The organism is Aeromonas sp. QDB68, assembly GCF_027707405.1.
GTDB lineage: Bacteria > Pseudomonadota > Gammaproteobacteria > Enterobacterales > Aeromonadaceae > Aeromonas > Aeromonas caviae.
In genome coordinates this window covers 1-46,213 of record NZ_JAPCIQ010000026.1, presented here as the reverse complement: position 1 = coordinate 46,213, position 46,213 = coordinate 1, and the positions used below count along the sequence as shown (strand labels likewise).

Here is a 46,213-nt window from a genome sequence, read left to right as displayed (position 1 = left end):
AGGGCGTGCATCGAGAAGACAGATTATCCCATCCCGGCAGAACTGATGCCGTCAACCCCGTCCTGGTGAATAGATACAAGAGCTGCATTCTGCGAGCCGAACAGGATCCCGAATGGAATGAGACCATACCACTACATGTTGTGGGTACCGAGGAGCTGATCCACAAGCAGCAGTTGTTTGCCTCCATAAACGGCACGGCGGCAAAGGTCTCTCCGTCCTTGAACGCCATCTACGACCACTCCAACCCACTCGGCGGTTTCATCACCATGAATTGCCCGGCTGAGGTGATGGAGAGCGAGAAGGCAACGGTCTCCAAGACTTCGGACAAGCTGGTGACCCCCGGGATTTTTAAGGAAGCGATGGCGGGCCTGCTGGGCGTCAGCCTTAAACAGCTGGCCAGCCTGTCTCTGGACCGGCTCGAATCGAGCTGGGACAAATGGGCACCCTACACTCGGGAACTCTGGCAGGTCTATCGTGAGCTCAGCAAGGAGGCAGGCGGGCTGCCCATGCTGCGCCTGTTGTCGATACTGCCCCACAACGTCGGCTTTCTCGCCATCTGTCGGGTCTTCCCCCTGCTGCGCAACCCCGCACAGCTGCACGACCTTGTCCGCTTGGAACGCGAGGGGCTGACGGCCCGCGCCAGTGGTCTGTGGGATGGGCGGTGCATGACGTTGGGCAAGATCACAAAAAGCGGGGACGCGGTGGCCCTCACCGCCGCCATGCTGGCCACCCAGCTCGGTGTTGAGCTTGACGATAACCTCAAGCTTTTCCTGTGAGGAAAAGGTACCTGGTAGCAGCGCGATCACTCTGTATCGCGCTGCGCATCCAGATATGATTGGGTCTCCAGGTAACGGGTGAGGTGATGGCAGATGATGAAGCAGTATTTCTCGATCCAGAGTTCAAAGCGGCTCTTCATGACGGATCAAGACGGGATCTTGGAAAGCGATCAGCTGCTAGGACGGGAGTGCATCTCGCATAATGGGCTTACCCCCCTGTTGGTGATGGCCGTCGCCGACGCGAGGTTGAAGCTGCGTCGATGCCGGTATTTTCTGCCTGACCAGCCGCTATCGGCGGCCACTCTCCTCTCCGAGTTTTGGTCCGTGAATGTGCCCAATAACCTGCTCATCGGCGTGCCCGATGAATTGGTCATCGACAAGAGGCTGCAAGGGGTGCTTTCCGAGGCGTTCTTCGAGTGGCTGACCCCACTATGCGCCTGGTCGTGGTCTGATACTAAGGACCGCGCATTTGCGGCCAAGATGCGCCTGTTGCAGGAGCGGCAGTACCCGAGTGCGACCTTCCTTGGCAACAGCGATGAGCACCCCAGGCTGACGCTAGCTGACGTAAACAAAGGGAATTTCGCTCATGAGCACCGCTGGGCCGGTTCTGACTATCTGCCTGTCAAGGATCGTGACTACGTCCAGGCCTTAGTGGGCCGCACACAGACGGTGCTACCCGAGCCTGTTAGCGCACCGCCACTGGATTTCGACCCCCGCTCCCCGCAACTGGAGCTGTATAAGCGCAGCGATTACAACTTGCCCGGCCTCTGGATAAATAGCGAGCCAGGGGATTATCCATGGCTGACAACGGTGGGGAACCAGGAGGATGAGCGGCGTTACTTCCTGGACAAAGGGGAGTTTCGCCATCTCAAAACGGTATTGCAGGCCAGCCCTGTTCCGTTAAAAACCTGGGCCCGGATGTACGAGTGTGATCTCGCTGAATTGCAGCAATTCCTACTGGGTCATTGCCCTCCGCCCGCCGTCTTTAAAACCGCGATGCGCGAAAAAGAGACGGAGGTGCCGCTGGGCTTCTGGGTCTTGCACGCGAAAAAAGTCAATCATGGCCCGTTCGCAGACCTCCTCGACGCCATTTTCTGGGAGTGCGAACCCTATTGCAGTTTGGAGCTCATCTGTGAGACGCAGCCGGTACAGCCGCAACGCCTCATCACCTTAATGAGCGATCAATTCAGTGCCCTGTTTGTGATCGAGCGTGATTCAGAGCATGACCGCACCATGGCCAACTATCGCGAGTCGCTGGAGCAATCTTTCCATATGGTCCGAGTCGACAGCGAGGTGCAATTGTCAGAGACCAACTTCACCTACGTCCTCGATATGCTGACCCAAGCACGAATGCGCCAGCATGAACACACCTTCGCTAAAGATCTTGTCGATACGGCTCGCCAATGTAGCGGGTGGACAACCATGTAGCAGACCATCACTGGTGGCTCACCCACCAGCACACACCTGATAGGAGAATCAATGAAACCACTCGCACTGGCCATCACCGCTGCCACGATGGCCTTGGCCAGCACGGCAAGCGCCGCACCGGCATCCGGGTTTACCACGCTCAGCTGGGGCGATTCCCCTAAGCGCGTCGCAGCCCTCAACACCGGGTACAAGATGCAGTATAAGTTTTCCGATAATCTGACTTACCAGGGCAGCCCCAAGTCAGATCTGTTCATGAAGTTGAGGACCGCTGCGCCCTACCGATATGAGTTCTTCAAGAACGGGTTATATTCGGTCCACATGGACTTGGCACTGTTTGACAGCAGGCAGGCCCATAGCCAACTGAACGCGCTGCTCAAGTACAACACCCTCAAAGACGAAATGGTGAAGCAGTTCGGGAAACCGACGAGCGTCGTAGAGCACTACACCGAGGGGAAGCCGTTCTTTGCCTGTATATACGATGAGAACTGCGGGATGATGGGGTCGTCGTTTACCACGGCCACCAGCAACGTCACCCTCTTTATCGCCGGAAGTGAAAACGGGGCCGAGGGGGCGTTAAGCGTGCATGTGGAAGAACTGCGGGATCAATAATCTCAACCAGGGACATCGGCAGGTAACGTGCAACTGACAGGGTGGGCGTGCCTGCCTGCATCAGATTTTCCTTCGAGGACAATGGCCCGGCAAAGCGAGCATCTGGGTGCTCAACGTCTCCCGCCGGTCTTTTATCCGCCCACCTTGAACCCCGGATCCACCACCCAGGCCTTCCCCTTGCTGATCACTGCGACGGGTCTAACGCGCAGGGCATAGATTGCGTGCCGGAGGGTGAGCTTGCCGCTCAAGAAGTGCCAGGCAACGCTGAGCAGGTAGCGCATATTTATCCTCACTCGACGGTGACAATGCCCGCACTGTGGGGATCGCCGGGGATCGCTTCACCGCAGAACGTCTCTAACATCTTGTGCCGGAACTGGTCATCGCTCATCCCTTTCACCTCCCACCCGCAGCTCCCGTTCGGGTAGTTCACCCACACCGCATTGTACTGACTTTGGGCAAATGCGATTGCCTCTTCCTGTTTTCGACCTTTGATCAATGTGGCCATAGGCCCTCCCTGATTACGTGATATGGCAGATTCATCCTGCTCCATTTCTCTCGCCCAAAAGCTGATCTGCATCAGCCCGGCACCCGAAGTTGTGCATCCGTCAGCCTGCCCCGCCGTTCCATCACGACCTGGGAGACATCATCTCCAGCGCGGGCAACTGCTTGTCCTCAAGGGACTGGCACCGCGGTCATTCAAGGCGATCACTTCCTGGATAACGTGTGCTGGCCAGGTCTCTCGACCGGGGTGAAAGTCAGGCCGCCACGCTCCCTTGAGGACATCGAGCTTAACCCTATCAACCGAGAGATGTGACCCCACCAACTGGTGAGCGTGCCTTGTCATTCGGGCCTCTGCCTACCCTCACTGCTTGGCACTGGCCTGCTTGCGCTGGAGGTAGTTCCTGATCTGGTAGAAGGTCACCACCCCGATGAACACCCGATTGGCAAACATGAGTGGATAGCTGACGCTGTGCCGGAACGTGACGACGTAGATCAGCAGCACCAGGTTAGAGAGGATGAGGGCGACCGGCAGGGTGATGAGCGTGGCCTTGCCGTACAGGATCCACTTTGCCCTATCTATCTTTATCTCAAGCTTCTTCATATCTACCTCTGCGATGCGTCACGTAAGGGATAACCCAAGATGGCTGGTGAGGCGTTGCGCCCCGCAATGCGCTGGCACAGTCCGCCGCCTAGCAACAACCTACCATCATTCTTAGATGCCACAAACATGCAACACGGGATAGTTAAAAGTGCTTCAACAAGGAAAATCAGGCTTGCCGTGAGCGATGGCAGCGGTAACTGCTTAGCCCACGGCCCTGATTGTGGTGAGACGACTGATTTCCTCGTGGAGATTAAGGGGGAAGAGTGGAGTTACGGTGTGTACGCCCCCCAGCGTCACATATTGGGCGGCACCCCCTCCTCGACCAGCAAGGCTTCGAACAACGCAGGGGCGCTTTCTCTGTCGATACTTCGTGGGATCTTTGTCGTGGGGTCATTGGCTGCACGGCGCAGGCAATCCTCCACCGACTTGCGTACCTGCGGCACATGATACAGTTCGCATTTGTGGGCGAGTGCCACGATAAAGTCCTGCTCACTTGCCACCATTTGGGTGTAGTCTGGCCAGATGAGCGCCAGGCGCTTTTTCGCCTGATCAGCCTCTTCCATCCCAGCACGCAAACACATGGCCCACCCCATCAGCAAGAGCAGCAGAAATACCATCAGGTATTTTTTGGACATGCCGTGGGTCATTAGGGTATTGACGCATTTCGCTAGGGATTCACTCAATGGGTAAGTCTCCGAGGCAACATCACAAACACACACTAATCCATTGATTACACGCACTTTGCAGCGACATCCTTGGCCACTAAACGGCGCAATTTCAGCACCGTTTAACGATTAGTGTAAAAATGTTTTTACGGGATTTGTGACGGGGGTAAAGACAAAATCTGGCGTTTGGATATAAAAAAGGCGGTATTATACCGCCTTAGTTCAATATCTAGCCGAAAGCTCGGATTGACTCTTTCCAGATGCGCGATGCCATTGTGTGCATTCCCGCACGATACAAGTGAACAGCTTTCCGCGCCGCTTGCTGGGCGGCGTGCTGGGATGGTAATTTACATACGCTCATAGATGCTTCTCCATCTGTGGTCACGGCCTCATATCTGTTCCACCAGATGATGAGGCCAACTTATTTGGGGAGGTCTAGCTAGCACCCTCCCCGTCCTTCATTGCCAGCGACAACCCGCCGCTGGCCAATGTCCTTTCAAACGCCTTGCCACGCATTAGATCAGCGTCGCCTTGCCGTGCAGGAACACCAGTCGCTTGCCGTCCTCACGGGGCGCGATTTTCGGCAACACAGTGTCGCCAATGACGTAAACACCCTTTGTATAGGTGAAATAGGGATCTGGCGCGTCCGCCTTCGGAATCAACACTGCCCCTCTGTCAGAGGTCATGAAATACACCCCGTAGCTGCCCGGGGTGAGCGGCATCACCTCTCCGAACTCTGTCCCGTTTGCGGGTCGGCTCACACCGACAAAGTGGCTGTACTTTTTGTACGCGGGGTCAAAGCACTCAAAATCGAATTTTTTGTACGTGGTCGGCTCGCACACATAGTCGTTCAGTGAGTCCTTACCGAGGAACTGTTTGAGCGTATCGCCATCCGTCTTTTCCCTGACCTCACGCATCTCGTAGTTGGCTTTCAGTACACGCAGCACGGTGGCCGCAGAGCGGTAATCCTCACCGGGGTTGAGCTTCGCCGTCATCACCTCTGACATCGGCAACGGGTATTCTGCGGCCATGCTGGTGAACAAACCCAAACCCAAGCCAAGGGACGCTCCGCCTAACGAGCCAAGACTGCCAGCCAGATCACTGGCCAACAGCACCGCATTACCGCCCGAGGTAGCCAGGGCATCCAGCCCGTTGGAGTAGCCGTTATCGCGCAAGATGTACGGGTAGCCCGCATAGGCCGCCACGTTCAGTGCAACGCTCTCCTTGGGGTTTTGCACAAAGGGCTTGCCCGCATCCTTCGGGGTGGATGAACAGCCGCCCAAGGTAGCGGCGACGAGTAATGCGAGGGTGGTCGTGGTGGCTTTCATTATTTTTTTCATGGTGTTCCCTTTGGCATGATGAACTGCCTTGATAATCATCTTGCCCTGTCTGTTTGGGATAGTCAAGGGCATTTTATTGTAGTTTACAAATAGCCGGTCTCGGCAAATAGGAGCAGTCCACTGTCTCCAGTTGGATATTGTCCTGGGTGTCCTGGGAGGCCTGTATCAACTTGCCCCCTTCGTAGCGGTTGTTCAGCCGTTCGAGGGTGTTGTCCCGGTCCGCCCCACCGGCCAGCACATGGCCATTGCCGGTCAGCGCCTCCAGGGTGAGATCGTCCTGCCCGTCTGGCAGCGCCCCGCCAAGAGTGGCTTCGGCAATCCATTCGGTGAGATCGATACGCGACCAGTCCAGCTGTTGCAGCTGCGCGACGGTGATCCCGCTACAGTCTGAGAGTCCCAGCTGGACAACGGCCTGCTGCATCACCACCCGAGGCAGCATGGAGCTGTAGCAGCAATAATCCTGGGCCCGCTTCACGCACACCTTCTTGACCCCGACGTTGATCTCCTTGATGCAGTAGGTGCCGCCAATCTTGAAACAGGCCTTTTCGTGAATCTTGGATGCCGTTTCCAGCTCCTCTTGTTTGCAGGAGACCAGCATTTGCGCGAGCATCATGGTCAGCTTGTAGACGGTATAGGCAATCATCACCACGGAGACGCAGGATGCGATCGATTCTGCCACTCCTGTGAGGACATACTCTCCCGCCTTTTCCTGGATCAAATCCCCCACCAGGTTCTCGCCCAAGGTGTTGTAGATGGTGCCCATGACTTTCTGTTTGACCTGGTACATGAGGCCATCAATCAACCCCTCCTTCGCTATTTCCCCACCAGCTGCCTTGGCCGCCTCCGTAGCCACTTCCTGTCCGAGCGAACTCATGATCGTGTTGGAGGCGGTGGTCAACGAGTTCCAGGCGGCCTCAGCTGCACCTGCCACCGTGTTCCCGACCGACGCTACCCCGTCATAGATGGCAGTGAAGCTCGATGAACCGGTGAAGTCAGACGCGCCTGTAGCAATCTCCTGCCAGTTCTGGGAGCGCATGATCGAGAATGCCGCCATGGCCGCCGACATCATGTTGATCCCGCCTTCGGGCTCTTCGCAGCAGTTGGTATCGGTCATGCTGCCCACCAGCCCCACCGCCCAGCCGCAATACTGCTGCTTGCCCGGGAATACTTTGCATTTGGTCGGGTCGTCTACATCGCAGGTGCCATCGGCGGAGATGAAGGACATCGCCTGCAACAGCCCGGCTGTCGTCGCAAAGTCGCCGTTCTTCTCCGGGGCCCCCGCCGCGCAGTCGGTGCCGATGCAGGGCAACTCCCCGCAGGTGTTGGAGGTATTGGCCACGATCTCCGAGATGGTCTGACCCTCGTCGCAGTCGTAGACGATCTCCTCCATGTAGCAGGCACCCGTGCCAAAGTCCTTCCAACCCGGCACGCAATCCCGGCTCTTCTCGATGCACTGCGGATTGGCCTTCTGCTTGGCGCACCCATCTGGCAGGTTCTTAATGTCCTCGTAGGAATATGACTGGTCACCGACCACGAACCGCTGTTTGGCCAGCGGATCGCAGAAGTAACCCTCGGCGTTGGCTTTCCATGTCAAGTGCCCGGTATCGCCCGGATAGAGCGGCTGGCCATAGTTCAGGATCGCGTCAGGCAGGCGCTTGGTGCCCTGGTCGGTGGGTACCCATCGATCCATTTGGCAAATGCCATCGGAGCGCAGCACGGCGTCATAGCAGCCATCGGGAATCTGGATGTGATCGTCACGGAAATTAACGTCGTCGAAATAGATGGTGACCTCGAAGTGGCCCTCACCGCCATCACCCACCGCAACGCGGTTTGACAGGTTGATGAGCCGGTCGGCATCGTTCACCAAGCTGTTGCGCACCAGGTTGGTAACGTCGATATAGCCACCCACCTTTTTGCTGCCCTGGCCATCACCCAAGTACCAGCTGGTGTTGGTTTCGCAGCCTTTACCGGCAACAGGGAACGGATAGGTGGCCGGATCTCGCATCTGCCTATCTACGTGATAGAGCAGGACGCTTGTGCCCAGCTTCACTTCCATGTGGTCATCCCATTCCGCCATCGTGACGAGGGCTTGCCGCACCTTGGCCTCGGCGGAAAACCTGAGATTCAAGGAGTTGGTGAAGATGCCACACGATCTGCCATTCCAGTAGTTATCGCCCGCCTCACCGATACGGATCTTGACGCAATCGGGCCCACAGATAGTCATTTCGCCCGCGCCCCCCTCGATATAGACGGGTACGTGCAGATCCCGCTTGAGCTCGCAGGATTGATAGTTGTCCTTCTTGGGGCTGGAGCAGCGGCTTTCCTTCCAATCGGGGTAATGGGTGCTTTTGGTGGTAGTGGTGGTCAAGCTCTGACAGGAGCCCTCAAACAGGCCCTTCTGGGTGAGGGCATCATTGACCGCCCCCTTGGCACCGAGGAACACCGGATCGTCGCGGCTGATGTTCTGGGGTTTGTTGAGCTGGTAGCTCTCCATGATGGTCCGGTAAGCCACGCTGTCGGAGGTATTCCCGCCTACCTGGGCGGCATTGATCCGCCCCTTGACCACATCAATCAGCCCTTCCTCATCGTGAGGGCTGTAGGTGTTCTTGGCTGCAAAGGATGTCTCGCCGTTGCTCGCCTCCGCCCCCACCACCGAGCTGATGGTGTTGTTTACCACGCCGCCGGTCACGGTACTGATGATATTGCCGTTGGCATCACGCTCCAGCTTCACGCCGCCATTGGGGGCATAGCGCACGCTGGCATTGTTGCCAGACACCCCGGGCATGGTCAGATTGCCGATCCCGTTTCCGCCGGATGCGGCCTGGTTGTAGCTGTCCTGATAGTTCTGGGAGAAGTTGCCCTTGGGGTAGGCAGAGAGGTTCACGTTGTCGGCAACGTGACTCTGCCCCTGGTACTTGCTCAGGCTCTCGATAACACTGGCCGCGCCCCCGCTGCCCTTGCCGTAGGTCTGGCGGATGTTCATCACCTCATCCTGGCGCGACACATCGTTGTCGGGGGTATCGAGCTGGTATTTGCCCTTGAGGTTCTCGTAAATGGCGCTGGACTGGGCCGCCAGTGCCCGCCCCGGCGTGAGGCTGGCGAGGCCGAGCAACATGAAGGCGGGGTGAAACACAAAAACCGTGAAATAGGTGAACAGCACACTCAGAGAAATATGCTTTATCCCACGATCCGCCGAAGTGCTCTCAACCTTCATATCGTTCCTTTTCGTTACATACTTTGCATTGGCACACAGCAGTCCACGTAGCGCCAAATGAGATACACATAGTTCTCCTTGCCCGGTCGTGATCGCCCGCCCTTGAGCGTCGACCACTGATGCACGGACTCACCGAGCCGGTGGCAGCAGTCGTCAGAGGGCACAAAGCTGGTTGGGCTGCTGGAACCACCCGACGATTGTTTCGGGGGGTCGAACAGTGGGCGGGAACGCGCTGACTCAGGCACGGGGTAGAGCATCGACACCCGATACTGCGAGCGTGGGATGAAGTAGCTGTAGGTGGTGCCGCACATCTCCTCCTCCCCCATGGTCTTTTCAGCAAGCCCCCGGCGATGAAGGGCTGCCAGCTGCCGCTGGAGTAGCAGGCTGGAGTTCTGGACCGGATCGGTGATGCCATGAATGTTGCCGGTATGGGGGTAGATCAACCCGTCACACCCGGCGCAAAAGTAGTTGGACTCGGATTCGGACTTGAGGGTGGTGGCGACACAGTCAGCCATGCACCAGGCCAGCGCGAGGGGGTTGGCAAACACGACCGACTCGGGATTGAGGACGAAGGTCAGCAAGTCGTTGCTCCAGAGCGGGTCGATTTCCGTCATGTTCAGGAGATCGATGTCCTGGTGCATGTCACCGGCACAGCTGGGGATCATCAGCAGGTTGAGCAGCTGGAAGATGGGATAGGAGAAGTAGTGCGAATCCATGAACACATTCTGCGGCTTATCGGTGTGGTCTGACGCCTTATCGCGTCCCACCTCAAAGGCGCTGTTCTGCAATTTGATGCCGCCCAAGAAGGGGCTGCACCAAGGGGTTTTAACTACCTCTTCTACCCGAGCAGGCTGAAAGTAGCCCAGCTGCCAGCCAAACTCGGGGACGCCGTTGCTATCCCTGCACATGCAGATTGGCTTGCTGGCCGCGGCCCCAGCCGGTTTGGGGCCCACCCCCATGATCCGCATCGGCAGAACACAGGACCAGCAGATCTTGTCGATGATGCCGGTCAGGATCTTGCCGTCTTCGCAGTCCAAATTGAAATCCTTGCCGGGCTCGGCGGCATAGGCTGTCAGGGCCATCAGCGTAAACAGCGAGCCGATCAGCCAGCGCCTCATCGCATCAACCCCACCATGAACTTATTGGTTTCCACCCAATGGGCGATCTCTGCCGATTTCGTGGGGTAGTTGTTGGCAAACACCACCCCCGCCAAAAAACCGATGGCGATCAATAGCATTTTCATTGCTGAGGTTCCTTTGGCGTGTCGATGGCGTACTGCTGCACCGCAAACAAGGTGCCCACCGTCTCAATGACAGTGGGAGTGGCTTTGAGGTGGAATCGGTCCACCAGCTCTTTGGGTACCAAGCGGGTGCGGGTCTGCAAGTAGTCGTTGGCCCGGCTCATGACATCCCACCCCTGCTCGCGGCTGTAATCCGTGGCGAGCACCATGGTCTGGCCCTGAAACACATGCGCTTCGCGGTAGGACTTGGCCCACTCAAGCTCCTGCTGAGACTGCGGGTTGATTACGATCATGCGCAGCGGCGCATACGCCTGGGCCAGCGGGTTGATGACAGTTCCGGCCTTGGCGAGCACGTTGCCCTTGGGGTCCACCATGTCCTTCACCACCCGCACGGTCGGATCAATCTTCCACTGCTCGTTCTTGCTTGCCGGGGGTAATGAGTACATCCGCTGGTTGCCCCAGAAGCGTTGGACTGCCGCTGTCTTCTTGGCCTCCCAGTCAATGGCCTCCATGCGCTTCTTCATCTCGTCCACGAGGCTGATCTCTTCGATCTGCCAGATGGGCCCCACCCGCTGGTTCAGGCGATCCGCCCCTTCCTGCTGAGCCACGGCGTCGAGGAAATAGTTGACGTTGATGGAGCCTTCGAGGCGATGAAACGTGCCATCGCCCATGTCGCGGATGATGGTCGGCACCACGGTGATCGCGTACTTCTCAAAGGCGATCGGGTTGAGGAGCACCTGCGGCTCGCGGTCCTCAGACATGCCCGCCTGCTGAGCCAGTCCGCGCAGCTTCTTGGCGGTGTTGGTGATGGTGCCCGAGCCCTTGAGCAGGCCGATGAACGAGACCGGCATCGAGAACTTGGCCGCTACCTCCAGGGACGCCATGAGGTCTTTGTCCGGCATGGACTTCGAGAGGAACATCATCCCCTGGCCAAGCGCCATTGCTTCGGGCTTGTCGTTCTTGGCGGCCTTGTCACCTCCCAGCACCGCCACCAGATCGCTTTGCTTCATGTCCCCAAACACCTTGCCGATCTGGGCCGCCGTCTGGGAGCTGGCAGCCTTCTTCATGGCGTCGTTGGTGAGAGCTTGAGCGGCGGCCTGCTGCTCATCGGTGATCTGCTCAGCTTGCTGGGCTACCGCCGTCAAAGCGGGATCTTGTCTAGCCTGCTGCTGTATGGCCTTTGCCTTGATGGCCATTTCACGCGCAATGGCGTCGACATCGACTGGGGGGGTAACAGATGACGCTGACTGTGTTGCCAGTGCATCACCACAGAGTAACAGCGCGACCAAGAACGTTTTTTTCATCTATCGTGCCCCAAAAGCGAGAGTCATAGGATTTGTCGGTATTGCCCACGAGAAACAGCTCGTTGGCCGGAACCGTGATGGTCTTTTTGAGGCTGGCTAAGTCGATCTGGAGACGGCCTGCAATCCCTTGCAGCGGGACCGGCAGGAATATCTTCTCGTTCACCCACACGCCGTTGTCTTCCACCCGCACCGTGTCTCCGCCCTTGGCCGCGACAATCTTGATGAGCTTCGAGCCGCTTTTGGCAATGCGCAGATCCCGGTCGAGGTTCACCGCATACATTCCTCCACGGACAACCTGACGCTCCGATTTACTGACCAGGAAAATCTTCTGCGACAGGCACCCGCTGAACTGGGAGGTCGGCATCCCAATGATGAAAAAGCTCTTGAACAACAAGACACTGACCACCCCGATGATGGCCAGCACGCTGAGATCGCGTATCCGGTAGTAGCTTGGTGCCCGCATTCGTTATACGCCTGTAAGTGTCCTGATGGGATAGCTTCAATCATATTAGGTACGGCATGATTTAGCAACGAAGGAAGGCGGTAGAGGGGCGGCGAGAGGAGTGGCCTAGCGGGGCTGGGGATGGAAATCAACGCACATCGAGCAGAATGACGGATGCCGGTCTGTGACTGGAGCGATATTCCTCTGGATCACTGGCTGCATTTGCAGGCGTTTGCGCTTCCCGATTTGTATGGTCATGGCACCAAGACGGAGGATTTGTATGGAAATTGAAATGGATATTGATATGGAGTCGCTTGGCGACCTCTCCAATGCGTTTTTGTGGGAAGTAGCCGAGGTGCTGAACGAAGGGCTAGATGTCACCAATGGCCGCTCGTTGATCAGTATCGCCGGTGCTTCGCACGCTAACGAGCACTGGTTCGCCGTGCGTAGCGTGTTGGAAAATGACCTTTTTTCCGCCGCTGTGTTCTGTCACCGGGCGCAACGCAACGCGCTGATCCGGGCGATATGGCACTGTTTCAAGGCTGACGAGGCTGAGCTAAGGCAATTCGACCCAGCATTTTCGCTGGAAGACGACCGGATGGTGGAGTTGATGCCGCCTCTGGATACGATGACGACCTGGGTGATCAACCACGGGCTCAAGGATGGCGAGGATGACCTTAGCCATATGAGACATGAAGTGTCAGCGTGGTTCCGTGAGTCGCTTAAACCACGCTGGCAGCCACTCCCAAAACACGATCAAGACTACCCGGATGAGGCCATGGTGGGACTGCAAAGAGACTCTAATTCGCTGCCAAGCGAAATAAAAAGCATCAATATAATATTCATCCGTTTTCCCTCTGACTAAGAGGTTAAATTCCCGGGGGACAATCAGGTGTGGTTTAAGTGGATCACGTTGAAGTTTTTAAGCCAAAAAAACACCATGCTCCATAAGTAACAATTGGAGAGCAGCAGACAGGATCCATATATCATTTGAATAATGACAACCTTATGCACACAGTCATATCGACATTGCGTCTCTTCTGGTAGCGCGACCCAGATAGCTAACGCAGTAAAACAACCCACCAGGACAACTAGCAGTAGCGGATATAAATGACGCTTCACGCCAGCGCAAAGCCATTTGTTAACCATTTTATCTGCGTATGGTTTGTGGCATGAAAAAAGGAAAACATAATAGGGAAACAAAATGGCTAACAGTGAGAACCATAAGCCGGTGATAGGAGGAAATGCCGAGCGCGACATCCAGTCGGCCAGTGCGGGCCAGTAAGCTGACAACAAAATAGCCCACCGATCGACAATTGGCGTGAAAGCAGTATTGTTTTCCATGCGGAGAAGCACCAAGAAGATCGCTAATGCGATTGGCAACCAGAACCTTGTTTTTTTCAGCAGGTTATCATCTTGAAACTGAGTAGTATCAAGATTGGCCGGAATATACATAGCAGCTCCATATTCTCTTGCTTATTGGTAAGTGGTGCGGGGGTGGAAACCCCCGGCTACCCGATTAGGAATAATTTACTTGGCTCTGACATATAAAACCTTTGACTCTGAACCAGGGCTGGATCTTTCAGTTGTTTGGAAAATATCTGTCCTGTTTTTAACTAAGGACAGTGCGAACAAGTATCCCAAGAACAAAAAATGAAATTTTAGTCATTTAATATCAATGGGTTACCAGTAAATGCTCTCGTGCCATATGACTTATTCGCACCTTCCTTAGAACTAAGTCCAGCCATAGCCTTGATCACCCCGAGCGTCATCTTCACATCAGCAAGGGCGCGGTGCGCCTTGCCGTCGATAACCACTCCTTGCTGGGCAGCGGCGTTGGTCAGCTTCTGCCAGCGGTACGTACCTTTGTACTCGTTCCATTCGCCATAGTGCTCGGCATAGGTCAGCATGGCGCAGCCTGCCTCTGTCCCTATCGGAGTGAGCCCGTATTGCACGGCGGTTTGAGCCATCAAACGCAGATCGTAATCGGCGTTATAAATCACCAGCGGTTTGCTGGCGACAATCTTGGCCACCTGCTCATGGATGGCGGCCCATGTCGGGGCCGTGGCCACCATTTCATTGGTGATGCCGTGGATGGCGGTTGCCTCTGCCGGAATCGGCTTGAGGGGCTTGACGAGGGTATCCAGCAGGACACCACCATTTTCGTCGATGATGCTGATCTCGACGATCTCGGCGTCGTCATATAGCCCAGTAGTTTCCGTATCCAAAATCGCGCAATTGAGAAGCCATGCGCTGGCTTGTTGTTGTGGAGTCATCGTCGTTTTTCCTCTTACTTCCCGACAGGGACTGGTATCAGATCCGGCAGCCCCTCACAGTTCCACATCTTGGCCGCCAGGTGCCGGTTTGAGTAACCGGCAGTCAGTGGCGCAACTGGGCACTGATGAAAGGTGCAGGCGACATACCAAGACCCGTCCTGATCTTGATGCAAACTGGGCTGTCGGCGGCACCATGGGCACTCTCTCAATGACCAGCCAATAGGCATCGCGTTTTTCCTCTTACTTGGGCCGAACACAGCCCGCCTTCTTCACAAAGATGAAATCGACAGTCCCGTGGTACTCGGCAACCCCATAGCACTCAATAGTGGCCGGTGATCTGGAGATTGAAGTTCCTGGTTGAAACAAAAAGGCTCCCGCGGTTACGGTATAAGTTGCAGGTTTTTATGCTCTCAGCCATATCTGGATTGGCATCCGATTTAACCGCCTCTATCGGCACTACCGTTTCCTCTAGCCATTCCTTGGCTACCTTGTAGCTTTCATCATCAGGCTTACTGTTAGCTCCAATCTCAAGCACAGAGGCGCGGATTCGAGTCAATGCCAAGTCGTCTATCTCATTCCCCTCGGCAATGCAGTAATCAAAAATCAATATGGGCTTGTTTTTTTCAGCACCGCTTGCGGCAGCCTGTGCTTTTGCATCCATCTGTGCGGGGGCATTAACCTGTAACGCCTCCAACGTCTGTGTAGACTGGTGCTGGTAATAGGCGGTCGCGCCTGCTAGGCCGACCACCGCCATTGCCAGGACGGCGATGGTGAGTGTTTTGTTGTCCATTTTTCTCCAACGTGCTGCCATCGTACTTTTTTTCCTCTATCAACGTTGCCCAGCCTGCTGGCCAGCCTTTCTGGCTGCCCGCCCAGCCCATAACCCTTCGTCAAACTCGTCAACTTCGGTGTTGATGGGGTCATAGGGATTATCGAAATTCAGACCATTAGAGCCGACGATATAACCCAGCTCGTAGGCCGTCTTGTATCTGATCTCCTTGCCATCCCCGAGCTTGATGGTATAGATGACCTCTTCCTCAAACAGGCCGGTACCGGCATCTTTGGATAATCCTGGAGAAACCCGGATCAGCACCCGCTTTTCCATAGTCCGTTTTTCCTCTATCAACTTGCTAGGAAAGCAATCTGAAGAACTGCGGTCACAACTGAGACAACCAGTGCGATAATTGAAATCCAAAACGTTCTTCTGTTTTTTAATTCGTCTCGCTTGAGATTCATTAGGGTGATCACGTGGTCATAGCATTTGAACCACATTATTGACTCGTCCATACCTGGTTTATAAGGACGTCTATTGCCTTTATCATCAACTGTATGAGGAAAGCTGTTGAGCAGACTGTTTAGCAGCCCCTTCAGCTCATGTATTGAAAAGTCAGCTGTTGCAGGTTCAAAAACCTTACATTGAAGCTCATACAAATCACCAAATGTCATATCATTTCTCATCGAGCCTTTTTTCCGCAACGATTGCTGTACCGGTTGCAGTGACCATCATCATCGATTTGCCGCCACCAGAAATCTCGTTAACATCAATTGATACACCAATTAGAGCATTGCAGCCTAATTCGTCAGCTTGCTTTCTTAGCTGTACCAATGCTTGAGTTTTGAGGTCATCGAGCTTTGACATGTAGGTGCCTGAATTACCACCAGTGAAGTCTCGGATCGAGGCCATGAAGTCTCTCAGAAAATTCATTCCGGCCACAATTGTCGCAGTAGTAACCCCTTTTACCTCGATGACTCTGGTATCTTGTGCTAGTACGTTGGTTGTAGAAGTGATTATGTGTTCATAGCCATAGGTGCCATCCCTTTGCTGTTTCCACGTTTTCAATGCATGTTCAATACTTTCAGCTCGGCAAGAGTCATAAGCGATAATGAATCCTTGTTCCTGTAGAGATGCTATTTCGCTGGATGCAGACTCAGACAAGAGGTCAACAGCTACGGGTATCCCTTTGCCAACCAGAATGATGTAATTGTACATTCTTTCCTCTATTTCTTGCGCAACTTGCGATATGGGGTGACTACCAGCAGGGCTACCAGGAACAGAACCCAGTTCCAAGGATACCACCACACGTACCCGTGCGGGGTGATCTCCCGCCCGCCAATGAAGACGGGAAGCCCATCACGCCAGCATAACAAGCCCCATTTTTCGATGTGGTAGGTCTTGGCCATCGCCCGTTTTTTTCCTTAATTAACTCAGTCTGACTTCATGCGCTCTTGCACGATAGCCAGTTCATAACCGCTAATTTTCCCTGCCCCTCTCCGGTTGTCTGGGCGGGGGGGAGTTATCTCCTGACCGCGCAATACACCGCTCAGAAGCCATTCATTCAGCTCGCCTACGTGGATGCCCAACATCTGGGCGGCCAGCTCTCGACTGTAACTCTGCTTGAGCAGGGCGCTATCCCTCAACTCGTCGTATGTACCAGCCTGCATAGCCAGCAGGACGCGGCGGGCAAGTAACTCGGCAGCATCACCGAAGCGCTGTTCTGTGAAGGTTACGCGCTGGCCCATGTGGGTTGCTACCCAATGCCCTTTTGCATTTCGGGCTAACCCATTATTTCCCTCTAATGTACTGAACAATCCCCAACCATCCGGAAATTCCGGATGGTTGGACTTTTTTCCTCTACAAACTCAGTGAACCCAGTCTTCATAGAGCAGCCCCGCCACTCGGGAAAACTCGCGGGTATTGTTGGTCACCAGTACACAGCCAACCGTCAGGGCGTGGGCGGCAATGGCTGCATCGTTATTGCCGATCGGAGTGCCCAATGCTGCCAACTGCTGGCGCACTTCGAGCGTCTTATCGACCGTGGCAGCGTCCCATGGCAAGATCCCATCGAGGCGACGAACAAACTCATCAATGGCTGGCCCCAGCTTCGGAGAAGCCTTCTTGCCGATCTGGCCATAACGCATTTCGGCGTAGGTGATGGCCGAGATCACAATCCGATTGCCGCTGGCCACCTCTGCGGCCAGCCGCTCAAGAACTGACTTTGGCATTTCGCGCATGATGAAGGAGCAAATGCAGGTATCGAGCATAAACGTCTTCACAGGGCGAACCGTCCTTCATCGCTGATCACATCGGTACGTTCTTGCAAGAAATCAGCATCCACCTTCTGACATTCTGCCAGGGACAACCAATCTGGGCGGGCTGGGCGCAACGTGATCGTGTCGCCATTTTTGATAATTTCAAGGTCATTAACCCCCTGAAACTCCATATCTTTTGGCAGTCTGACCGCCTGATTTTTACCATTCTTGAAAATTGATACAGTACGCATAAATCCTCCTGCATATGTCTGACATATGTAATCTATGTCCGCCCGTAGCATATGTCAAGCATATGCCGCTATATGGCAACTTCAAATGCGATTCTGATCACCTCTTTTCTCACATCCAAGTAAGGCCAAACATGGTCTGGATCGGCATGGCCCAGCAGCAGCTGCACCAGTTCGACCCGTCCGGTATTGGCCAGCACCTTGGCCGCCAGTGTTCGGCGGCCTGAGTGGCTGCTGCCACCCTTGATACCCGCCTGCCGGTATAGCCTGCTCATCAGCTGCTGGAGCGCATCACAGCACCGGTACTCAATGGGGCCGGTGTTGAGCTGGCGAACCTTGCGGGCCAACTCAAAGGCGCGGCCCTTGTGGGTCAGCACAAGGCGCTCATCAGGGCGAAATCCTCGGTACTCTGGATCGGATGACAGACCCCAGCCACGTTCGCGGCGGTAGGCGAGCCACGCCTCAACGGCGGCGATTGTCTTGGGGTGGGTCAGGTAGATGGTTCTGGGCCTGCTGTGCTTCGTGATAGCGGCCCGCAGATAGACCTCCTCGCGCATCTGTCCTGATTGGTGCAGCAGATCGCGGATCTCGATGCTGGCCAGCTCGGTGACGCGCACACCGGTTGAATGGGTCACCCAGAGCAGCATCACATCACGGATGGGCTGGCGGCCTGTTATCGAGGCAACACGGATCACATGGCGAAGCTGTCCAGGGCGAAGGGCGGCGGCATGACTGGCGGCAGGTTTTGGGTGGTAGTACATGGGGGCTCTCTCTGTTTAGTGCCGGTTCTCGGCGGTGGACTGGGAGAGAAAGAAAAGGGCCTCCTGGTGATCATACCAGCAGGCCCTAAGCAGTGTTCACGGAAAGTTAGGGTGAGACTTTATTTTCAAGGATGAAACTCTATTTTCGGGGATGACACTTTATTTTCATCCCACATGAACAAGCCGCTCGTTGGGATGAGTACGACGACTAGGCTCATCGTCCTTTGAGGACAACAGCAAGGGGGTTGGCTTTGGGGGTTGCGTTCTGGTCCGGCAACCCGCGCGTCCCTGGAGGAAACCATCAAGGCGCTAGCGGCATTAGGGCTGTCGACTAGCGCGTTCTCTGCCCGCGATGACCAGTGTGGCCAGACATTTATTCAAACTCTTCAAACTCTTCAAGCTCTTCGGGGTCGGTGCAGTCGGCGTCTAGTTGCCACCCACTCAGATCGAACTCGACACCGTCCTGGATGTCGCGCACCGTCAGTTTGGTCACCGTGAAGCTCATTATCGCTGCGGCAATCCCTTCCACCAGTTTGCTGATCGGGCTGTCAGGAACCTTCAATCCCGCAAAATCAAAGTCAAAACCGTAGATGGTGCGAAGGCGACCACAGGGCAAGTCTTTTTGACTGCGCTTGAGGATGAAGCCCACTATGTCCTGCATCGGGCTTAACGAATTGTTGTATTCGACAATAAGCGGTTGCACCAGGCGCAACAAACGATTGTAGGGCTCGCAATGAGGGTGACGCGGGTCAACCAGGTTATCTGAGAGGGCAACAGGGAAATACCCCAAAAATTCTTTTTTAGCGTCGACAGAGTTGGTCATGTGTCACCTGTGGTCGGTTTGTTGCGCGTTGCGAGCGAGGGAATGAAGGTGAGTAGGAAAGCACCTGAAAAGAGCCCTCGGGGTGACCGAGGGCAAAGCAGGTGGTTAAGTCGTCAAAGATAACCAGCTGTACTCGATCAGATATGCTGACCGAGGCCATGTACGGCAGCGTTGTTATACCACCAGTTGGCAATTTCCGTTGCTTGAGTTGTTGCCCCTTCCGCCAACAGTAGCCAGTAGCACTGCCTCACCGCCCCCAGAGCGAGCAGTTCCCCCACTGGTGTTCGCCCACGACAGCGGCGGCGAAACGCTCCCTCAAACTCTTGCACCCCCGCATCGAACTGGCAAAGCAGAGGATGTCGGCGGGGCTGTTCGTGCAGATAGGCGGGGCCTACCTCCATGCAATCATCAAGCACTGCGTCCATCTATTCCTCCTACGGGCCAGGTCACCCCGGCCCGCAATTCACTCATATCACTGCCCGGTAAGCGTGGTCGAATCTTTGGTTTCGTCACCGGAGTCGTCGATAGCCACCGCCTCAATCTCGTGCGAGCCAGGGTTCAACGCCTTGGTCAGCGAGATTGCATAGCTGGTGTTGCCGATGGTCTCGCCGTCGATCTTCCAGCGATAGGCCACGATACGGCCATCGGTGTCCACGCAGGACATCTTCACGCGCCATGAAGTGGTCGTGTCGCTCTGCTGCAAGTCACACTCGGCTGGCTTGTTCTTGAGCACGGTGAAGTCGTGGCTCACCAGCGCACGCTGGCCGAAGTCACTGAGCGCCTTGAACTCGATGGTGTGGTCACCTTCGGGCAGGTTGGCGAACAGCTGACGGCGCATTGTGTCCTTGACCAGCACGCCATCGAGCACCCAGCTGAACTCCTTGAGGTTGTCAGAGGGGTGATCCAGCTCGATGCTACTGCTCATGTTCACCGACAGCGGGGCCCGCATGAACTTGTTGCTGTAGCTCGGGGTGATCTTCGCCTGCATGGGTTCGGACTCATCGACGGCAAACAGATGCTCTTGGGTCTCTGAGTTGCCCCGGTTATCGCTCAGGGTAATGAAGACGCTGTGAATGCCTGGCTCGTTGATGGTACCGACATAGCGGCCCTTCTCCTTGTCAAAGCTCACATCGGTCACACCCTCCCCGTGCGTAACCTTGATGTCGTACACCACGCCCGGGAACGACGGGAGTTTAGTGGTGTTGCGCACCTCGATAGTGGTCGGGGCCAGTTTGAAATACTGGCGCTGGCCGCTGTAGAAGGTCGGGAAGTAGTAGGCCCAGGTATCGACCTCCTTCACGACTTCCTTGACGGTGGTCTCCTTGTAGCCGTCGAGCCAGACACGGTAGGTGAACGGCAGGGTCTTGCCATCTTCGGTCGGCGTGTAGACAACATCGTGCCCGCTGCGAACGGTACCATCCGGCAGCACCCACTCTTCCTGATACTTGACGCCTTCGACCAGCTGGTAATCGTTCTTGTACGAGCCTGTCAGGGTGAACGGCTTGTTGATCTCGACCTTATCGGGACCGGTCACGCTGGCCCGCACTTGCGCCGGTGTCAGCACCTTCGGCATGATCTTGGTGGTCACCCAACTGCTGGCTTCCGCCTCCGATTGACTGTTGGCGAACTCAGCACGGGCATAGAGATAGTTGCTGTCGGGTGCGACCATCATTTCCGTTTCCCGATCACCATCTTCCCAGTGCTTGCCATCGGTGGACCATTGCACGTTGAGCGCATCATCGATCTCAGCGCCATGGCTGCCGGTCACTTCCAGCGGGATTGGTTGTCCCTTGAGGACGATCTTCTTCTGCACCAGCTGGATGTCAGGTTTGGCATAGGCAACCAGGGTGGTGATGTCGGTCGGGTTGGTGACGTTGGTCAAGCGGTTGTGCAGGATGGCCCGCACCTGCCATTTGCCCGGCTCCTCGGTGGTGAACACGTAGCTCAAGCGGCCCGTTGCTTCGGGTGCAGGCACCCATGCACCGGAATCGCCGCTGCGGATCTGCCACTCCACCTCGCCTAGCGCATCCTTATCTTGCTCGGAATCCGGCTTGACCTTGATGGTCGCCTTCATCGGCACCTGGTCAACGATTTCGGTCACGTTGGGCGTACCATCCACCCCTACCCCCTTGATGAGGTTCAGGTGGCGTTTGGCAGAGACAATCTTGAGCTTGAACTGGGCAAAGGGCGAAATAACCTCACCCTCGGTCACGTAGGTGATGGACCGGCCTTCTGCCTTGCTCGGGTCGAACACCAGATCCACCTTGCCTTCGGCATCGGTCTTCTTAATGTCGGTGAGCGGGACAAAGGTCTTGGACTGATTGCCGTCCTTGTAGCTGGTGACGACCTGCATCAAGCGCATGTTCCACTCGCCGTGCTCGTTCTGGCGGTAGTTGATCTGCTTGGTCTTGCTGTCGAACTCCCCGATGGACGAGGAGATCGTGGAGGTTTCGTTATCCACCGACTCCCGATCCATCCCGCTCATGTTTATCTTCAAGTTCTTGGACGGCACGATATAAACCTTGCCTTCCTTGGTAGCGGACAGCTCATTGGTACGAGAATACTTGGCCTTGATCTCGACCGGGTAGACGGTCCAGATGTCGCCCTTCGGCACCTTGATGATTGCGGAGGTCTTGGAGTCCCCGCCAGTCGGACGCGGGCGCATACGGATGGAGTTGGTCGTCTCACCCACACCCGGAATGTTCACGGTCAGATCCAGATCGCCCGGCGACGAGTTGACGATTGCACTACCGGCCACCCCGCCATTAATGTCGATCATCAGGCCATCATCGCCCTGCTTGCGCCGTCCCTGGAAGGAGATGACAGGTTCGGTGGCAGGCGTGGGTTTCAGATCCACGGAGCCCTTGGTGACCTCCATAACATACCCTTCGGGGCTTACCGCGTGGAGCGTGTAGCCGATACGGCCCACGGTGTCGTCCACGAAGCCTTCGAGCACAACGTTACCCAGAACGCTCACGGTCGCTTCCATGCCCGGTGGCAGATCCCACTCGGCATAGCAGGCAATCTTGTTGTAGGTCGCCGCCATCTCTGCGGCCTGCTCCTGGGTGTAGTTAATGGGGCAGTTGTAGCCGGTGTTGTCGACCTTCACGGACACCCGCTGCACAAACTGTACAGGGTTGGCCGGAGTCGGTGAGAGGCTAAGCGCGGTCGCGGCATAGCGGACCTGGTAGGTCTTGGTGGTGACCCGATCGGCCTTGTCCTTGGCAGTCACGATCAGCGGGTAGGATTCACCCGAGGTCAGGGCAGAGAGGTCGGTTTTGCCAACGGTGAACACACCCTCAGTGTCCGTGGGGGACAACGGCAACTCAACGCCGCCCAGGGTGGCCTTCGTCTCGACCACGCCGCCGGTATACCCGTTGTAGGAGGCGACCGTCAGGCGTTCGGGGAAGAACACCACTTCGCCATCGGCCACAGCAGACAGGTCGGGCCCATACAGGCCGACTTGCGGGCCATAGCGGTCCAGACGGATGGGCCTGGCGTCCGAGGTGCTGGTGTTGCCGTACTGGTCGGTTACCTCCATCTTCACCAGGAAGTCACCATCCTTGATGGTGTTCATGTCGAAGTTGTACCGGAACTGCTGCGGGCCGGTAACGATGTATTTGCCTACTGGCGTGGCCGCCACGGTGGTGTTGTCGTGGGTGGTGCCCGCGACACTCAGCAGTTGCCGACTCTTGTAGGACAGATAGATCTTGCGCGGCGATTCTGGGTCGGGCGTCAGCACCATCTTGAGGGTGGCTGGGTGCCACCAGCTCTTGGTCTGGTCATTGTGGGGCGAGTTGACGATGACCGCGATGGTCGAATACGGCACATCTTGCACCCCTTCGGTGGTCTCGATGGTTTGGAGCGGCGATTCGGTATTACCCTGCACGTTCGCGCCCACCAGCGGCGGCCTAAAGTCCCAGGACAGAGCAACCTGATCGTTCACTGGCGCAAAGTAGTTGTTGGTGGAGTTGGCGGACACCAGCATCGGCTTGTTGCCCGTCTCACTCTCACCCAGAATGTTCTGCATGGAATTGTTCACCGCCACGCAGTTGTCTTCCCCCTCCTTCACCACGCAGTTCGAGAAGTCGCTGATCACGATCCGCTGGTCAAACGGGCGCGGCTCCACCATGAACTTGAGCTGGCCAGAGGTCGAGCGGCGATGAACGGAGGGCTCTTTGCCCAGATCCCACACCGGCTCGTCAAAGCGACCGAAGATGTTGGTGATGACCGGCGGCAGGGTCGGGGTGATCAGGAACGGCAGCACGCCAGAGCCAACTTCCTCCGGGGTGCCAGCACTACCGGATTTGTAGAAGAGCTTATAGGGCACTGCCTTTTGCCCGCTTTGGGCAGTGGTGCCAATCAGCCTGGCTTGGCCTGGGTCGAACTCGATCCCTACCGGCAAATCAGCGGGGTCGATCACCAGGTAGCAGCCCAATACCCCCGGTTGCAGGGTTTCCAGCGCGGACTCTTTGTAGACCACGCGGCAGCCCTCGTTGTTCGAGGAGAGCTTGATCTCAGACTCCTTGACCCCCTCGTAGAGTGTCCCTTTGGGCGTCACCTGCACGGTCGGGGTGGTGGTGTTGATCTCGCCTGTCACAGTCATCGAAGCAGCGAAGGCTGGTTGTGCGAGGACCGCACTGACCACTACGGCAATTTTTGTTTTATTCATCTTCATCTAGTCCTTCCTTATTCGTCGACTGTCACAACTTGAGGAATATCAATCATGTAGCTCGCTTTACCATTCACGCCGGGCTCGGCTGGCCACACCGGCAGACTCGCCTCGCCTGCGGTGTCCAACGGGATCACGATGTCCTTGGTTTCGCCGGGGGCGATCAGGGTGCCGTTGAACATCACGGAGAAGTTCGAATCACGACGCAGCGTGATGTAGCCGGACTGCGGGCCGCGTGACTGCGAACCCCCGTCTGTCAGGCTGCCTCTGAACTTCACCAGCGCGAGGGGTTTGTCGTTGGCGTCCATCAAGGACTTCGAGACCGACATCATGTTGACGGGGTCTGCGCTCACCATGTTCTGGGGGGACAACGAGAGGGTTTGGGTCAGGCTCGATTTGTTGCTCTGGTTGTCCTGAGCCTCAACTTTCAGCGTGTAGGTTTGCCCGGCTTCCAGTGTCGGGAACATCCGGGGCACCTCGGGTGCGTATTCACCGCCTTGCAGGGTAAACCCCAGATCCAGCGCGTCATTGATCGGGCCGCCCTTGAGCGTCATGCGGGTGATCTGCGGCTTGGTGTCCACCGTGTCGGTGACCTTCACGCGCAGATCTTTGATGGTTTCAACCCCAGCGGGTACTGCGCCGCCTTTGTAGCTCATCGTCAATGTGGGCGGGGTACGGTCGGAGGTGAAGTCAAAGAGACTGACCTTGGTTTTCGGGCCGTGCATCTCCAGCGCAAACACAGCGAGGTTGTTGTAGACACCTTCTGGCAGCGAGGCGAGGTTGTACTGATAGGTGTAGTCGGGACCACTTTCGGCAATCTTGCCGCCAGTCGGGGTCACCTTCACACCATTGCCCTCCAGCCACACATCTTTGAGTCGAAGATGGTCGAAGTAGGATCCCCGTCCAGGCTGGTTGATCATCAACTTGAGGGACTTGGTAGCGGCATCGTACTCAGTGGCGATGGCGGGGTAATGTCTGTCGTTCCAGGTGACGTTGGCCCAGCCTGGATTTCCCCTGAGACTGCCGTCCACGTTGGTCAACATGGCCCCGTCATGCAGGTAACCGGTGGTGCCCAGCGCCATGGTGGCGGTCCAGTTGTTGGTACAGGACGTTTGGCCCGCCGGAATGGTACAGGTCGCGTGGTGAGACCACTTCTGATCGTAGGGCCGCGCTTGAACGGTGACCCGCTCCTGAGTGATCGTGATGGGCAGCAGGTCATTTTGAACATCCCAGCGGTTCCAGCTGGCCCAGCCAATGTCACTGTACAGATACTCGACTTTGCTCATCACCGGGGTTTGCGCCGCACTGGGAGAGAGCACCAGGTTGTAGCCGATGTTGCCACCAGCCCAAGAACCAAAGTTGACCCAACGCACGTAGTTGCCATCGGTAAAACCAAAGGGCGTCGTCATGGTCAGGTAGACATAGTCGGCATCCTCACCGACTTTGGTGACTTCCCCCACCCCGTTCGTCAAGTTGATCCCCGATTGGACGTAACCGGCATAGTTGGTGCGAGCAAGCCGATAGGCTAGCCGGATCGGGTTGGTCATGACGGTCATGCCGCTCACATAGGGGTCGAAACCGGTCAGGCCTGGGGCCAGCGTGGAGCTGGTGTTCGGGTTATACACACCGAACACACCCGGCGGGTTGGCGATGTTATCCCAGCGGGCCCCTTGCAACGGGGTCTTGTAGACGTTGCCCGCGAGGTCTGTCACTTCAAACTGGAGCTTGAACAACTCATCCAGGTTCGAACTCGGGAACGTGGAATTTTTCGGATAGGCAAAGCTGTTCGAGCTCGCGTTGTAGCTGAGCGCCACGCTCTTGTAGACCGCGCCACTCTCCCGATAGACCACGAATTTTCCGCTAGCGATACCACTGCTATCGGACAGGCCGGTGATCAGGATGTCGGGGGTCTCGGATCCGCCCGTCCCCAACTTCCACTCCGGCCCGCTCGATACCTGACTGTAGCCGGTGCTATTTTGCACGGCGATAGGGTTAGAGGTAGGCGCAACGCGGTCCAGCATCAGCGGATAGTCGGTGGTAGCAACCACCACCCCGGAGATGTCGAGGATGGTAGAGCGCAGGATGTAGTTGCCATCGCCCGGGTCGCTGACGGTGAATTTGGTGCCGTAAAACTCGTTGCTATCGGAGGCCACAATCCGGTTGGCGACCGTGATCAGCGGGGAGGTCTGGCTCTGGACTACGGTGGTGCCCTTGATAAGTTCCAGTCTCACCTTGCGGTCAAGGCCAGAAATGGCCGTTACCGTCAGCCCCGAAGCGGGGTTGATAAACTTCACGGACGGCTTCTGCACTTTCACGGCTGAGTAAGGGTCCGTATACGACAATTCGTAAACTTGAGCGTGGGCAAAGCTCGCGCTACAGAGCAATCCAATGGCCGCCGCCAGTTTTGTCAGGTTCAAATTCATGCTCATCTTTGCTCCTTAGTTGGCGACCAGTTGGGGGATGTCGATCATGTAACTCGCTACGCCATTGGTTCCAGATGTCGCTGGCCACACCGGCAGTTTCGCCATCCCTTCCACATCGAGCGGGATCACCACATCCTTGGTTTCACCGGGTTGCACTGGCTGGCCGTTAAAAATCACGCCAAAGGCCGCATCGCTACGCAGGGTGATGTACCCAGCTTGTGGCCCACGGCTTTGGGTGCCGCCGTCCGTCAAGGCAGCTTTGAACTCAACCATCCCGAGGGGTTGATCGTGGGAGTCCATGAGGGACTTCGAGACCGCCATCACACTGACCCCGTCCGCTTCGACAAGGTTCTGTTGGGTCAACGAGAAGGTCTTGCTGTACGTGGATTTGTTGCCCTGGAAGTCCTTGGCCTCCACCTTGAAGGTGTATTCCTGGCCCGGCTTGAGGGTGGGGAACATCCGGGGTACTTCGGGTTGCCATCCGTCGGAGAGCTTGGAGTAACCCAGCAGCAGCTTGTCATTGATGGGGCCACCCACCAGGCTCATCGAGGTGATGACCGGCTCCGGGTCGACGCTGTCCTCCAAGGACACGCGGAAATCCTTGATGGTTTCCACGCTGGTCATCGAGCCGCCCTTGTTGGTCACGCTGATACTCGGGCCAGTCGAGTCAACCACCACCCCGGAGAGCGTTCTTGTCGCGGCGTTGCCGTAGGTGTCAGTCGCGGTCGCCGTGAAGTCGTACACCCCTTCGGCCAACGAGGCGGTGTTGAACTCTGCGTACTTGTTCTTGTAGCTCTCGTCTCTGGAGGTGATCAGCGGCATGGTGAACACTTGGTTCGCGCTATTGGTGGCCTTGACCGTGAAATCGCGGGTATCCCACGCGCTTAACTGCCAGTTATCGGTGCGGTCATTGTCCGTGACGTACAAGAAGAGCTTGCGGGCGTCGGAGGTATAGGTGAAGTCGTCTATGACAGGCGGGTTGAAATCCCAATAGGTGTAGAAATACCCCACGTTCACGCTCTGCGAGGTATTGACCGTGTTGGTGATGTTGATGGTGTACGGGATGTACCCGCGCCCAGTGGTGTAACTCACCAGCGGGTCCATCGTGCAGGTGGTTCCGTCAATCGGCACGACACAGTTGGCGTTGTTGACCGTGATTTTTTGTGGATAGGAACGGGCGGCCACATTCACCGTCACGCGATCGACGGTCGTTGGCACACTAAAGCGTACCCAGCCTGAGTTGACCATGGCCTTGCCCACCACCCCGTACTGCATGTTGGTGTAGGCCGGTCCGGGGGCTGCACTGCCAAGCAGGGTGACGCTATTCACGACCGACGTTTGGACATCGCGATAGAGGCCAGCCTTGGTGGTAAAGCGCCAGTAGCCATAGGACGAGGGCGCTGACGCCGTGTATTGGTAGTAGGCATAGGTGGCATCGGTACTGTGCGGCGACTGCACGAAGCCGTAGTTGGTGCCATTGAAGTTCACATGGTCGGTCTTGGGGATCTTGACCCTAACCTTCACCGGGTTCTCGTAGCTGACGGCTCCGGCCAGCGGTTGCCACAGCCCGGTGGATGAGTTCCAGATCTCCGATACCAGCGGTGGCAGGATCGGGTCGATATAGCTCTGGTTCTCTTTTTTCCCGATGTTGCCTGCCACATCGGTCATAGCTAGGCCAATGGTGTAAAGCCCCTGAGTCGGGGTTACGTTGCTCGCAGAAGCCCAGTTCGCTTTGACGTTCCAGTTTGCTGGCGTCGTGGAGGTGAGTGTTGTCGCCTTCTCGCGCTTGGTCCCGGCTGAGTCGATGGTGTAATAGGTCGCGGAGGCTACGCCACTGCCATCATCCACAATGCCATTGAGGTTGATGGAGTTCCCACCCGAATCCGGGCCAAACACCGCCACCGAACCACCTGTACCCCCACCTACCGTGAAGGAGAAGGCCTGCGTCGAATAGGGCCCCACGGTATCGACGTTGAAGGTGTAGTTAGTGGCTGTCACCACAGCATTGTTGATGTCCAGCACGGTAGAGCGCAGGGTGTAGTTCCCGTCCGCCGGTCGGGTCAGGGTGAACTTGGTGCCATAGAACTCCTTGCCATCGGCGGCGGTGATCCGGTTTGCAACCGTGATAAGCCCCGAGGTCTGGCTTTGAACCACCGTGGTCCCCTTCACCAGTTCCAGCTTCACTTTGCGGTCAAGCCCGGAAATGGCCGTCACCACCACATCGCTGTTGGTGCTGTACCAGGTCACCGCAGGGCCCTTGACCTGCAAGGCTCCGTTGGTGTCCGTGTATGACATTTCGTAGATCTGAGCCTGGGCAACGCTGGCCAAACAGAGCACCCCAACCGCCAGCGCAATCCTTGTCACTTGTGTTTTCAGCTTCATCTGGTCTTCCTTACTCACTGACCGCGACAACTTGGGGGATGTCGATCATGAACGACGCCTTTCCGTCGACGCCGGGCTCGGCTGGCCATACCGGCAGATTTGCCTCACCGGTTTGGTCGAGTGGGATAACGATGTCTTTGGTCTCGCCTGGGGCAATCTGGGTGCCGTTGAACATCACCGAGAAATTGGCGTCGCGGCGCAGGGTGATGTACCCGGTCTGGGGTCCGCGTGACTGGGTGCCGCCGTCGGTCAAACTGCCTTTGAATTTCACCAGCGCGAGGGGTTTGTCGTTGGCGTCCATCAAGGACTTCGAGACCGACATCATGTTGACGGGGTCTGCGCTCACCATGTTCTGGGGACTGAGCGAGAAGACTTTAGTCAGGCTCGTCTTGTTCCCTTGGCTATCCTGGGCATCGACTTTCAGGGTGTAGGACTGCCCGGCTTCCAGTGTCGGGAACATCCGGGGTACCTCGGGTGCGTACCCGTCGGCCAGCTGGGAGAAGCCCAAATCCAGCGCGTCATTGATCGGGCCGCCCTTGAGGGTCATGCGAGTGATTTGCGGGTGGGTGTCGACCGTGTCGGCGATCTGCACCCGAAGATCTTTGATGGTTTCGACGCCCGTTGGGACAGCGCCACCCTTGTAGGTCATTGCGAGGGTGGGAGCAGTGCGGTCGGAGACAAAATGGAACAGATCCAGTTTTGTGGTCGGGCCAAACGTCTCCTTCGCTACCACAGCGAGGTCATAGGTCGCCTCTGGCAGGGTGGCCAAGTCGTATTGGTAGGTGAAATCCCCGCCGCTTTGCGCAATTTTGCCGCCGGTTGGAGTGACCTTCACCCCCTTGCTCTCCAGGGTGAGTGAGCTCAGATTGATCCGTCCGCCACTACCACCGTAGCCTGGCAGCTTGATGAGCAGTTTCAGGATCTTGGTGCTGTCATTGAACTCCGGTGTGACTTGGGGGTAGTAAAGATCGTTCCAGTACACATCAGCCCAGCCCGGATTCGACCAGAGGGTGCCGCCGGGATTTTTCAGGTTTGCCTGATCATGTATGCCACCCGCAGTCCCCTTATTCAGCACCTTGTTGGCGGTGATGGTACAGGTGGTGTCTCCTGCCGGGATGACGCATGTACCACCGCGATGGGAAAACGTCTGGTCGTAGGTGCGGGCCTTTGCGGTAACCCGGTAACCGGTGATGGTGACCGGCAGAGCGTCGTTCAGCACGTTACGTGCCCAATCGGACCAGCCGATGTCGCTGTACTCATACTGCACGGAGGACATTGCGGGGGTGACAGGGGCAGTGGCATCCTGCACCAGGTTGTAATCGAAATAGCCATAACCCCACTGGCCAAAGGTGGTCCAGCGGATGGTGTTGATGTCCTTGAGGCCAAAGGGAGCGGACATGGTGATGTAGACGTAGTTCGCGTCCTCACCCACCTTGATGTTCTCGCCGCCTCCATTCAGGAGTCGGGTGCCCCACTCGTAATATCCACCGTAGTCACTCACCGGGATCCGGTAGGCCAGCCGGATCGGGTTGGTCTTCACCGTCATCCCAGACACGTAAGGCACGAAGCCATCAAGCCCGGGGCCGAGCACGTTGCTAGAGGTCGGATCGTAGACACCGAACGGCTGGGACGGTGTACCCAGCATGTTGTCGTAGCGCACCCCCTGACGAGGACTGATAAAGACGTTGCCAGCAAGGTCAGTAACGTCGAAGCCAATCTTGAAGACCTCCTGCAAATTCGAATTGGGGAAGCTGTTCTCAATGGCGTAGGTGAACGAGTTGGTGGCGGAGGTGAACGGCACATCCACGCTCTTGTAGATAGTCCCATCCTGCCGGTAGACGATGTATTTGCCGCTGGCGACGCCACTGCTATCAGCCACCGAGTTCAGGAAGAAGTATTCATAGCCGGAGTTACCAAGCCCCAGTTTCCATTCAGCACCGGTCGTAACCTGGCTATACCCGCTGTTTTGAGAAATGATCGGGGCGGCGGTTGGCGCAACTGTGTCCACGTTGAACGTGTAGTTGTTGCTCGATACGGGGGTGCCGTTGATGTCGAGCACGGTGGTACGCAGCGTGTAGTTGCCATCAGCGGGCGGGGTAAGGCTGAACTTGACCCCGTAAAACTCGCTGGCATCAGAAGCAACGATCCGGTTTGCGAGCGTGATGAGCGGCGAGGTCTGGGTCTCAACAACTGTCGTCCCCTTAATCAGTTCAAGCTTGACCATCCGATCCAGCCCACTGATGGTGGTCACCACCAGCTGCGATGCCGGGTTGTACCAGGTAGCGGTGGGCTTTCTGACCTTGGTCGCCCCCAGCGTGTCCACGAAGGACAATTCGTAGACCTGTGCCTGGGCAAGGGTGCCGGTGCAGAGCAATCCGATAGCCAACGCAATCTTTTTCAGTCTCCGACTGTGTCTCATGCTGCGTCCTTAGTTGGCAGTCAGTTGGGGGATGTCGAGCATGAATGAAGCCTTCCCGTTCACACCTGGGTTTGCAGGCCATACCGGCAGCTCGGCTTCGCCCACTTCGTTGAGCGGAATGACGATGTCCTTGGTTTCCCCTGGGGCAACCAAATCGCCGTTAAACATCACAGAGAAATTCGAGTCACGACGCAGGGTGATAAAGCCTGCCTGGAGACCGCGAGACTGGGTGCCGCCGTCAGTCAGCGAACCCTTGAACTTGACCACGCCAAGCGGCTGGTCGTGCTTGTCCAGCAAGGACTTCGCCACGGAGAGCATGTTGATGGGGTTTGACCCGACCATGTTCTGCGGGGTCAATGAAATGACTTTCGACAGGGAGGCCTTGTTACCCTGAGTGTCCCTGGCATCCACTTTCAGGGTGTACTCTTGCCCCGCTTCCAGTGAGGGGAACATCCGGGGCACTTCGGGCTGGTAGCCGTCAGACACCTTGGAGAAGCCGAGTTGCAGGTTATCGTTGATGGGCCCGCCCTTGAGGGTCAGGCTGGTGATCATCGGCTCGTCATCGACGTTATCAGTCAGGCCGATCCGAACGTCCTTTAGCGTCTCAATCGAGGTCACCGCGCCACCGCTGACGGTCGTCATGGTGAGGACAGGAGCCTCACCGTCGATCAGGGTGGCAGGCAGGTCTTGGCTGGCAACATGGCCATCGGTATCAATGGCCTGACCCGTGAAGGTGTAGAGCCCATCGGGCAAGCTGGCCGTGCTGAACTCGACGTATTTATTCTTGAAGGTTTCCTCTCGATAGAGGGTCTGGGTCAAGGTGTAGCTCTGGCCCTTGCTGCTAAGGGCTGTCGCTTTGAACGTGCGGGTATCCCAAACGGAAAGGCGGTCGTTGTCGGTCCGGTCGTTGTCGGTCACCTGCATGATGAGCTTGCGGGTCTCGGGGACAAACGAAAACGAGTCGATAGTCGGCGCGTTGAAATCGTGAATAACGTAGAAGTTGGTGCCCTGATAGTACATCGAGGGCGTGTCGGCATTTTCTAACTTTCGGGTATAGAGCGAATACGCTCGGCCTGCCGTCTGACCGATGTTTGGGTTCAAGACGCAGTTGGTGCTCCCCGCTGGGATAGTGCAGTTGCTACTGCCCACCACAGCCCGTTGCGGGTAGGTACGGGCAGCAACGTTCACCGATAACCGGTCAATGGTGAATGGAGCCGCGAAACGCAGCGTGTTTCCGGTAGTGAGGGGCTGCCCCACCAGGCCGTACTGGAAACTAATCTCTTGCGGCCCCGGCACGGCGCTGCCGCCAAGCGGAACCTTGCTCAGACTTGTCGCGTTATAGTCTGTGAAATGGCCTGCCTTGGTGGTTAACCGCCAGTATTTTGCCGAGCCCTGCGGTATAAGCACCGTGTACTCGTAGTAGGCAAAATTGGCATCTGTCGAAGTGGGATTGGTGGCAATGCCAAAGCTGGTGCCGTTGAAACTAACGTGCTTCGTCTTGTCTACTTTCATCCGAAAACGTACCGGATTCTCATAGCTGACGGCGCTAGCGAAGGCGACCCACTGGCTGGTCTGTGAGTTCCACACCTCGATCGACCAGGGCGGGATTACGTTGTCCATCGAGGACTGGCGCTGGAACGTGCTGAGGTTCCCTGCACGATCCGCGAGCACCAACCCCCAGGTGTAGAAGCCCTGTACCGGAGCGACATCGGACGCCGCTGCCCACTTACACTTCTGGTTCCAGGTAGCCGGGTAGGAAGAGCTGATCGCAGTCGCCTTCTCGCGCCTCACCCCACCCGCATCAATGGTGAAGTAGGTGACCTTGTCGCCATCTATACCACTGCCTGCATCGGTCAGACCGTCGAGGGTAAGTGCGTTGCCTGCTTGGTCGGTGCCAAACACATCAATCGAGCCGCCGGTTCCCGCCCCCATGGTGAACTTGAACGCATTGGGCGTGGACGGGCCCACGGTATCGACGTTGAACGTGTAGCTGTTGGTGGTGACGACCACCCCTTTGATGTCGAGCACGGTAGAGCGAAGCGTGTAATTGCCATCAGCTGGCCGGGTCAGCGTGAACTTGGTGCCATAAAACTCGGAGCCATCGGATGCGACGATACGGTTGGCGAGCGTGATGAGCGATGAGGTTTGGCTCTGCTCAACGGTCGTGCCCTTGATGAGTTCCAGCTTGATCTTGCGGTCCAGCCCAGAGATGGCGGTGACGATCACCGAGTCAGTTGGGTTGAACCAAGTCGCGGTCGGGGCCTTCACAACTGACTTCGCATTGGTGTCAGTGAAGTTGAGCTCGTAGACCTGCGCGGTGGCGCTGGTCGATAACGCCAGTGCGATAAGTGCTGTCAGCTTGTTTAGATACATACCCACCACACTCCCCTCAGTATAGTTATAGCCATTTAGCATTATATGGAGACGAGCAGAAATTCCAACAGGCTTACTTGAATCGGATCATGGATTTGTTACTTATTTGTCACGCGAGGAAAACATTAAAGGTGAAAGCCGGTGGCAAAGGCAGTGGTCGCAAGGAAGATGCACAGAAAAGCGAACTCGTGGAGCCCCCCGACTGACCACCTACTGGGTATGACTTTAATCCGCCGCTTATAGGGCCAGAAAAGCTGGACACCCCCCCCAAAGGCCATATCACCTACGAGGTGGCTGAGGTGCCCGAGGGAAAGTGCCGCCCACAACTGCTGCGGCAGATCCGGCCAGAGGGTGTTGAGGTAGTAGAAGCCTGCCGTCGTTAATCCCCAGGCTATCAGTGAATGAAAGAAGGTGCGGTGACCCACCAGCTGGTTGATCAGAGCCGACACGGGGTAGATGCGCCGCCCAAGCTTTGAGTGGTGACTGTCAACATCAGGAAAAAGCGATCCCGCGCTGGCCAGCGGCAACGCAAACCACATCGACATGTCGAGATAGCCCGCGTTTACCGCTATTGCGGCCAAACAGATACCGAATGCCTGATGGCTGACTCCCATCAATTTTTTAGGTCACCGGCAACCATGGAGGCGATTTCCGCGTTTGCCTGTGCGGGCGTTTGCGGCGCGGCAGCTGCTCCACCGTTCGGGAGCGGGCTGGCCAACTCAGCAGGCTTGCCCCCCGGTTGGGTGGGGGTCACTGTGCTCGCTTGGGCACGCGCTTCACGCTCGTTCAGGCGGGCCTCAAGTGCTTGGAATGCACCGTCAAATTCGCCCTTGAGCTCGTCCTTGTTGTTCTTCATCACCGAGTTGAACTCGTCAAACGGGATCTTGGCCAAGACGTAGGCGTGGAACTGCCCCTCATAGGGCTTCACGTTCGTTTTGACGATGTCGTAGCCGCTAACAGGCACCCGGGCCACCAGCGCGTCGATCAGCAACTCAGTGCGATCAGCCACCTCCCCCTCATCACCCGCATCACGGGTCATGGAACGCTCTTGACCGGACATCTCCATCTTGAACACCTTGGCGGCTTCATAGATCGCGACGAGCTTGGCCTTGCGCACGGCGAAGCCCAGATCTTTGGTGTGGGCAGTACCCACGCCGTACACGCCGGTGCCATCCATCTTGGGCGGATCGAGGTACCAGCTCGGCACCACCTCAGCCATCTCCTCTTCCATCTGGGCAGTGAGTTGCGCCCGCGCTTCGGCGGCTCCGTCGCGGCGAGCCTGTTCCAGCGCCAGCTGGTCTTGGGCCATCTTTTCGGCATCACTGGCACAGCCAGTAAGCAGCGAGGCCAGGATGGTCAGTGCGATTATGCTCTTTTTCATAAAACACCTCATATTGTCCGCTTGGGATACATTAAGACATTTTACATTAGCTGTAAAGGTCTGGATCGGTCGGATTGTATTTTGATTTTTTCCCATCCATCCACAGCCCTTGCCGCCACAGAACGTGCAGCACCCCACCCTTCATCCCTCCTTCCCGTTGAGTACGGTTGTAGAAAATCCAGTAGGCCACGGCCACCCCAATCCCGATGGTGTTTAATCCCAGGATCGACATGCCCACCCACAAAATCACCGAGCCCACCAGCTTCGGTGCCTCCACCCCCATGATCATCGTCGGGTGGTTCTGGCGAAACGGAACGCGATACGGGCCTTCACTCATGATTTCTGGTCTCCATAAACGAGAAAAGCCCCGAATGTCGGGGCTTTACACAACACATCAATGTCTGGCGAGGACAGAAACTTACAGGGACATTGCCAGGAAGTTTTCGATGATGTCGGTCGCGTTGGCCATCATCAAGCAGAAGATGATGGAGCCAATCGCGTTGGTGTAGTTGGGTTTTACGATGCCGAACCAGATGGCGGACATGAAGGACAACAGGGCGATGATCTTACCAGGAGCGCCTTTAGCCCAGCCGGAGAGCTGGTCCCAGACATCATCGACAGCGGTGGTATCTGCACCGGCGTGAGCCAGGGAGAAGACGAGGGCCACGACAATCGCCAGCAGTACGGCGTATTTGAACATGGAGGTGTTTTGAGCTGGTACTTGAGGCAGAGCGATTGAGGTTTGCATATGTTTCCTTACATACTGGATGGTTCAAACAACGCTGGTAGGATAGTTACAGTTAATTTGTCGAGTCAATACCCTGTTTCGAAAATGCTGCAATTTTTTTCGTTACACCATCTTGTGGTACGCGCTGACCATCTTGTTGATCATGACCGCGCAGACGAACAGGCCGCCCGGCACGAGGTATTTGGCGGCAGTAGCCGCCCCAGCACTGGGGATCAACAGGTAGAGCACGAAGGCAAACAGCGAGTAGCGAACAACGGTTCGGTACACCTTGAAGCGTTCGATTTTGGCCCCTGAGGCCTGCGCCAAAGAGAGCTTCCAGTGCTGCACACCGCTATAGATGTTCGCCCCGAAGAACGGGATGAAGTAGAGGATCCAGTACCCCACCACGCCCAAGCGCCAGCCTATCTGGTAGACGAGCAGCGGCACGTTATCGACGATGCGCTCCGACACGATGAGGAACTTGGCCCAGAACTCCTCGAATTTGTCCGAGGGTGTTTTGGTGTTGACGAGGGTCACATGCAGGAAGCGATAGACCCCAAGATCGGTCATGACCACGTTGTAGAACCCCTTGGCGACGCCTTGCGCCGTGCCATAGCCGGGGCTAGTCATCACCTCCTGGTTGGCCAGCACCTCCCGCTCAATGGTGTATTGGTACTGCGCGCGCTCTTGCAGGAATGGGAGGAAGCAGACCACCAGGAACGCCAGTAACCGCACCAAGTCACCAAAAGTGTCCTTCTGGCCAACGTCTTGCCTATCTTCGGTAAAGATCATTTGCCCGGCTCCTTCACGACGACGGGGATCTTGAGCAGCATTTTGCGGCCATCAGCAAAGCGGGCCACGCACTGGAGCTTGGGAAGGTCGCCCAACAGGTTGCTTGGGAACCCCTCTCGCTCGACCGTGCTGAGACTTTCCGAGTAGCCACCAGCGAACTTATCGACGCTATCGACGGTGTCGGTACGCTGAGACAGACTCACCGACCGTTGCTCAACGTCCACCTTCGAGAAGTTTGCCGCCATCTTCATCTGCGTGGTCGGATCGCTGATACGGGTGGTGATCCAGTTGTTGCAAAGGCCAATGACCCGATCTGCGACCGCCTCGGTGGCCTTGGAGACAAGGTCAGGGATGGTCTGCGTCACGATGGTCATTTCGAGCTTGGCAGCTCGGCCTTGCGCGAGCAGGGAGAGCAGCTGCTCGCACAGTGCGGCGTGGGCCTCGTCAAAGAAGAGCGACACCCGCCTCATGTTTTTCAACGAGTGATCCGCGCCCTCGGTGTTATAACGCGAGCCCGCAATACCGGCGGCATCGGCCACCAGCAGTTGCACCAGCTTTTGCGCGGTCTGGGTATCGGAGAGGGAGTCGATGGCGATATGCAAGACCCCGCCGGTATCAAACAGCGACTTGAGATCAATGATCTCGCGGCCAGATTCCGTGTCGTACTCGGGGGACAACAGCACATCGAGCGGGGCCGCCGTGAGGTTCGACATCAGCGGCAGCAAGCTGGTCGTCATTTTCTGATAGTGCTCATATGGGTGCCGAAACGCCGCGCAGACTTCATCGCAGGCGATCTCCGGTACCTGCTGCATCATCTGCTCCTCGTAGTAGCGCACCATGCCGGTAAGTTTGTCGCCCTCACCGAGTTCATCCACTTCATCGCCAATCTGATCCCACCACTCGGCACCCAAATGCAGCTGGTAGTAGCGATTAAGCACCTTCTCAAACAGGATGGCCCGTTGGGTGATGAGGTAGTTTTTCAGGCGCACCAGCGTAGGCCGCTCACCGACGTAACGGCAGAAAATGGTGGTGCGATAGATGGCGTACCAGGAAAAGTCTCTAAACGGGTCTGACTTGGAGGGGTCGGACACAATCCCAGCGATCCGTGACGCTATCTCGGTATCCCGGTTGTAATTTCGCAGGGGGTCGATGGCCACAGAGGTAGAGGGGCGGCTGGGGTGAAATGAATAGAAAGGGATGCCCAACGCTTCACATTCCGCCTTCATGGCATCGCGCCAGTCCTGGTCGTTCTTGGGGTCCACCGCCAACACCACGTTGCCGCAGTGGATGGCCCCGCAGGACAATAACCGCAGCAGCGTCGTTTTCCCTGAGCCGACGTTGCCGGTGATCAGGGTATGGCCGTACCAGTTGTCGGCCCGCACCCGTTGCAGCGCATTTTCCCCCAGGTTGTAGATCCACGCGGCCCCACCCATCTTGCGGGTCTCGGCCTCGTGTTGCTGCACATACCAGCGCACTGGCAGCGGCATCACTATCTGGCTGCGCTTGCTGTCCATGTTCATCAGCTGATAGGACATGTTGGTGTGCTCAGGGCCCCAGTCAAACCCGTATCCCAGCAACGTTTCCCGATTGTCGTCATTGCTGATGAGTTCGCGCCCCTTCTTCTTGCCTACGTGGTTGTGCAGCCGCAACTCGCTGGGGGTGATGAAGATCATGCCTGTCACGAACAACCGCGCTTGTGCCTTGAGGATGGGTATGGCTGCGATCATGTTCTTGCAACCGGCCAACACCGAATAGGCCAGCACCCCGAGATAGACCCACCTCGCCTCCCGTGACAGTTCCAGCCAGGAGCTTGAGAGGATCCCCACCATGATGAAGGTGGCCAGGTACCAGCCCAATGCGGCATTCCACTCAAAACAGGTTCGGTAGAGCAACGTGCGGGTGTGAGCCTTGCCGATCACACTCATTTTACATCTCCATATTTACTTTTAACTGTGCTGATAGGATATAATCACACAATTCTGAAATAAAGGAGTTTAGAGCATGAGCGCAAAACTCGCCCCTTGGGAAATCCTCGGTGTGGAGCAACACGAGCTGCCCTTGCTGCTTCCAGCGTCCTACAGGGATCTCTCCCTGGTCGTTGACGATTTCAGCCAGCTGAACCAGTTCATCGGCAAGATGGTTGTGGTTCAGGGACATTGTGTTCATCAGGGATGGGCGAGTGGCCCGAAGCCGCGCTATTGCGTTCAGCTGTTCGACGCCAACGGGAACAGCCTCTCCCTGTCGCTGTTCGGCACCGCCGAGCAAGTGGCCGAGATCCCCCACCAGGCGCACGCTGCGTTTTCCGGTGAGGTGACGGGCGACTACGTCGGGCGCTGCTACCTCAATCGCACCAACCTGGAGCCCGTTGCCCTGATAGGCCGGGTCGTGCCGGTCTATCCCGCGCTCAAGGGCCGGGTGACCCGGGAAGGGGTGTTCTCATTGATGGCCTCACAGATTGGCCCCTGCACCCCCCCATCCCTGCAATGGTTACGCGCCAAGGTAGCTGACATCCCATCGGGCCCTATGCGGGCAGCGATCGGCTGTCGCACCTGGAACTTCGAGCAGCTGATCCGCGCCGTGCATTGGCCGACCTCCGTGCGACAGGGAGAGGCCTGCATCAAGATCCTTGAGCGACTCGCCGCCTATGTGCTGGCCTACCGCCTCAAGGCGACCGAGCAGCTACCACCCCGGCAAGTGCCACCGCTACCCAACGGCGGGTTTGAGGGCATCCCATCGCGAGTACCCTTCCCGCTCACCGGAGAGCAGATCTTGGTCTCTTCTCAGATCTTGGCTGCGTGTCAGCAGACCACCCCCTCTCAGTCCCTTTTGCTGGGTGATGTCGGAACGGGAAAAAGTTACTGCATCAGTTTGATGGCCGCTGCGGTGGTGCGTGGCGGCGGGCGGGTGGCTGTCATGTTGCCCAGCCGCATCTTGGTCAATCAGATGCACGCCCTGTTCATGTCCCTGATGCCCGAGCTTGGTCCCGCTGTGCTCGATGACGAGCGTGAGGGGGAGGTAGAAAACGACAAGACCCGGCTATGGGTTGGCACCACCGGCCTGCTGTTCCAGAGCTGGCAACAGCCGTGGGATCTCCTGGTGGTCGACGAGCAGCAGAAGTTCAGCGTGGAGCAGCGTGAACGGATGTCCGCCCACCACATTGTCGAGAGCACCGCTACCCCCATCTGCCGCACGATGGCGCTGGCCCGCTGGGGCTCGTCTATTAAGATCTTCCGCCTCACTCAGGCCCCCGTTGAGCGTCAGATCGACACCCAGGTGTTCACCGCTGAGCATCGCCGTCAGATGATGGAGCGGGTCATGCGAACAATTGCGGGCGGCGGTCAGGTGATGGTGGTGTGTCCCCGCAAGGAGGAGGCCCCGGCCAAAGGCAAAAAATCGCCGAAGTCCACGGAGGAGACTGAGCAGGCAAGCGTCGAGCGAGTGGTCAAGAGCTTCGAGAGTATCCAGGCACGAATGAGCGCCAGCTTGGGGTTCACACCTCAAATCGTGTATGCCACTGGCGGGCGGGAAGCGGAAGAGAACGAAGCCGCACTGGAGGCCATGAAGAGCCGCGAGGCCCACATCCTCATCGCCACCAGCATTGTCGAGACCGGCATCTCGCTCTATGGACTTAACCATGTGATCGTCTATCACGCCGACCGCCTCGGTGCCGTCCAGTTGCACCAACTGCGGGGCCGCCTCGTGCGGGCCGGTGGCCATGGCTATTTTGACCTCTACCTGCCTACCCCGGCGTCTCCCACCACTCTCAAGCGGATGGCGATCCTGACCAGTTGCACCCAAGGCTATGACGTAGCCATGGCAGACCTTCGGCTGCGCGGTTGCGGCGATCTGGGCAAGGGCACGACTCAGGCTGGAGCAGGCACCAGCCTTCTCCCGCGACGCCCAATCAACGTCGATGATGTTGAGAACTTTATCGCTCAACTTGATTCGTGAGCGTCAGAACATAACCCAATAGGATAGTTAGCGGCATTTTATCGTTGACTGTAATCCGCAGTTAGCTATCCTGACAGGACAGTTTCATAGCCAACTTTGGATGTCATATGTCAGACCCCATCGGCAATTTTTTCAAAGCTTTGTTCAATCGGAAGATGCCAAGCCAGAAGCAGGAGCGCGACGAACCGACTGTCGGCCCTGATGCCGCTGGGGGGGCTGCCACCCTCACCGTAGAGCCCGACGTACCTTTCGCCCCTCGTTCCTACACCCTGTCCGGCGAGGACCGTGAGCACGGCTCCCACACCTCCTGGTCAGCCGCGATGGTCAAGACCAACTTCCTGCTGGTCTCCAACGTAGGCCTGGTGCTGCTGCTGATGATGAGCTTGTGGTCACAGCTGAACCAAAAGCCGACCGTGGTGATCAAACCCCCCGTCCTCACCGGTGAAATTCGTATCGAAGACGGCCTGCCCAACAAGGAGTGGCAGGAAAGCTGGGCCCTGTATCTGGCCCACATGATCGGCAACATCAACCCGCGCAACGTCGAGTTTGTCAGTAAACAGGTGGTCGCCATGCTCTCCACCAACCTACAGCTGGAGAAGGAGCGTGACATCCGCCGGATTGTCGACATGATGCGTATGTCCAACCTCACCCAGAGTTTTGAGGTGCAGGATCTCAAGTACGAAGCCAGTACCCGCATGGTCTGGGTCTGGGGCTACAAGACCACGCAGCTCGCCTCCTCGAATAAACAAGCCACCTCCGCCACCGAAGACTCCGCAGATCGCCGCCGCTGGACGTTCGAGTTCATCATCAGGCTCAACGAGTTGGGGATGCCCGTGGTCACCCACATCGACCAGTACGATGGTCTGCCGCGCTTTGATCGGGCGAACGGCGTGACAGAAGAAGGGATGGTGATCGAGCCACCCAAGAAATCGAGCAGTAAAGTTCAGCAAGCCAAGCCCACTAAGGAGCAGCATTGATGCGTATCGCCCCCCTTTCTCTAACCATCGCGCTGCTGCTGGGTTCGCTGGCTCACGCAGAGAGCCCGCTGCCCTTGGAAGTCGCCCACCCGGAAAAGCTCGCCGCAGATAATCCGGTTCAGACCGTGGGCGGGATCATCTCCGATAGCCTGGGCACGCCGACTTCTACTCCCCTGCCGGTCAACGTGCCCGCCATGCCGGAAGAACAAAAGCTGTTGCTGCAAATGACGCAACGGGAGCAGGGCAAGGTGAGTCCATCGTCAAACTCCCCGCAGAACCTTGAGCTCGGGGAAAGCGCCAATGACGTTTGGGCGGAAATGGTGAAGTCCAAATACTCACCGACGCAAACCCTGACTGTGCGCCCGTCTGGCAACGTCATGGTGCCCGTTTCGCTCGGGCTGATGAACCGGATCGAGACCAATTTTAAAAACGTGTCCGTCAAAACCTCCGACGAGGCCGCCGTGCTGGAAGTCGATGGCGGCGTGCTCTACCTGACCATCAACAAATCAGAAGCCGTGGGTCTCATCCTGATGGAGCAGGGTGTCCCCAACAGCGCCATCAACCTGACCGCTGTGCCAGTCGATGTCCCCCCGGCACTGGTGAAGGTCCGCATTCCGATGTCAGGCGACATGCTCAACGACGCCTATCAGTACCAGCGCAAGAACCGCGAGGCCGAGATGGTCGATAAGGCGATCTCGGAGGAAGAAGAGATCGTGCGTTCTGACCGTCACACCGAACGCATCAAAGAGATCCTGCGTACCACGGCATTAGGCCAGGTGCCCGCCGGTTTCACGCTGGCCGATGACCTCTCCGAAGTGCCCAGAGGTTACAAGGTGCCCTGCAAGTTCCAGGGGCTCACCAACAAACTCGGACAGAGGATGGTCGGGGCCCGTGAGTACATTGATGTGGTCTTGGTGAGTAATAACACGACCTATGAATCGAACATCAAAGAGGAAATGTGCCTGAGCCGGGACGCCTTGGCCGTCGGCGTGATGGATGCGGCAGCCTTGCGACCAGGTGCCAGCACGGAGGTCTATATCGTGCGGGACAAGAACTGGTCCAAGAAGCAGCAACAGATGCAGACCCGACCCCGCTTGGATAACAACGGCACCTTTGGCTTGAATGGCTATCGCCAGGTTGCAGGTGGAAAACCATTCATGCCAACCACATCCGCCGTCAAGTGAGGGGCACCAGATGAGCCGAATTCAGGAATTATTGAAGAAAAAGCCGGTACGGATGGGCCTGATGGGGGTGACCTTCATCACTGTGCTGGCCGTTGCACAAACGGCGCTGAACTGGAATGAAGAGGCCCCCGTCGCCAAGAAGGTTCGCCGTGATCTAGTCGAGTCGAATGTGTTCGATACCGGCGCACTGGAGAAGGTGGACACCGACATGGCCCAAGCCACCTACGACCAGCAGAAGAAGGAGCTGATGAACATCAAGCGCGACACCCAGCGCATGAGTGAAGGCCAGAAGAAAGACCTGGATAAGGTCTTGCAGAAGATGACCGAGTTGCAGCGCCAGGTGGCCGATCAGAACCAGGTGATCAGCGTCCTGACCCGCAACAACCAGCAGATCAATGCCAACATCAATGACCCGCGCATTACTCGGGCCAGAGAAACCGGCGTGACCGGCGAAAATGGCGGATCTGGCCCTGTCGTGCAAGGCCCCGGCGCGGCCCTCACCCCGCAGTACCAGAACGTCTCTCGGGCACGCGGACGCGAAACCAACGGTATGATCCGCACGGTCAGCCAGACCTCCATCACCAACATCAAGAAGACCGGTGAAGTTGAGGAGACGCCCATTGTCGTCCAGTACGTCGAACGCGATCCCAGCGGAAAGGTGAAGCCGAGCTCTGCACAACAGGCGGCCATCGAAAAAAACCCGAAGAACCCTGAAATTGAAAAGAAAAAGCGGGACATGGTTAAGCAGAAAGCCAAAACCTACATCCCTGCTGGTTCCATCATTTCAGGCGTGATGCTGAATGGCGTGGACGCGCCTACCGCGTTGAGTAAGAATGCGTCCCCCCTGCCCACCACCATCCGGGTCAAGCTCGATGTGCTGATGCCCAACTCCTACAATGCGGATCTCGCAGACTGCTTTGTGATTGGATCTGTGACCGGGGATCTGGCCTCTGAACGTGTCTATATCCGCTCGGTGACTATGAGCTGTATCAACGAGCGGGGCGAGTCGCTGGAAACGGGGATGATCGGCTATGCGGTGTCGGACTACGACGGTCGTAACGGGATCCGAGGTACAGTGGTGTCCCGTGCAGGCAAGGCGCTGATCGCCACCTTCGGTGCGTCGTTCTTGTCAGCTGTGGCCGAAGCGACAAAGCCCCAGGCCATCCCGACGCTCGACCAGAATCCGGGTGAAACAACCACCTTCCAAACACCCGACATGACCGATGTTGGCAAGTCCGGTGCGATGGGTGGTCTCTCGGGTGGTGCAGACCGTCTGGCCCAGTACGCCATCTCCATCGCCGAACAACAATGGCCGGTCATCGAGATCAGCCCCGGTACCCCCGTGACCTTTTTCCTCGAAAAAGGCATGAGCTTGCCGGTAGTGGAGTGAGTCTATGAGCAACGATCGTGAATTGCCGCCGTTTAACGCCCATGGTGATGTCCCCGCAGGACAGCCAGAGCCGTCGACCATTGGGAAGGAGGATGAGCAGAAGGATAAGGTGGTTGAGCAAGAGAAGCCGGAGGATGACTTCGAGCCCGATATGTTCAGCCCCCACCCGTTCGCTGGGCCCGAGTCTTCACCGGAGGCCTCCGCCCCCGCCCCCGCCACCAAGGAGTCAAAACTGGTGCCGGTGCTGGTAACGCTGTGCGTGATCAACCTGGGGGCAGCGGTGCTGCTTGGGTTCAAGCTGTTCACGATGTCCTACTACGAGATCAAGGACGCCCCGATGATCTACTACAGCACGCCAGAGGAGATCGCCGCCAAGGCGATGACGGCCAAAGACCCTGTCGAGGCGCAGCGCATCCTCATTGAGCGGTTACGGGCCAACAACGGCATTGTGCTCAATGAGAACAGCGTGATCATCGCCTCGCCGGACTTTAAAATGTACCCAGTTGACACTATCAATCAGGGAGAATGACCGATGCCCGCCGTTGCCCCGCCCCCCTACCCCATTCCCGAGCCTGTCGTTTCTCAGTGTGTGGCTACCGCCTCGCGCACCTACGGCGTACCGGAGCTGGTGATCCGCTCCATCCTCAAAGTGGAGGGAGGACAGGTAGGGACCATGTCGCGCAACACCAACGGCTCATTCGATCTGGGGCCGATGCAGATCAACACCATCAACCTCAAGATCATCAACAAGGAGTACCCGTTCCTCACCTGGCGGCACATCACCTACAACCCGTGCGTGAACATCATGGTGGGTACCTGGTTCCTCAAATCCAAGATCCGCAACCGGGGCGGGGTCATCTGGGAGGGGGTGGGCGACTATCACTCCGTCACCCCGAGCAAGCGCAGCGTCTACTTGCAGCGATTCCTGGGCCACTACAACCGCCTCAAGAAGCAGTACGGCTTCACCCCCGCCCGGGTGCAGTTCACGCAACCGGCTGAGCCGGTGCAGTTCGCCGCCCTGAGTGACGAGCGAGCCGTGCCCACCATGCCGATCCCGGCGATGCTGGCCCGCACATCCGTCTCGGCGTCCACCAAGGACGCTGGCAAGCCGACCCCCAGCTTCGCCGCCTTCCGGTAACTGCCGTGACAGCCCGCGCCCCCCACGCCACCCCATGGATAGAGGGCAAACCATCCCCGCTCAACGCCAATGATTTCCTCCAGGTGCGACTCTTCATCGCCCACCTGCGGCCAGATCAGAAGTTGAGCCAACATCAAATGGCCGATCTGCTCGGCGTTGCCTGCAACACGTATTCCAAATGGGAAAGAGGTTACCAACCCCCGCCGCCGTTCGCCTGCCGCGCCGTCGAATTGCTGCTCTATGTGACGCTCGCCAACAAGGGCCACTTCAAAGGCGAAAGCCATGCGATGGCGCTGTTAGCAAGGTTCACCCGCGACGCCGGTAAGGGTGAGGCCAACGCCTGAGCTATCAACTGAACGCAGTGAGGTGATGAATGAAGATCCCTGTGTACGATAAGAACGGAGAGCTAGAGGGGTTCGTAGAGCCGATTTCTGAAACGGCTGCCGATTCGGCCAAAGGGCTGGCATAATCTGCGGGTTCTTGCTGATAGGCGCTGTGCTCGTGTGGCTCGTGAACTACTCGCAGCTAAAGCAGCGAGCTTCCAAGAGCGCAACCAGCAGTCGCACCCTTTTCTTTTTTGACGCTTCGCTGGGAGCTGCTGACTGAGCTTTTGACCCTGCCAGCCTTACGTTTCCCTCCACGCCCAATATCGGCGGCGGCTGTTAACACATCCGCTGCTGATAACTCCGTTCCAGAGTCCAAAATTAACGTAATAGCCCGCTTTTTTATTACCAGAGATGCGTTGTGATCTGCATTGTCAGTATTGCCGCACTTGCCGCACACAAAAAGACTCTGTGATATGCGGTTAGCGGGGTGAATGTAGCCGCACACGGCACATTCCTGACTGGTGTAAGAAGCGGATATTTTAAAAAACGCCTTTCCTGCTTGGTAGGCTTTGTACTTGGTGAAACTTTCTAGCATGTGCCAACCGGAATGCAAAATGGCTTTATTTAGCCCTGCCTTTTGTTTGGCTTTATTCGGCAAGAAATGCCCTGCTTCATCTTGCTTGGCATTTGGCCGCCGCGTCATTTGCGCAGTGCGTAGTGCCTCAAACACGAAAACCTTGGCATCTGACTCTTATACACAAGTAGCGCCCTGAACGGAACCATTCCCGTTTTCCAGGATCTGATCTTCCATGTGACCTCC

Annotated in this window: 46 protein-coding genes; 11 read left to right on the top strand and 35 right to left on the bottom strand. The window is 57.0% G+C overall.

The window, feature by feature from the left end:
* Positions 1 to 65: 65 nt before the first annotated feature.
* From PG892_RS10435 to PG892_RS10425, 3 genes are all read left to right on the top strand, one after another.
* Positions 66 to 776 (top strand): DNA sulfur modification protein DndB, encoded by a 711-nt coding sequence (locus PG892_RS10435; protein ID WP_442865632.1) that lies wholly within the window; start codon positions 66 to 68, stop codon positions 774 to 776.
* A 93-nt stretch (positions 777 to 869) separates the two neighbouring features.
* Positions 870 to 2,204 (top strand): hypothetical protein, encoded by a 1,335-nt coding sequence (locus PG892_RS10430; protein WP_160838619.1) that lies wholly within the window; start codon positions 870 to 872, stop codon positions 2,202 to 2,204.
* A 51-nt stretch (positions 2,205 to 2,255) separates the two neighbouring features.
* On the top strand, positions 2,256 to 2,813 hold the full coding sequence (locus tag PG892_RS10425; protein WP_109422075.1) for a hypothetical protein: 558 nt from the start codon (positions 2,256 to 2,258) through the stop codon (positions 2,811 to 2,813).
* 131 nt (positions 2,814 to 2,944) lie between these two features.
* Here the strand turns inward: PG892_RS10425 and PG892_RS10420 are convergent, their stop codons facing one another.
* The 10 genes from PG892_RS10420 to lepB form a co-directional block, all read right to left on the bottom strand.
* On the bottom strand, positions 2,945 to 3,094 hold the full coding sequence (locus PG892_RS10420) for a hypothetical protein (RefSeq protein ID WP_174217474.1): 150 nt from the start codon (positions 3,092 to 3,094) through the stop codon (positions 2,945 to 2,947).
* A gap of 8 nt (positions 3,095 to 3,102) precedes the next feature.
* Positions 3,103 to 3,318: a hypothetical protein gene (locus PG892_RS10415; protein ID WP_109422076.1), complete on the bottom strand. Its 216-nt coding sequence runs from the start codon at positions 3,316 to 3,318 to the stop codon at positions 3,103 to 3,105.
* Positions 3,319 to 3,675: 357 nt separating this feature from the next.
* Positions 3,676 to 3,915, bottom strand: coding sequence for a hypothetical protein (locus PG892_RS10410; protein WP_109422077.1), 240 nt, complete (start codon positions 3,913 to 3,915; stop codon positions 3,676 to 3,678).
* A 293-nt stretch (positions 3,916 to 4,208) separates the two neighbouring features.
* On the bottom strand, positions 4,209 to 4,550 hold the full coding sequence (locus tag PG892_RS10405) for a hypothetical protein (protein WP_270682437.1): 342 nt from the start codon (positions 4,548 to 4,550) through the stop codon (positions 4,209 to 4,211).
* A 545-nt stretch (positions 4,551 to 5,095) separates the two neighbouring features.
* Positions 5,096 to 5,959: a hypothetical protein gene (locus tag PG892_RS10400; RefSeq protein WP_270825390.1), complete on the bottom strand. Its 864-nt coding sequence runs from the start codon at positions 5,957 to 5,959 to the stop codon at positions 5,096 to 5,098.
* A 34-nt stretch (positions 5,960 to 5,993) separates the two neighbouring features.
* Positions 5,994 to 9,134 carry a conjugal transfer protein TraN gene (gene traN / locus PG892_RS10395; RefSeq protein ID WP_270682435.1) on the bottom strand — a complete coding sequence of 1,047 codons (3,141 nt, stop codon included), beginning with the start codon at positions 9,132 to 9,134 and terminating at the stop codon, positions 5,994 to 5,996.
* A gap of 14 nt (positions 9,135 to 9,148) precedes the next feature.
* Complete coding sequence (locus PG892_RS10390; RefSeq protein ID WP_160838633.1) at positions 9,149 to 10,252, bottom strand: TraU family protein; 1,104 nt, start codon at positions 10,250 to 10,252, stop codon at positions 9,149 to 9,151.
* Complete coding sequence (locus tag PG892_RS10385; RefSeq protein WP_263685339.1) at positions 10,249 to 10,377, bottom strand: hypothetical protein; 129 nt, start codon at positions 10,375 to 10,377, stop codon at positions 10,249 to 10,251. The genes PG892_RS10390 and PG892_RS10385 overlap by 4 nt, the downstream gene beginning before the upstream one ends.
* Positions 10,374 to 11,519 carry a TrbC family F-type conjugative pilus assembly protein gene (locus PG892_RS10380; RefSeq protein WP_162540846.1) on the bottom strand — a complete coding sequence of 382 codons (1,146 nt, stop codon included), beginning with the start codon at positions 11,517 to 11,519 and terminating at the stop codon, positions 10,374 to 10,376. The genes PG892_RS10385 and PG892_RS10380 overlap by 4 nt, the downstream gene beginning before the upstream one ends.
* Before the next feature lie 118 nt (positions 11,520 to 11,637).
* Entirely contained in the window at positions 11,638 to 12,141 is a 504-nt protein-coding gene (gene lepB, locus PG892_RS10375) for a signal peptidase I (RefSeq protein WP_160838637.1), read from the bottom strand.
* 259 nt (positions 12,142 to 12,400) lie between these two features.
* Here lepB and PG892_RS10370 point away from each other — a divergent pair, with 259 nt between their 5' ends.
* Entirely contained in the window at positions 12,401 to 12,985 is a 585-nt protein-coding gene (locus PG892_RS10370) for a DUF6988 family protein (protein WP_270825389.1), read from the top strand.
* Positions 12,986 to 13,008: 23 nt separating this feature from the next.
* Here PG892_RS10370 and PG892_RS10365 read toward each other — a convergent pair whose 3' ends face one another.
* The 24 genes from PG892_RS10365 to traD all read right to left on the bottom strand — a co-directional run bounded on the left by PG892_RS10365 (position 13,009) and on the right by traD (position 38,352).
* A complete protein-coding gene (locus tag PG892_RS10365; RefSeq protein WP_160836950.1) occupies positions 13,009 to 13,575 on the bottom strand; it encodes a hypothetical protein in 567 nt (188 codons plus the stop codon).
* A gap of 206 nt (positions 13,576 to 13,781) precedes the next feature.
* Complete coding sequence (locus PG892_RS10360) at positions 13,782 to 14,396, bottom strand: 3'-5' exonuclease (RefSeq protein ID WP_101618265.1); 615 nt, start codon at positions 14,394 to 14,396, stop codon at positions 13,782 to 13,784.
* Between the two features lie 319 nt (positions 14,397 to 14,715).
* A complete protein-coding gene (locus tag PG892_RS10355) occupies positions 14,716 to 15,207 on the bottom strand; it encodes a hypothetical protein (RefSeq protein ID WP_148248228.1) in 492 nt (163 codons plus the stop codon).
* Positions 15,208 to 15,225: 18 nt separating this feature from the next.
* Positions 15,226 to 15,501 carry a hypothetical protein gene (locus tag PG892_RS10350; RefSeq protein ID WP_101618251.1) on the bottom strand — a complete coding sequence of 92 codons (276 nt, stop codon included), beginning with the start codon at positions 15,499 to 15,501 and terminating at the stop codon, positions 15,226 to 15,228.
* A gap of 17 nt (positions 15,502 to 15,518) precedes the next feature.
* Positions 15,519 to 15,842, bottom strand: a complete 324-nt coding sequence (locus PG892_RS10345; protein ID WP_101618249.1) for a hypothetical protein — start codon at positions 15,840 to 15,842, stop codon at positions 15,519 to 15,521.
* Position 15,843: 1 nt separating this feature from the next.
* On the bottom strand, positions 15,844 to 16,386 hold the full coding sequence (locus PG892_RS10340; RefSeq protein ID WP_160836952.1) for a YbjQ family protein: 543 nt from the start codon (positions 16,384 to 16,386) through the stop codon (positions 15,844 to 15,846).
* Between the two features lie 8 nt (positions 16,387 to 16,394).
* On the bottom strand, positions 16,395 to 16,577 hold the full coding sequence (locus tag PG892_RS10335; protein WP_101617519.1) for a hypothetical protein: 183 nt from the start codon (positions 16,575 to 16,577) through the stop codon (positions 16,395 to 16,397).
* A gap of 24 nt (positions 16,578 to 16,601) precedes the next feature.
* The gene (locus tag PG892_RS10330) at positions 16,602 to 16,916 is read right to left on the bottom strand and encodes a hypothetical protein (RefSeq protein ID WP_101617517.1); all 315 of its coding nucleotides are present in this window, start codon (positions 16,914 to 16,916) and stop codon (positions 16,602 to 16,604) included.
* A gap of 120 nt (positions 16,917 to 17,036) precedes the next feature.
* Positions 17,037 to 17,450 (bottom strand): type II toxin-antitoxin system VapC family toxin, encoded by a 414-nt coding sequence (locus PG892_RS10325; protein WP_270682064.1) that lies wholly within the window; start codon positions 17,448 to 17,450, stop codon positions 17,037 to 17,039.
* Positions 17,447 to 17,677, bottom strand: coding sequence for a type II toxin-antitoxin system VapB family antitoxin (vapB, locus tag PG892_RS10320; protein ID WP_270682062.1), 231 nt, complete (start codon positions 17,675 to 17,677; stop codon positions 17,447 to 17,449). Before vapB ends, PG892_RS10325 begins: the two co-directional genes overlap by 4 nt.
* Positions 17,678 to 17,745: 68 nt before the next feature.
* Positions 17,746 to 18,435: a site-specific integrase gene (locus tag PG892_RS10315; RefSeq protein WP_270682061.1), complete on the bottom strand. Its 690-nt coding sequence runs from the start codon at positions 18,433 to 18,435 to the stop codon at positions 17,746 to 17,748.
* Between the two features lie 373 nt (positions 18,436 to 18,808).
* Complete coding sequence (locus PG892_RS10310) at positions 18,809 to 19,258, bottom strand: hypothetical protein (RefSeq protein ID WP_101617503.1); 450 nt, start codon at positions 19,256 to 19,258, stop codon at positions 18,809 to 18,811.
* Positions 19,259 to 19,395: 137 nt separating this feature from the next.
* On the bottom strand, positions 19,396 to 19,683 hold the full coding sequence (locus PG892_RS10305) for a hypothetical protein (protein ID WP_101617501.1): 288 nt from the start codon (positions 19,681 to 19,683) through the stop codon (positions 19,396 to 19,398).
* Positions 19,684 to 19,730: 47 nt separating this feature from the next.
* Complete coding sequence (locus PG892_RS10300) at positions 19,731 to 23,864, bottom strand: Ig-like domain-containing protein (protein WP_160836954.1); 4,134 nt, start codon at positions 23,862 to 23,864, stop codon at positions 19,731 to 19,733.
* Positions 23,865 to 23,947: 83 nt separating this feature from the next.
* Positions 23,948 to 26,359 carry an Ig-like domain-containing protein gene (locus PG892_RS10295; protein WP_101617498.1) on the bottom strand — a complete coding sequence of 804 codons (2,412 nt, stop codon included), beginning with the start codon at positions 26,357 to 26,359 and terminating at the stop codon, positions 23,948 to 23,950.
* A gap of 9 nt (positions 26,360 to 26,368) precedes the next feature.
* Complete coding sequence (locus PG892_RS10290) at positions 26,369 to 28,735, bottom strand: Ig-like domain-containing protein (RefSeq protein ID WP_101617496.1); 2,367 nt, start codon at positions 28,733 to 28,735, stop codon at positions 26,369 to 26,371.
* A gap of 10 nt (positions 28,736 to 28,745) precedes the next feature.
* A complete protein-coding gene (locus PG892_RS10285; protein WP_270825388.1) occupies positions 28,746 to 31,154 on the bottom strand; it encodes an Ig-like domain-containing protein in 2,409 nt (802 codons plus the stop codon).
* 9 nt (positions 31,155 to 31,163) lie between these two features.
* Positions 31,164 to 33,527 carry an Ig-like domain-containing protein gene (locus PG892_RS10280; RefSeq protein ID WP_160836958.1) on the bottom strand — a complete coding sequence of 788 codons (2,364 nt, stop codon included), beginning with the start codon at positions 33,525 to 33,527 and terminating at the stop codon, positions 31,164 to 31,166.
* 125 nt (positions 33,528 to 33,652) lie between these two features.
* Complete coding sequence (locus PG892_RS10275) at positions 33,653 to 34,141, bottom strand: metal-dependent hydrolase (RefSeq protein WP_101617489.1); 489 nt, start codon at positions 34,139 to 34,141, stop codon at positions 33,653 to 33,655.
* Entirely contained in the window at positions 34,141 to 34,908 is a 768-nt protein-coding gene (locus PG892_RS10270; RefSeq protein ID WP_202154996.1) for a hypothetical protein, read from the bottom strand. Before PG892_RS10270 ends, PG892_RS10275 begins: the two co-directional genes overlap by 1 nt.
* Before the next feature lie 46 nt (positions 34,909 to 34,954).
* Entirely contained in the window at positions 34,955 to 35,245 is a 291-nt protein-coding gene (locus PG892_RS10265; protein ID WP_101617485.1) for a hypothetical protein, read from the bottom strand.
* A gap of 81 nt (positions 35,246 to 35,326) precedes the next feature.
* Positions 35,327 to 35,656: a pili assembly chaperone gene (locus PG892_RS10260; protein ID WP_109422315.1), complete on the bottom strand. Its 330-nt coding sequence runs from the start codon at positions 35,654 to 35,656 to the stop codon at positions 35,327 to 35,329.
* A gap of 102 nt (positions 35,657 to 35,758) precedes the next feature.
* A complete protein-coding gene (locus PG892_RS10255; RefSeq protein WP_101617480.1) occupies positions 35,759 to 36,427 on the bottom strand; it encodes a DUF4400 domain-containing protein in 669 nt (222 codons plus the stop codon).
* Positions 36,424 to 38,352: a conjugative transfer system coupling protein TraD gene (gene traD / locus PG892_RS10250; RefSeq protein ID WP_101617478.1), complete on the bottom strand. Its 1,929-nt coding sequence runs from the start codon at positions 38,350 to 38,352 to the stop codon at positions 36,424 to 36,426. Before traD ends, PG892_RS10255 begins: the two co-directional genes overlap by 4 nt.
* 76 nt (positions 38,353 to 38,428) lie before the next feature.
* On the opposite strand from traD, the gene PG892_RS10245 reads away from it, so the two are divergent.
* The 7 genes from PG892_RS10245 (at position 38,429) to PG892_RS10215 (ending at position 45,411) form a co-directional block, all read left to right on the top strand.
* Positions 38,429 to 40,378, top strand: coding sequence for a helicase-related protein (locus PG892_RS10245; protein WP_263685324.1), 1,950 nt, complete (start codon positions 38,429 to 38,431; stop codon positions 40,376 to 40,378).
* A 155-nt stretch (positions 40,379 to 40,533) separates the two neighbouring features.
* Entirely contained in the window at positions 40,534 to 41,355 is an 822-nt protein-coding gene (locus PG892_RS10240; protein WP_160836964.1) for a TraE/TraK family type IV conjugative transfer system protein, read from the top strand.
* Positions 41,355 to 42,539: a TraK domain-containing protein gene (locus PG892_RS10235; protein WP_160836966.1), complete on the top strand. Its 1,185-nt coding sequence runs from the start codon at positions 41,355 to 41,357 to the stop codon at positions 42,537 to 42,539. Before PG892_RS10240 ends, PG892_RS10235 begins: the two co-directional genes overlap by 1 nt.
* 10 nt (positions 42,540 to 42,549) lie before the next feature.
* Entirely contained in the window at positions 42,550 to 43,929 is a 1,380-nt protein-coding gene (locus PG892_RS10230; RefSeq protein WP_160836968.1) for a TrbI/VirB10 family protein, read from the top strand.
* Between the two features lie 4 nt (positions 43,930 to 43,933).
* Positions 43,934 to 44,458, top strand: a complete 525-nt coding sequence (locus tag PG892_RS10225; RefSeq protein WP_202155003.1) for a hypothetical protein — start codon at positions 43,934 to 43,936, stop codon at positions 44,456 to 44,458.
* Positions 44,459 to 44,461: 3 nt separating this feature from the next.
* The gene (locus PG892_RS10220) at positions 44,462 to 45,067 is read left to right on the top strand and encodes a lytic transglycosylase domain-containing protein (RefSeq protein ID WP_101617466.1); all 606 of its coding nucleotides are present in this window, start codon (positions 44,462 to 44,464) and stop codon (positions 45,065 to 45,067) included.
* A 5-nt stretch (positions 45,068 to 45,072) separates the two neighbouring features.
* Complete coding sequence (locus PG892_RS10215; protein WP_148248225.1) at positions 45,073 to 45,411, top strand: helix-turn-helix transcriptional regulator; 339 nt, start codon at positions 45,073 to 45,075, stop codon at positions 45,409 to 45,411.
* A 181-nt stretch (positions 45,412 to 45,592) separates the two neighbouring features.
* Here PG892_RS10215 and PG892_RS10210 read toward each other — a convergent pair whose 3' ends face one another.
* A complete protein-coding gene (locus PG892_RS10210) occupies positions 45,593 to 46,123 on the bottom strand; it encodes a transposase (protein WP_270825385.1) in 531 nt (176 codons plus the stop codon).
* Between the last annotated feature and the right edge of the window lie 90 nt (positions 46,124 to 46,213).

Coding starts and splice junctions, on each gene's coding strand:
- PG892_RS10430 (WP_160838619.1), top strand. CDS start 870: ATGATGAAGCAGTATTTCTCGATCCAGAGTTCAAAGCGGCTCTTCATG.
- PG892_RS10425 (WP_109422075.1), top strand. CDS start 2,256: ATGAAACCACTCGCACTGGCCATCACCGCTGCCACGATGGCCTTGGCC.
- PG892_RS10420 (WP_174217474.1), bottom strand. CDS start 3,094: ATGCGCTACCTGCTCAGCGTTGCCTGGCACTTCTTGAGCGGCAAGCTC.
- PG892_RS10415 (WP_109422076.1), bottom strand. CDS start 3,318: ATGGCCACATTGATCAAAGGTCGAAAACAGGAAGAGGCAATCGCATTT.
- PG892_RS10410 (WP_109422077.1), bottom strand. CDS start 3,915: ATGAAGAAGCTTGAGATAAAGATAGATAGGGCAAAGTGGATCCTGTAC.
- PG892_RS10405 (WP_270682437.1), bottom strand. CDS start 4,550: ATGTCCAAAAAATACCTGATGGTATTTCTGCTGCTCTTGCTGATGGGG.
- PG892_RS10400 (WP_270825390.1), bottom strand. CDS start 5,959: ATGATTATCAAGGCAGTTCATCATGCCAAAGGGAACACCATGAAAAAA.
- traN (WP_270682435.1), bottom strand. CDS start 9,134: ATGAAGGTTGAGAGCACTTCGGCGGATCGTGGGATAAAGCATATTTCT.
- PG892_RS10390 (WP_160838633.1), bottom strand. CDS start 10,252: ATGAGGCGCTGGCTGATCGGCTCGCTGTTTACGCTGATGGCCCTGACA.
- PG892_RS10385 (WP_263685339.1), bottom strand. CDS start 10,377: ATGAAAATGCTATTGATCGCCATCGGTTTTTTGGCGGGGGTGGTGTTT.
- lepB (WP_160838637.1), bottom strand. CDS start 12,141: ATGCGGGCACCAAGCTACTACCGGATACGCGATCTCAGCGTGCTGGCC.
- PG892_RS10370 (WP_270825389.1), top strand. CDS start 12,401: ATGGAAATTGAAATGGATATTGATATGGAGTCGCTTGGCGACCTCTCC.
- PG892_RS10365 (WP_160836950.1), bottom strand. CDS start 13,575: ATGTATATTCCGGCCAATCTTGATACTACTCAGTTTCAAGATGATAAC.
- PG892_RS10360 (WP_101618265.1), bottom strand. CDS start 14,396: ATGACTCCACAACAACAAGCCAGCGCATGGCTTCTCAATTGCGCGATT.
- PG892_RS10355 (WP_148248228.1), bottom strand. CDS start 15,207: ATGGCAGCACGTTGGAGAAAAATGGACAACAAAACACTCACCATCGCC.
- PG892_RS10350 (WP_101618251.1), bottom strand. CDS start 15,501: ATGGAAAAGCGGGTGCTGATCCGGGTTTCTCCAGGATTATCCAAAGAT.
- PG892_RS10345 (WP_101618249.1), bottom strand. CDS start 15,842: ATGACATTTGGTGATTTGTATGAGCTTCAATGTAAGGTTTTTGAACCT.
- PG892_RS10340 (WP_160836952.1), bottom strand. CDS start 16,386: ATGTACAATTACATCATTCTGGTTGGCAAAGGGATACCCGTAGCTGTT.
- PG892_RS10335 (WP_101617519.1), bottom strand. CDS start 16,577: ATGGCCAAGACCTACCACATCGAAAAATGGGGCTTGTTATGCTGGCGT.
- PG892_RS10330 (WP_101617517.1), bottom strand. CDS start 16,916: ATGGGCCAGCGCGTAACCTTCACAGAACAGCGCTTCGGTGATGCTGCC.
- vapB (WP_270682062.1), bottom strand. CDS start 17,677: ATGCGTACTGTATCAATTTTCAAGAATGGTAAAAATCAGGCGGTCAGA.
- PG892_RS10315 (WP_270682061.1), bottom strand. CDS start 18,435: ATGTACTACCACCCAAAACCTGCCGCCAGTCATGCCGCCGCCCTTCGC.
- PG892_RS10310 (WP_101617503.1), bottom strand. CDS start 19,258: ATGACCAACTCTGTCGACGCTAAAAAAGAATTTTTGGGGTATTTCCCT.
- PG892_RS10305 (WP_101617501.1), bottom strand. CDS start 19,683: ATGGACGCAGTGCTTGATGATTGCATGGAGGTAGGCCCCGCCTATCTG.
- PG892_RS10300 (WP_160836954.1), bottom strand. CDS start 23,864: ATGACTGTGACAGGCGAGATCAACACCACCACCCCGACCGTGCAGGTG.
- PG892_RS10295 (WP_101617498.1), bottom strand. CDS start 26,359: ATGAGCATGAATTTGAACCTGACAAAACTGGCGGCGGCCATTGGATTG.
- PG892_RS10290 (WP_101617496.1), bottom strand. CDS start 28,735: ATGAAGCTGAAAACACAAGTGACAAGGATTGCGCTGGCGGTTGGGGTG.
- PG892_RS10285 (WP_270825388.1), bottom strand. CDS start 31,154: ATGAGACACAGTCGGAGACTGAAAAAGATTGCGTTGGCTATCGGATTG.
- PG892_RS10280 (WP_160836958.1), bottom strand. CDS start 33,527: ATGTATCTAAACAAGCTGACAGCACTTATCGCACTGGCGTTATCGACC.
- PG892_RS10275 (WP_101617489.1), bottom strand. CDS start 34,141: ATGGGAGTCAGCCATCAGGCATTCGGTATCTGTTTGGCCGCAATAGCG.
- PG892_RS10270 (WP_202154996.1), bottom strand. CDS start 34,908: ATGAAAAAGAGCATAATCGCACTGACCATCCTGGCCTCGCTGCTTACT.
- PG892_RS10265 (WP_101617485.1), bottom strand. CDS start 35,245: ATGAGTGAAGGCCCGTATCGCGTTCCGTTTCGCCAGAACCACCCGACG.
- PG892_RS10260 (WP_109422315.1), bottom strand. CDS start 35,656: ATGCAAACCTCAATCGCTCTGCCTCAAGTACCAGCTCAAAACACCTCC.
- PG892_RS10255 (WP_101617480.1), bottom strand. CDS start 36,427: ATGATCTTTACCGAAGATAGGCAAGACGTTGGCCAGAAGGACACTTTT.
- traD (WP_101617478.1), bottom strand. CDS start 38,352: ATGAGTGTGATCGGCAAGGCTCACACCCGCACGTTGCTCTACCGAACC.
- PG892_RS10245 (WP_263685324.1), top strand. CDS start 38,429: ATGAGCGCAAAACTCGCCCCTTGGGAAATCCTCGGTGTGGAGCAACAC.
- PG892_RS10240 (WP_160836964.1), top strand. CDS start 40,534: ATGCCAAGCCAGAAGCAGGAGCGCGACGAACCGACTGTCGGCCCTGAT.
- PG892_RS10235 (WP_160836966.1), top strand. CDS start 41,355: ATGCGTATCGCCCCCCTTTCTCTAACCATCGCGCTGCTGCTGGGTTCG.
- PG892_RS10230 (WP_160836968.1), top strand. CDS start 42,550: ATGAGCCGAATTCAGGAATTATTGAAGAAAAAGCCGGTACGGATGGGC.
- PG892_RS10225 (WP_202155003.1), top strand. CDS start 43,934: ATGAGCAACGATCGTGAATTGCCGCCGTTTAACGCCCATGGTGATGTC.
- PG892_RS10220 (WP_101617466.1), top strand. CDS start 44,462: ATGCCCGCCGTTGCCCCGCCCCCCTACCCCATTCCCGAGCCTGTCGTT.